Here is a 43,666-nt window from a genome sequence, read left to right on the forward strand (position 1 = left end):
CGGGCTCTCGTGCTGGGCGGGGAGGCGGCGACGGTTGCATCGGGCTCTCGTGCTGGGCGGGGAGGCGGCGACGGTTGCATCGGGCTCTCGTGCTGGGCGGGGAGGCGGCGACGGTTGCATCGGCCTCTCGTGCTGGGCGGGGAGGCGGCGACGGTTGCATCGGCCTCTCGTGCTGGGCGGGGAGGCGGCGATGGCTGCATCGGCCTCTCGCGCTGGGCGGGGAGGCGGCGACGGTTGCATCGGCCTCTCGTGCCGGGCGGGGAGGCGGCCACGGCCTCATCGGCCTCTCGTGCTGGGCGGGGAGGCGGCGACGGCCCGCGCGGCCCCTATCATCGGCGGACATGCGGGACGCGAACGGCCGGGACGCCCGGCTTGCCCTGGACCTCGCCCTCACCGTCCGGCACGACGGTCACGGCGGGGTCGCCGACGATCTCACCGAGCCCGCCGGTCTCGCCGCCTGGATGCGCGCCCACGCCGACGACCTGCCCGACGCCGCCGCAGGGCCGGCGGACGAGGACACCCTCGCCGCGGTCCTGCGCCTGCGGGCGGCCATCCGCGCCCTCTTCGCCCGCGCCGTACGCCCCGGAGAGCCCAGCCCCGCGGACGCCGCCCGGCTGCTGCCCGTGCCCGAGGCCCTGCGGAGGCTGAACGAGGCGGCCGCCCGGCGCCCCACCGTGCCCGTACTGGAATGGGCCGACGGCGGCGCACCGGTCCTGCACCGGCGGGCCGCGGCCGGCGGCGACGACCTGGTGGCCACGCTCGCGCAGGCCGCGATCGGCTTCCTCGCCAGCCCCGACCGGGAGCGGCTGCGGGCCTGCCACGCACCCCGCTGTGTGCGCTACTTCCTCAAGGAGCACCCACGGCAGGAGTGGTGCAAGCCGTCCTGCGGCAACCGGGCCCGCGTGGCCCGCCACCACGAGCGGCACCGGCGGCCCGCGTAGCCCGGGCGGGCGCCGCCCGGCGGACCGTTCGCGAGTGCGGCCACGTACCATGGCGGCATGTCGTTCCTCCGCCGCCGCAGTGCCACCCCCGCCGGCCCCGACTTCGACGTGCTGGCCATGGATCCGGGCGACTGGCCCGGCAATCTGGGCGCCGGGCTGCTGCCCGCCCCCGACGGCAGCTGCCAGGGTGTCTTCCTGCGCTACGACCTCTTCGGCGGCCGCGGACCCGCCATGATCATCGGCAATCTGCCCGAGGGGTCCCCGGCCCGCGACGTCGCCGAGGGCGAGGTGCCCTTCGAGGTCGCCCAGCTGCTGCTGGCGCTGGAGAACGACGAGGAAGTGACCGTCGTCGGTACCGAGGACGTGCCCGTGATGCAGGGCGACAACCTGCTGATCGTGCGGCGCGTCAAGCTGTCGGAGGACCGGATCTCCTGCGTGCAGTTCGACCGCAGCGACAATGTGCTGGTGACCATCGCCGCCTGGGACCGGCCCATCACCGACGACCTGTACGCGCTGCTCAAGCCCCTGCCCGCGGAGCTTTTCCAGCAGGGCTGAGCGTGACGTCGGCCGCCCGGACGAAAGCGATCCGGTGGCCGAACTGGATCTGGTAGTAGCGGTCCTTGCCGGTGATCACCCGGTGCGACTCCGGGTCGAAGGTGACCGCGTAGTAGTACTCGCCGCGCATCTCGCCCCCGACCACGTACTTCTGCCCCTTGGGCAGGGTGTACGGCAGCGGGGAGACCGCCTGGGCGGGCACGCCCTCCGGGTAGGCGGAGGCCTCCGGGTAGGCGCGGCCGTACACCGGCACCGAGTCCAGGCCCTTGCGCGGGGTCACGGTCCGGCCGGTCGAGGGCACCGCCGTGGGCTGCTTCTCCGGGTTGCGGAACCAGGCCTTCTGGCCCAGGTACCAGATGGCGGTCCAGTCGCCCCAGCGGTCCGCCACCGCGAACTGCTGGCCGGTGGAGACCCGTGACGACAGGTCGTTCACCCCGGTCGTCGGAGCCGAGCCCAGACCGATGTCCCTGATCAGCGGGGACTTCTCGTCGTGGTCGGAGTACAGCCGCACCGCGCTGGACCCGTGCGCCGGGCACGGCTCGCCCGAGCGCTCACAGCCGGTGAACACCGGCTGGTGCTTCGCGTAGTCCGGGCGGATCGTCACCACGGGCGCGTTCTTCCCGCCGGTGGCCTTCAGCGGTTCGCCCAGCAGCTCGAAGTAGTGCCGCCAGTCCCAGTACGGGCCGGGGTCGGTGTGCATGCCGCGCACGGCCGAGGTGGTCGGACCGGGCACCGTGTCGTGGCCGAGGATGTGATGCCGGTCCAGCGGGATGTCGTACTTCTCGGCCAGGTACTTCACCAGACGGGCCGACGACCGGTACATCGCCTCGGTGTACCAGGCATCCGGCTTCGTCAGGAAGCCCTCGTGCTCCAGGCCGATCGAGCCGGCGTTGACGTACCAGTTCCCGGCGTGCCAGGCCACGTCCTTCGCCTTGACGTGCTGGGCGACATGACCGTCGGTGGAGCGCAGACTGTAGTTCCAGGACACATAGGTGGGGTCCTGGATCATGTCGAGGACGCCTTCCCAGGCGCCCTCGGTGTCGTGCACCACGATGTACCGGATGCGCTGCGAGGCTGGGCGGTTCGCCAGGTCGTGGTTGCCGTAGTCGCCGTCGCCGAACTCCTCGTAGGGCGCCGGGATCCACTCGCAGGAGATCGTCGCCGGGCACTCCGTACCGGCGGAGGAGGCGGTCCGCAGTCCGGCCCGCCGCACCACCGACCGGTCCGGCACCACATCCGGCCGGGCGGCCAGGGCGACCCGCTGACCGGAGTCCGTGGTGCGCCGCTCGCCCGCGCGGATCACCGCGAAGACATCGTTGGCGTACGCCGTCGCCGTCGCGGTGTCGTCCGCGCCGGAGAAGCGGGCCACCGCCCCGTACCAGTCGGCCGGGTCGCCGCTCGCCGGCGCGCCCAGCTCCCGCTGGGCCTTCGCCAGCAGCGCCGCGCCGCCCGCCACATTGGCGGCGGGGTCCTCGCGCAGCCGTTCGGGGCTCAGCCCGGTGAGCCGGGCGGCCTCGAGCAGGGTGTTCAGACGGGGCGGAGGCGTGCCCGCGCGGAAGGTGAGGTCCTTGGGCAGCAGCGCGGGCCGGGCGTCGTCGCCCCGCGGGTCCTCCGTGCCCCCGCCGTGGTGGCCGGCCGTGGCGAGCGCGGTGCGGGCGTCCGTGAGGTGCATCGGGCCGTACCCGCCGGTCACGCTCGGCGCACCGCCGTGACTGTCCCAGCGGGACTGCAGATAGGACACCCCGAGCAGCACGCTCTGCGGCACCCTGTACTCCGCGGACGCCTCGGCGAACGCCTGTTGCAGCCGGGCGGTGGCGGGCGGGGCCTCGGACGACGGGGCGGCGCCGAGCAGCGGCAGCGTCAGCGCCGTGGCGGCCAGGGCACCGGCGGCCCCCCGGGCGCGTCGCCGCCCGGCGGGCCGGACGGACTCGATGGGGGATCCTCGCAAAGCAGCCTCCTGGGACGAACGGGCGGGATGGGCCGTACGGGGCCGAGCGGTGCGTCAGTGGTACCGCCGGTCCGACGATCCGTCAATCATGCCCAGGAGAGGAAGAATTCCCTTGTCAATCGAGGTGTGCGGGAGTTTCGTGGCGGCGGCGCCGGGGCCTGCGGCGCATCACAGGAGTACACCAATGGCCCTTGCGCGAGGGCTGCTCCCGGCATACGTGATCCGCGGTGCGCCCTCGTCGGGCGCACCGCGGATCCTCGTCCCCGTCAGCGAGTGCCGACCGCCGCACGCACGGCCCGGCGGGCCAGCTGGCAGTCGTCGTGCAGCCGCCGCAGCAGCAGCCGCTGCTCCTCGCCGGACGGTGCGGCACCCGGCTGGGCCGAACCCGGTGCCGCCGGGGCCGTGTCGTGCATCGAACGCTGCACGGCCGTCTCATAGGTGCGGATCTCGCGGGTCAGCACCAGCATCAGATTCACCAGGAAGGCGTCCCGCGAGGCCGGGCCCGCCGACTGCGCGATCTGGCTGATCTGCCGCCGCGCCACCGGCGCGTCCCCGAGCACCGACCACAGCGTTGCCAGGTCGTAGCCGGGCAGGTACCAGCCCGCGTGCTCCCAGTCCACCAGCACTGGACCAGCCGGTGACATCAGGATGTTGGAGAGCAGGGCGTCCCCGTGGCAGAACTGGCCCATGCCCTGCCGCCCCGCGGCGAGCGCGATACCGTGCAGCAGCTTCTGCAGATCACCCATGTCCCGGTCGGTGAGCAGCCCCAGCTCGTGGTAGCGGGCGATGCGGGCCGCGTAGTCCAGCGGGGCGTTGAACGTCCCCGCCGCCGGCCGCCAGGAGTTCAGCCGGCAGATCGCTCCGAGTGCCGCCCTGATGTCCGCCCGCGGCGGCGCCTCCATGGGGTGCCGCTGAAGTGCCGCCACCCGGCCGGGCATCCGCTCGATCACCAGCGTGCAGTTGTCCGGGTCCGCCGCGATCAGCCGGGGCGCCCGCACGGGCGGGCGGTGCCGGACGAACGAGCGGTATGCCGCTATCTCGTGGCGGATCCGCTCGGACCAGGCGGGGGAGTGGTCCAGTAAGCACTTGGCGACCGCCGTGCTGCGGCCCGTGGTGCCGACCAGCAGCACCGACCGTCCGCTGCGGCGCAGCACCTGCACCGGGGAGAACTCCGGGCAGATCCGGTGCACCGAGGCGATCGCCGTGCGCAACTGGGCGCCCTGCGGGCCGGACAGGTCGAGTCTGCCGCTGACCGGCTGGGTGCCGGGCCCCGGAGCGCGCCGTACCCGTCCCGCGCCGAGCACGGGAGCCGCCGGCCGTGCCGGGGCGAGATAGGGGCCGCTGTCCGACGGACGCGAACGCAGCGGCCGGGGCGGGGCGGACACGGAGGACGATGCTGCGTACATGGGCGAGACAGATCCCTTCGTGTGCCTGCGACGTCAGTGCCCCACCCGGCCCGGGCCCTCCAGGCGCACCCTGGGGGAATGCACCGGCCGTACCGGAAAGGGCGGCCGGGTCGTGGTGGCGCACTCCTACTCGACACCCGATGTCCCCTGGCACACCATCTGGCGCGCCCTGGCGAACCGTGGCGAATAGTCGCCCGGCAACTCTCACCGGGCTACTGTCAACTCAGCCGAGAACCTGGGGGCTTACGTGAGCGGACAACCCAACACCCGGCTCGCGGACCTGTTCGGCCTGGCCGGCTGGTCCAAGGGCGAACTCGCGAGGCTGGTCAACAAGCAGGCGGCGGCCATGGGCCACCCCCAGCTGGCGACCGACACCTCCCGGGTGCGGCGGTGGATCGACATGGGAGAGATCCCGCGCGATCCCGTACCGCGGGTGCTGGCGGCTCTGTTCACCGAGCGTCTCGGCCGTGTCGTGACCATCGAGGACCTCGGTCTGGTCCGGCGCGGGCGTGCAGGGAAACGGCAGAGCGGCCAGAGCACGGAACATCCCGACTCCCTCCCGTGGGCGCCCGAGCGGACCGCCGCGGTCCTCACCGAATTCACGGGAATGGACCTCATGCTCAACCGACGCGGCTTGGTGGGCGCGGGCGCCGCGCTCGCCGCAGGATCCGCACTCAGCAGCGCCATGCACGACTGGCTGCACACCGATCCGGCCCTGACCGCCGACGCTCCCCGCCTCAGCAATCCCCTGCACGCCGACCCCGCTGGGTTCGACCGCTACGAGGCCGCCCCCATCGGGTCGCAGGAGATCGAGGAACTGGAGCGCTCCGTGGAGGTGTTCCGCGCCTGGGACGCCGCCCGGGGCGGCGGTCTCCAGCGCAAGGCGGTGGTCGGCCAGCTCAACGAGGTGGGCGGCATGCTCGCCTACCGTCACCCACCCCACCTCCAGCGGCGCCTGTGGGGCGTCGCCGCCAATCTCGCCGTCCTCGCCGGCTGGATGTCGCACGACGTCGGCCTGGAGCCCACGGCCCAGAAGTACTTCGTCATCGCCGCGCACGCCGCGCGGGAGGGCGGCGACCGGCCGCGCGCCGGTGAGGCCCTGTCCCGGGCGGCCCGTCAGATGGTGCACCTCGGCCGGCCCGACGACGCGCTGGACCTGATGAAGCTCGCCCAGTCCGGGTCGGGCCAGGAACTGCTGCCGCGCACCAAGGCGATGTTCCACACCATCGAGGCCTGGGCGCAGGCGTCCATGGGCAAGGGCCAGGCGATGCGCCGCACCCTGGGCCGGGCCGAGGACCTGTTCGTCTCCGACAAGGGCGATGTGCCGCCGCCGAGCTGGATGCAGCTGTTCAACGAGGCGGACCTGTACGGCATGCAGGCCCTGGCCTACCGCACACTGGCGGAGTTCGAGCCGGGAGCGGCCGCCCACGCCCAGCACTACGCGGACAAGGCGCTGGCGCTGCGGGTGGAGGCCCAGCAGCGGTCGAAGATCTTCGACTTCCTGTCCATGGCCTCCGCCTGCTTCATCGCCGACGACCCGGAACAGGCCGACAGCTTCGCCCGGCTGGCCCTGGTGTCCATGGGGCAGAACTCCTCCCACCGCACCTGGGACCGGCTGCGCCAGATGTACCGGCTCACCGCACAGTTCGCCGACTACCCGAGGATCCAGGAGCTGCGCGAGGAGATCGAGCTGGCGCTGCCGAAGCCGAAGGGGAGGGGCGGCAAGACCGCACCGGCGTGACGGAGTCGGCGCCGGTGCCGGATGCCGGCGACCAGGATTCCGCCGCCAGAGGTCATCTGTGCTGAACGCCCGCGCCTGCCGCGCCGTCGGTGATCCGCGCTAGTCGGTCACCCGTGCCACGAGCACGCAGGCGTCGTCCTCGCGGTGCTGCTCGCCGAACTCCCGGACCATCGCCCGGACGCAGTCCTGTGCGGTGGTGGCCCCGGTGACCTGTGGCGTCATAGTGGCGAGCCACCGGTGTGCGGCCGCCTCTCCCGCGTACCCCGGCACCAGGCCGTCGGTGTGCAGGAGCAGCAGGTCGCCGGGCTCGAGGGTCTCCTCGGCCTGCCCGTACACCGCGCCGGAGGCGGCACCGAGCAGCATGCCCTCCGGTGCGTCCAGCACCCGTCCCGTTCCGCCGCGGAACAGCAGCGGGGCGAGCCGGCCGGCCCGCGCCCACACCAGGGAGCGGGTGCCAGGCCGGTAGCGCAGGCAGAGGGCGCTGCCCAGGGCGGGCTGCACGGTGGCGTCCAGCAGCCCGTTGAGGCAGGTCAGCAGCGGGCCCGGAGCGGTGCCGGCCATCGCCATGCCGCGCACCGCGCCGAGCAGCATCGCCCGGGCGGAGGCCACGGCGACGCCCTGCCCGGTCAGCCCGCCGACGCTCAGCAGTGTCGTTCCGTCGTCCACGTCGAGTGCGTCGTACCAGTCTCCGCCTATCCGGGGGCCGGTGGACGAGGGCAGATGCAGGGCGGCGATGTCGAGCCGCGGCCGGCCGGCGTGGGGCTGCGCGGTGCGCGGGCCGGTGTGCGGGAGCCGCAGGGTGCCGTGCCGTGCCGGGAGCACGGCCTCCTGCAGCTCGACCGCGAGCCGGTGCTCGGTCTGCTCGGCCTTCTGCCACTGGTGGTGCAGCGAGTCACGGGTCTCGCTGACCGCCCTGCGGCAGCGGCGCAGTTCGCTGACGTCGCGCAGGACCGCCCACATCGAGGCGGTGCTGCCGTCGGCGCCGAGCACCGGTTCGCCCATCATGTGCAGGGTGCGCACCCCGCCGTCCGGGAGTACGACACGGAACTCGCCGTCGATGGGACGGCCGTCGACGAGGCAGCCGGTGACCATGGCCGTCAGCTTCGGCCGGTCCTCGTCGAGCACCAGCGAGGGCAGCTCGTCGAGGGTGAGCGGGGGAGCGGCGGGGTCGCGGCCCAGCACGCCGTACAGCTCGGGCGACCAGCTGGCCTCGTCGGTGAGCAGATTCCACTCCGCGCTGCCGACCCGGCTGACCAGGGAGCCCTGCCGGGGGACGGGAGGCGCGGGCGAGGACGGCCCGGACGCGTGCCGCGGGGCCTCCCGCAGCTGGGCCAAGTGCTCGTCGAGGTCATTGAGCTGATGCAGCGCCAGGTCGTACAGCGCCCGCTGGAAGCGTTCCCGCGGGTCGGCGGCGTCGGCCGGGGTGCCGCGGCGCACCGCGTCCACGTCGCCCTTGAGCCGCCGGGTCTGGGAGATGAGTGCGTCGACCGAGCCGCGCCCTGGCGGCTGGGCGGCTGAGCGGTCCGCGGAGAGGTGGGACGGCATGACGCACTCCGATGCGGGTCGGAACGGCCTTCGAGACGGAGGGGCTGTTACGACTGTTGCACAGCCCGCCACGGCTCGTAAGGGATTCGGCAACACACGATAGGGCGGTGCCGAGGGCATATGCCACCGTCTTCGCGGAGTTACTCCGGGGTATGCGCGACAGGCCGGCCCGTCGCGTCAACTTCGATGATACGCAAGTGACTTGACGGGCCGATGGGTCGCCTGCGGTATACCGGCCAGGCGTTCGGGGGGCGGGCGCCCGTTCGTCCGGAATCCGGGTGTGACGGGGCGTCAGGACCCCGGTGCCTGCTCAGTACCGCAGCACCGCCGCCATTCCCTGCGCGTCCTCGAGCGTGCCGTCCGGGACGAAGCGGACCTCGGCACCGGTCTCCAGGCACTGCTCCACGATCTCGTCGACGATGTCGTGGCGCACGTCCAGATCACCGTTCGCCGCGATCACCAGATGCTCCCCGGTGTCGCGCACGCTCACCTGGTAGTTCTCCTCGACGGCCAGCAGCCGCACCCGGCCATCCCGGGCGCTCTGCCACAGCTCGTCCACCCCGGCCGCGTACTCCTTGCGCCCACGGGCGGCCTCGAGCTCCTTGAGCACCTGCTCCGTGCTCTGCCGGGCCTCCTCCTCCAGCACCGGGCGGATCGCCTGCCACACCGCCTCGTGGGGGCCGTGGGCCAGCCCGCCGTGCTGGACGTGCACGGCGTCCTTGGTGACCGTGCCGATCTCGCTGAGCGCGGACAGGGCGGCCGGCTCGCCGGTGACGTACAGCCGCCGCGGGTCGCGGCGCAGCACGGCCTCCATCGCGGCGTCGGCCTCCTTCAGGAAGCGCCGGGTGCTCTCGTCCCGGAACGCGCTCGGCTGGTCGCCGATCCGCTCCTCCCGCTCGGGGTCGAAGTTCTCCGGGGGACGGGTCATCGGGAAGCCGCCCCTGCGCTCCTCGACGACCCGGTCCACGCCGCCGCTCCACAGGGTGACCCGGTCGGCGGAGACGGACAGCACCCAGAACGGCCGCTGCGCGGCAAGGGCGGAGACCAGGTTGCGCGTGAGGAAGGTGTCCGAGAGCACCACCCGCTCGGGCACGGGGCGCCTCAGCGTCCACACCTGGTGCTCTCCGGGGGCGGCGAAGATGGCCAGGCCGTCCTCGCAGTGCGTCAGATCCACCTCGGTCAGGGCCCGGTCCAGCTCTTTGGAGACCTCGATGCGCCGGTCCCGGGTGACCGCGGGATCGGCCTCCAGCCGCCGCTTGGCCTCGGCCACCACATTACGCAGCCGGACGGCGTCCTCGGCGCTGAGCGGATCGCGCCGGTTCGTCGGCGTCAGCACGGAGACCGCAGGGTAGGGCCGCGGGCGGCGCAGTTCGGCAAGGGTCGCGGGGCTCAGATCGTGCTCCATGACAGCACCATAGAGCCGATTCCGCCGTGGGGCATTCGGGGCAATCCGGCAGACCGTGGATCCTCGGCCAGGAGCCCGGCGGCCGGCGGCGGCGCTACTCGCGCTCGTTCTCCTCCGTGCCGCAGGAGCTGCCGTCGCTGGGCAGGGAGCCGTAGAGGAGGAAGTCGTCGATCTTGCGGTGGACGCACTTGGAGGAGCCGTAGCCGGTGTGCCCCTCGCTCCGGTTGTCGAGCACCACCGCGGAGGAGCCGAGCCGCTTCGCCGTCTGCACCGTCCACTCGTACGGCGTCGCCGGGTCGCCCCGGGTGCCGACCAGCAGCATCTTCGGGGCGTCCAGGTCCTTGACCCGCTCGCGGATGTAGTCGGTCCCCTTGGGACGGCCGTGGCACAGCAGCACCTGGGCCAGCCGGTAGCGCCCGAAGACCGGAGAGGCCTCCTCGTAGGCCTCCCGCAGCCGGGCGAAGTCACGGGTCACCCGGGCGGCGGGCGGACGGTCCGGGTCGTCCGCGCAGTTCACCGCCATCAGCGCCGCCGGCAGGTTGTCCAGCGGGATCTCCTCCTCGTCGGTCAGCGGGGTGTGTCCCCGTACCGGCACCGGGACCGGCAGCGTGACCCCGCCCGTCGCGAAGGCCTCCACGCCGCGCGTGTCCCCGTCCTCCATCAGCTGGGCGAGCGCCCGTTGCAGCAGCGGCCACAGCTCCCTGCTGTACAGCCCCTGCCCCATGGCGCCGGCCAGGTCCTGGCCGGTGAACTCGAACCCGAAGTCCGTGGGCACCGGGTCCTCGTCGAGCGAGCGGACCAGCTCCACCACCTGGCTGCGGGCGAGCCGGGAGTCCTGCCCGAACGGGCAGGCGATGTCCTCGGTGCACCAGGTCAGGAAGCTCTCCAGCGCCTTCTGCTGGCCCTTGGCGCCGGCCAGGCCCTGCTCGGTCAGCGGCTCGGTCAGGGTGTCCACCCCGTCCAGCGCCATGCGGCCCACCCTGTCGGGGAACCGGGCCGCGTACACCGCGCCCAGCCGGGTGCCGTAGGAGAAGCCCAGGTAGTTGAGCTTGTCGTCGCCGAGCACCTCACGCATCAGGTCGAGATCACGGGCGACGTCCACGGTGCCCATGTGCCGCAGCACCGGTCCCGAGCGCTCGGTGCACTCGGCGGCCACCTCGCGCAACTGCCGCAGCATGCCCGCCGGATCGGACACGTCCTCGCCGTCCGTGACCTCAAGGGCCTGGCTGGTGGCCTCCTCGCCGCAGCTGACCGGTGCGGAGCGGCCGACGCCGCGGGGGTCGAAGGACACCACGTCGTACTCGTCGGTCAGGCCCAGGAACTCCTTGCCGCCGTGGGCGAGTCCCAGCACCCCGGAGCCGCCCGGGCCGCCGAAGTTCAGCACCACCGATCCCCTCGGGTCGCCGGTGCCCCGGTAGCGGGCGAGGGCCAGATCGAGGGTGCCCCGGTCCGGATCGGAGTAGTCGAGCGGCACGGTGATCTTGCCGCACTGCAGGTCCTCGGGCATGTCCGTGCCCTCGCACGCCGACCACTTGATCTTCTGGTCGGTGAAGCGGCTGAGGTCCGGCTCCTCGGCCGCGCCGGCGGCCGGCAGGCCCGCGCCCAGCAGGGCCAGCGTCGCCGCCGCGGCGACGGCGCAGCGCCGGAGAGAGGGTCGCACGGACAGCTTGGCCAGCATCGATGCCTCCACGGGCGCCGCCCGCAGCGGACCGGGAGCCGGCGCCCTGGCCCACGATAGGCGGGCTCACCCGGCCTCGCCTGTCGGCCGGACGGGCTCACCCCGTACCCCCCGTTCGGCGGGTGGGCGGCCGGCGTGAGTTCGACGGCTTTGCCGGAGTTTCGACCGCGGGGACGCCCGTTGGAGTGAACGGGGAGTGACTTACGGATAAGCCATAACTCGGATGGTGGGCCCGCGTTGCACCCGGTGCGGGCGAGTGCTCGCGACCATGTCTGGAAGGCAGGACACCTATGAGACGGGTTACCCGTAACGGTGTGATCGCCGTCGCGGCCGCGTCGGGCGCGATGGGCCTGGCCGTGCCGGCGTACGCCGATGCCGGGGCCGACGGAGCCGCGGCCGGCTCACCCGGAGTGCTCTCCGGAAACACCGTGCAGCTGCCGGTGCACGTCCCGGTCAACGTGTGCGGCAACACGGTGAACGTGGTGGGACTCCTCAACCCCGCCGCGGGCAACGCCTGCGTCAACGAGGACGGAAACGGCAAGTCCGGCGCAGGGTCCTCCGGCGGCGCCTCCGCCGAGAGCACCACGCAGAACTCCCCGGGCGTGGCCTCCGGCAACGGCGTGCAGCTGCCCGTCCATCTGCCGGTCAACGTCAGCGGGAACAGCGTGAACGTGGCCGGAGCGGGCAACGCCGCCGAGGGCAACGAGTCCGTCAACACCTCTGGCGAGAAGCCCGAGCGGCCGGCCGAGCAGGAGCCCGAGCGCTCCGTCCCGCCCCGCAGCGAGCCCGCGCCCGCCCCCGAGCCGGCGCAGCGGTCCACCGGCGCCCTCGCCGAGACCGGCGCGGACCACACCCTTCCGGTCGCCGCCACCGGTGCCGCGCTGTTCCTCGGCGGCGTCGCCCTGCACCGCCGCTTCCGCCCGCGGCGGGACGCCTGAGCGAAGGGCCGTGCCGCGCCTCGAGCCGGCCGGGCGTTCCACGCCGGCCGGCTCGGCGGGCACGCCGGGCTCAGCCCGCCGCGCGATGGAACCGGCGGTGCAGCTCCCGGACACTGTCCGTCAGCTCGGGGACCGGGCCCTCCACCGTGACGCCGGGTGCGACCTCCTGCACCGGCAGGGGCCGCACCGGCGGCGCCGGTACGCCCACCTCGGCGAGCCAGCCGGTCAGCTGTGCGGAGGAGGCCGCGTACACGATCCGTCCGAGCCCGGCCCAGGCGTGCGCCGCCGCGCACATCGGGCAGTGCTCACCGGAGGTGTACACCGTGGCGGCGGCCCGCTCCCCGGGCGTCAGATGCTCCGCGGCCCAGCGTGCCAGGGCGAACTCGGGATGCCGGGTACGGTCCCCGGAGGCCACCCGGTTGCGGTCCTCGGCGAGCACGCCGCCGTCCCCGCCCACGAGCACCGAACCGAACGGCTCGTCCCCGGCGTCGAGAGCCTCGGCCGCCAGTTCCACACAGCGGCGCAGATGCGCCAGCTCGGCATCCTTCACGACCATGGACGGCCTCCCGTGACGACGATGTGATCGGAATCTTCAGCCACCTTAGGCACCCCCGTGGAGGGGCGTCCGCCTCCATTGCGTTGCCCCGGCGGCCTCCCGGTGCTGGAGTGAGCCGCATGGATCCGGGTCCGGGCGCACACCGTCACGCGAACGGGTCCGGGGCGCACCCCGCGTGGGGTGCGCCCCGGACCCGTCGTGATGCCCGTGCGCGAAGCCGCTGCCGTGCTCGTCAGCGGCGGGCCTTCGCCCGGTCCAGCGCGATCACGCCGACCGCGGCGAGGCCGATCTGGATGAGCCATTCGACCCAGTCGACGCCCTTGGTGTCGGCCACGCCCAGGGCCGCCGCGATCGCCGAACCGATCAGTGCGGCCACGATGCCGACGAGGATCGTCCACAGAATCCCGATGCGCTGACGCCCCGGAACCACCAGACGGCCCAGGACGCCGATGACAATGCCGATGACGATGGCACTGATGATGCCGTCGATCTCCATATCGCCCCTCTTCTGCCTGACCCCCGCTGTAGAGCGTCTGCCCCCGGAGGCCGGGGACACGCACCCCGCCGCCGTACGGCGCGACGGGCGTGCGCCGGACGCGCGAACGCCGGTCCGCGGCGGGCGCGGACCGGCGTTCGGCTCCCTTCACGTATGGAGGAATCGGAGGAAGCGGCCGTGGGTCACGACCGGGTCGTGGCCCTGGCCGCCGTGGCGACACACATCAGCCCCAGCACCAGAGTCAGGGCGCCCACGACGATGTTGTTCCAGATGACTCCGGCGTCCGGGCTCTCGCCGACGATCCAGGGCGAGATGATCATCCACACGCCGAGGGCGCACATGGCTCCGCTCAGGCCGTACATGCGCGCGGGGGCCGCGGTGAATCCGAGGCCGAGGAGGCCGATCGCGATACCCACGATCAGGTTGTGGGTCACGAGCGCCGGCTGGCTCGCCGTGTAGTGCACGATCCACGGGGACACCGCACAGTACAGACCGAGCAGGAATACGGGTCCGTCGACGAGGACCACATCACGTCCGCCGAGCATGCGCTCGAAGCGGGCCCGCATCTCCGATGCATCGGGGTGGGTCGTGATGTCGCCACTGGGGTGCGAGACGTTGGCCATGTTCGTCTCCTTCGAGTAGCAGACCTGACCGCACTGATGCGGTATGCGGTAAGTGCCGCTTACGTATATTTTGCGCTTATCTCGTCTTTATGTGTAGAGGTCAGCGGGGTGTGACCCGGACGCGACATGTCCGGGTGGTCCGGGGGCGGACGGACTGTGGGCGAGGTGAGCACTCGCAGGCCCACAGGAGGTGTCCGCCCCCATGACCACGACATCGGGAGTGAAGGTGCTGGAGCGGTTCCCCGCGGGTTCGCCGCGCGGATCGTGGCCGGCCGAGGAGTACGCGGCCCGGTGCCGTGCGCAGGGCGAGCCGGCGACGGTGGTCATGGATCTGGAGTCGGACGCGTTCCTTGTCGTGGTGCCCGCCGAGGGGGGCTGAGCCTTCACCGGAATCGGTTGATCAAGGCTCAGGGCGGCGGCGCCCGACGCCGGCGGAAGCGGACCGGCGGAAGCGGACTGCGGAATCTATTGGTCTAAACCCTTGACTGGTACAGACCAAAGCGGTTGAGTGTGCCCGACACCCCCCACCACGGCCGCCCCCACGCCGTGACCGGCTCCCCGGTGCACGCGGTCGAGGGTCGCCCCTTGCTGCCCTGAGCGCGGGAGCGGCCGTGTCCCGCTAAGGAGTTGATCCCTTGTCGAGACGCCGCTTCGCCGCCGTGACCGCCGCACTCGTCCTGGCCGGTACCGCACCCGTCCTGCTCCCCGCCGCCCCCGCCGCGGCCGCCTCCTGCTCCAGCTACCCGAACTGGCAGGCCGGGAAGTGGTACAACGCCGGTGACATCGTCCGCTACACGGACGGCAGGGCCTACATGGCCGAGCACGGCAACCCGGGCTACGACCCGACCATCAGCACCTGGTACTGGGAGCCCTACGCCTGTGACAACGGGCCCGGAACTCCCGTCGGGTCCTTCGTGGTGACAGAGTCCCAGTTCAACCAGATGTTCCCGAACCGGAACCCCTTCTACACCTACAGCGGGCTCACCGCCGCCCTCAGCGCCTACCCCGGCTTCGCCGACACCGGCAGCGACACGGTGAAGAAGCAGGAGGCCGCCGCCTTCCTCGCCAACGTCAGCCACGAGACCGGCGGTCTGGTGCACGTGGTGGAGCAGAACACCGCCAACTACCCGCACTACTGCGACTGGAGCCGCCCCTACGGCTGCCCGGCCGGACAGGCCGCCTACTACGGGCGCGGGCCGATCCAGCTGAGCTGGAACTTCAACTACAAGGCGGCGGGCGACGCGCTCGGCATCGACCTGCTCAACAACCCCTGGCTGGTGCAGAACGACGCGGCCGTCGCCTGGAAGACGGCCCTGTGGTACTGGAACACCCAGACCGGCCCGGGCAGCATGACCCCGCACGCCGCCATGGTCAACCAGGCCGGCTTCGGCCAGACCATCCGCAGCATCAACGGCTCCCTGGAGTGCGACGGCAAGAACCCGGCCCAGGTGCAGAGCCGGGTCAGCACCTACCAGCGGTTCACGCAGATCCTCGGGGTCTCGCCCGGCGGCAACCTGTACTGCTGACGAACCGCTGACGCCGCACCGCAGGGCGTGGTGTCATGCACCTGACCACTTGGGGTGGGCTCTCGTGCGGCCACCCCTCGGACGAAGGGGAACACCACATGCGCACCCGCCACGCCCTGCTCGCCACCGCCGTCACGACCGCCGCGCTCGCCGCGGCGGTCGTGACCCCCGGGCCCGCCGCCGGCGCCGCGCCGGTCCCGCCGCCCGGCACGTACTACGTCCAGAGCACCGTCACCGGATTCAACGCGGCCGACCGCTCCGGAGCCGTCGAGCAGCACCGTCCGCGCGGCAACGAGGACCGCCAGCAGTGGAACCTGCGCGCCAACGGGGGCACTTACCTGCTGGAGAACGCCGACAGCCCCGGCAGCTGCCTCGGCCGCGCCGGCGACCAGGCCCGCACCGTCGGCTGCGGCAGCCAGGACGCGCCCTGGCAGATCGCTCCGGCCGACGACGACCGCTTCACCCTGACCGTGCCCGGCACCGACCGCCGCCTCGCCCTGAGCCCCAAGCCGGCCGGCGGCACCCACCCCGCGCAACTCGTCGTCGGGGGCGGCGCGGACGACCTCGCCTCCTGGTACCTCACCCCGGTCGACCCGGTCACCGGCCCCATGCCGCCCCCCGACCGCCGCACCCTCGACCAGGTCACCTTCCTCACCGCCCACAACGCCTACGCCAACGGCGTCGACGGCGGCTTCGCCCCGCCCTTCGCCGACCTCTTCCCCAATCAGAAGCGCGGCATCGAACGCCAGCTCGCCGACGGCGTACGGGGGTTCATGCTGGACATCCACCAGACCCCGGACGGCGCCATCCTCTGCCACAACAGCTGTTCCCTGGTCCGCAGACCCGTCGCCCTCTGGGTCGACCTGCAGCGGATGGTCGACTTCCTCAAGGCCCACCCCGACCAGTTCGTCACCGTGTTCCTGGAGGACTACGTCGAACCCGCGGTCCTGCGCGCCGAACTCGCCCGCGTCAACGGCCTGTCGGACGTCCTCTACCGGCCCGACCGCACCGGCGTGCGCGAACACGGCTGGCCGACCCTGGCGGAACTCACCGCCGCGGGACACCGGCTGCTGATCTTCACCGACCACAGCCGCGCCGCCGACGAGGCCGCCGGCCTCACCCGGGACAGCTTCGGCGTGATGTACCAGCGGGAGTGGACGGTCGAGAACTACTGGTCCATGGGCCCGGGCGTCGGCACCTCCGACTGGTCCTGCTACAGCCGCTGGTACGACGCAGGCACCACCATCCCGCTGACCCGCACCGAGCCCGGCTTCCGCCCGCTGTTCGTGATGAACCACTTCCGCGACGTCCCGATGACCGCCACGGCGACCACGGACAACTCCAAACTCACCGACCGCGCCCGCCGCTTCTGCCAGCCGGCGGCCCGCAAGAAGCCCAACTACCTCGCCGTCGACCACTACGACCTCGGCGACCCCGCCTCTGCGGTGGCCACCCTGAACACCTACACGTACCCGGCGGTCACCGGCTAGATCCGAAAGACAGGCCCTGGCAGGGCTCTTGGGCTCCCGCCGGTCACCGGCCCGGAAGGCGAGCGCGCTGAAGAACCTCGGTTTCCGGGTCACCCTCAACACCGACAACCGGCTCGTCTCCGGCACCACCATGACCCGCGAGATGGCGCTGCTGGTCGAGGAGGCGGGCTGGACGGCGGAGGACCTGCGGACCGTCACCGTCAACGCGCTGAAGAGCGCGTTCCTGCCGTTCGACGAGCGCAACGCGCTGATCCGGGACGTGGTGCTGCCCGGTTACGCCGACGCGCTCTGAAGCAGCCCGCGGACATAGGCGGCCTGTCCGGCGTGCTGCAGATCGTCGGACAGGACGCTGACCAGCCGCACGCCCAGGGTGACCGGCGGGTCCCAGCGCTCGTCGACGATCCGCTCCAGGTCCTTGGCGGCCAGTGAGCGCAGCGCGCCGAGCGTCTGCTCGTGCACCGCGTCGTAGTAGCCGGTCAGCAGGTCACCGGAGTCGACCCGCACCTGGGCGACCTGCTCGGGGCTGTGGCCGAACCCGGTGTCGCGGCGCCGCAGGCCGAGCCCGAAGCGCTTCTCCCAGCCGTCGGCGAGCCACACCTGCTCCAGGCCGAAGGCGTCGGCGATGTGGTCGTCCTGGATGCGGGTGAGATGCCAGACGAGCCAGGCGATCGAGTTGGCCCCGGGGCCGGGCCGGGCGTGCAGCTCGTCCGGGCCGAGGCCCTCGACGACGGCGTGGACCTCTTCCCGGATGCGGCCGTAGCCGTCGATGAGGATGTCCTTGGCATGCATGCATCCACCCTGGCGCATCCGGGCGTCCTACGCCCCTTCTTGCTCCAGGAGGGTCATCAGGGCGCGGGCCGCCGGGCTGATGGCCTGCGGGGCGGGCAGCAGGGCGACGGTCTCGTACACCGCCTCGCCGGTGTCCTTCAGCGGCAGCGCGGTGAGCGTCTCGCGCTTGTACCGGAAGTGCCGCGGCACCACGGCGATGCCCAGGTTCTCGTCCACCAGGTCCAGCAGGCTGTGCACGTCGTTCAGCTCCAGCGCCACCGTGCGCCGCACGCCCGCCGCGGCGAACGCCGCGTCGGTGGACCGGCGCGGGCCCCAGTCCGGGTGGAAGTCGACGAACACCTCCCCGCCCAGATCGGCCGGCGTCACGGGCGCCCCGGCCCGCGCCAGCCGGTGCTCCGGATGGCACAGCACCGTCATCGGCTCCGCCGTCAGCGACACCGGCCGCAGCTGATCGGAGTCCGTCTCGGTGCGGTAGGCGAACGCCAGGTCCAGGCGCCCGGCCGCGACCTCCTCCGCCAGCGCGCCCGACCCCCACTGCCGCAGCCGGATCTCCACGTCCGGGTGCCGGCGCCGGAACGCCGCCAGCAGCCGGGCCACATCCACCCCGGCGATGCACTGCTCGGTGCCGATCGACAGCGTGCCGCGCAGCACGCCCTGCACCGCCGCGACCGCCTCGTGCGCGGCACGCACCCCCGCCAGGATCCGCTCCGCCTCGGTCAGCAGCGCCCGCCCGGCCTCGGTGAGCGTCACCCGGCGGGTGGTGCGCACGAACAGCGGCGTGCCCAGCTCCCGCTCCAGCGCGCGGATCGAGGCGGACAGGCCCGACTGGGACACCATCAGCCGCTCCGCCGCCCGGGTGAAGTGCTGGTCCTCGGCGACGGCCACGAAGTGCTGGAGATGACGCAGTTCCATGATTGAGAAGCCTAGCCGCTGAATCTCATCGGATTCTTCTGTTGGACCGCTGCCCGCAGGTCACGCGAGAGTGGAGGCGACGGATCACCCTCGCGTCGAGACCCCTCAAGGAGTCGCGTTGTACACCCCGCATCCCGGCCGTTACGCGGACATGCCCTACCGGCGCACCGGACGCAGCGGCCTGAAGCTCCCCGCGCTCTCGCTCGGCCTGTGGCACAACTTCGGTCCCGACCGCCCCGCCGAGACCCAGCGCGCCATCCTGCGCCGCGCCTTCGACCTCGGCGTCACCCACTTCGACCTGGCCAACAACTACGGCCCGCCGCCCGGCGCCGCCGAGCTGGCCCTCGGCGAGGCCCTGCGGACCGACTTCGCCCCGTACCGCGACGAGCTGGTCATCTCCACCAAGGCGGGCTATCTGATGTGGCCGGGGCCCTACGGCGAGTGGGGCTCGCGCAAGTACCTGCTGTCCTCGCTGGACCAGAGCCTGAAGCGGATGGGCCTGGACTACGTCGACATCTTCTACTCGCACCGCTTCGACCCCGACACGCCGCTCGAGGAGACCATGGGCGCGCTGCACACGGCGGTCCAGCAGGGCAAGGCCCTCTACGTCGGCGTCTCCAACTACTCGGCCGAGCAGACCCGCGAGGCGGCCCGCATCCTGGCCGACCTGGGCACCCCGCTGCTGATCCACCAGCCGCGCTACTCGATGCTCGACCGCCGCCCCGAGGACGAGGGCCTGCTCGACGTCCTCGACGAACTCCAGGTAGGCTCCATCGCCTACTCCCCGCTGGAGCAGGGCCTGCTCACCGCCCGCTACCTCGACGGGATCCCCGAGGACTCCCGCGCGGCGAGCGACAGCCCCTTCCTGAACACCGACGCCCTCACCGAGGACCTGGTCGCCCGGCTGCGCACCCTGAACGAGATCGCCGCATCCCGCGGCCAGAGCCTCGCGCAGATGGCGCTGGCCTGGGTGCTGCGCGGCGGCCGCGTCACCTCCGCCCTGGTCGGCGCGAGCAGCCCGCGGCAACTGGAGGACAGCGTCGCCGCCACCCGCCGGCTCGACTTCGACACGGAGGAGCTGGCCCGCATCGACGCCGCCGTCAAGCAGTAGCGGCACCTGCCTGCTCCGGGTGCCGGAGGCCTCCCCTGCACCCGGAGCGGGGGCGCGGAAAACCGGCCGACGAGCGTCGTGCATATGCCAGGGAGACTGGCCGGAAACGCGTGGTGACAGTGCTTCAGCCGTGAACATACTCGGGGTGCGGGACCGTTTCTGCGGGGGAGGCCACGTGCACGACGAGTTCCTGTGCCATGTCACGGCGTACGGCGTCTGCGACGGCCGGCGCATCGGCGTACCGCTCGGCACCTACCGTGCGCCCACCCTCGTGCTGGCCCTGTGGTGGCTGCGGGACCGCGCCTGCTGGATCGCCGAGCGCCTCGACCCGCGGCCGGAGGCCGAGCACCTACCCCCGGGTGCGCTCGTCCCCGTCCCGGACGACGTGCCCGACGTCCCCGCCGTACTGCGCACCTGGTGCGCCGACCCGGCCCGGCAGGAAGAGGCCGCCGAGGCGCTGGCCGCCGGACGGCTGGTGCGCATCGCCACCGGCGACGACACCACCGAGTACGAACTCCTCGCCGAGTCCGTGGACGCCCTGCGCATGCAGCGCGCCGCCCCCGTCCTGGGCGTCCCCGTCGCCTGAGCGCGCTGCCCCCGTCCCGGGCGGCCCCGTCGCCCGAGCGCCCCCGCACCGGGCCCACCGCGCCAGGCACCTGCACGGACCAATCGGTAGAATTCAGGACATGGCGGAGCGGCCCAGCGCGCCGGAGCTCGTCCTGGAGACCGAGTCGGGCTCCACCCTGATCAGCCCGGTCCGTGAATACCACGTCGGACGCGACCCGTTGAGCGACATCGTCATCGACGACGCCCGGGTGTCCTGGCACCATGCCGTGCTGCGCGCCACCGACGGTCACTGGACGCTGGAGGACACCCACAGCACCAACGGCACCTACGCCGACGGCAGTCGGGTCCACACCCGCGACGTCGGCCCCGGCACCGTCATCCGCTTCGGCCACGCCACCGAAGGACCCCGCGTCCTCCTCACCGCCCCCGCACGCAACCGGCCCTCGGCGGTCGCCCACCCCGCCCTCACCCACACCTTCCGGCAGCCGACCTCCGTACGCCCGCTGCCCACCCGCACCGTCCGCATCGGCCGCGCCCCCGACAACGACCTCGTCGTCGACGACCTGATCGTCTCCCGGTACCACGCCGAGCTGCACGTCCACGCCGACGGCGGCTACGAGATCGTCGACCTCGGCGGCCACAACGGCACTTACCTCAACGGCGTGCCCGTCCAGCGCGCCGAGGTCGCCCAGGGCGACATCGTCGGCGTCGGCCACTCCGACTTCTGCCTGATCGGCGACGAACTCCAGCAGTACGTCGACACCGGCGAGGTCTCCCTCGACGTCCAGGACCTCACCGTCACCGTCGACCGGGGCCGCAAGACCCTCCTCGACCACGTCTCCTTCCCGGTCGGCGAGAAATGCCTGCTGGCCGTCGTCGGCCCGAGCGGCGCCGGCAAGTCCACCCTGATGAACGCGCTCACCGGACAGCGTCCCGCCGACGAGGGCACCGTCCTCTACGACGGCCGCGACCTCTACCACGACTACGCCGAGCTGCGGCAGCGCATCGGGCTCGTCCCGCAGGACGACATCCTGCACACCCAGCTGCGCGTGCACGCCGCCCTGTCCTACGCCGCCGAACTGCGCTTCCCGCAGGACACCGCCCGGACCGAACGCCGCGCCCGGGTGGACGAGGTGATCCGCGAACTCGGACTCGAGGAACGCACCCGCCAGCACGTCCACAGCCTCTCCGGCGGCCAGCGCAAACGGGTCAGCGTGGCGCTGGAGCTGCTGACCAAACCGTCCCTGCTCTTCCTCGACGAGCCGACCTCCGGCCTCGACCCCGGCATGGACCGCTCGGTGATGCAGATGCTGCGCGGCCTCGCCGACGACGGCCGCACCGTCATCGTCGTCACCCACAGCGTGCTCAGCCTGGACGTCTGCGACCGGCTCCTCGTCCTCGCCCCCGGCGGCAAGGTCGCCTACTACGGCCCGCCCGAGGAGGCCCTGCCCTTCTTCGGCTTCGACCACTGGCCGGCCGCCTTCGACGCGTTCGAGCACGACCAGGACCGCGACTGGGCGGGCGAGTACCGGCAGTCCCCCTACTACCGGCGCTACGTCGCCCAGGGACCCGCGCAGCCGCAGCGCCCCCGCGAGGAACCGGTCCCCGTCGTGCCGCCCGTGCCGCCGCCCAAGCCGCGCCGCTGGGGCGCCCAGCTGAGCACACTGGTCCGCCGCTACACCGCGGCCCTCGCCGCGGACCGCACCTTCCTCGTCATCATGATCGCGCTGCCGTTCGTGATGGGTGCCATGGCACGGGCGCTGGCCGGCTCGGAGCTGACCCGCAAGTCCGCCATGAACGCGCTGCTGATCCTGTGCGTCGGCGCGGTCCTCACCGGTTCCGCCAACGCGGTGCGCGAACTGGTCAAGGAACGGGTGATCTACCAGCGTGAGCGGGCCGTGGGCCTGTCCAGATCGGCGTATCTGATGTCCAAGGTGGTCGTGCTCGGCACGGTCACCGCGCTCCAGGCGGACGTGCTCACCCTGGTCGCGCTGTCCGGCGTCGACCTGCACGCACCGCGCGGCGACGGCGTGGTGATGCCGCCCCTTGTCGAGATCACCGTCGCGGTGGCGCTGCTCGCCTTCGCCGCGATGATGCTCGGGCTGCTGGTCTCCGCCGCGGTGCCCAAGGAGGAGGTGACGATGCCGCTGCTGGTGCTGCTCGCCATCGTCCAGGTCGTCTTCTGCGGCGCCCTGCTGTCGCTCGCCGACGTGCTGGTCCTGGAGCAGGCCGCCTGGCTGGTGCCCGCCCGCTGGGGCTTCGCCGCGATGGCCGGCACCATCGACCTGTCCGCGCTCTCACCGGGCGAGCTCAGCAGCGATCCGCTCTTCTCCCACGAGGCGGGCGCATGGCTGCGCTCCGTCGGCATGCTGCTCGTCCTGTCGCTGGTCTTCGGACTCCTGGTCTCCCGGCTGCTGCGGCGCCAGGAGCCCGTGGTGATGCGGAAGTAGCGCCCGCGATGACCGGCCCCGGCTTCCGCCCCACGCACGTCGTCCCCACCGGCGGACTCCCCACCTGGGAGAGCCCCGACCCGGGCCGCCCCAGCGTGCCGCTCGACCCGCTGCTGCCGGTGCAGCTGCTGCAGCGGCAGGGCGACTGGGGCCATGTGCTGTGCTCCAACGGCTGGTCCGCCTGGGTCGACGCCCGCCGCCTGCTCGCCGTGCCCCAGGACCCGCCCGCCGCCGACCCGCCGATGGCCCGCACCGCCGACCCCCGGCCGCTGCTGCTGCGCGCCGAGGAGACCCTGGCCCGCTACCGGGCCGCCGTCACCGACCTGGCCGACGGCACCCTCGACGGCGAGACCTTCGGCGCCCGCACCCGCGGGCTGCGCATCGGCCTCGTCGTCGACGGCGACTCCCTGTGGCTCTACGACTCCGACCACGGGCGCTGGGTCTACACGGACGGCACCGCCCTCCACACCCACGCGGTCGACACGGCGCCGGGCGCCGGGACCCCCTCGCCCGCACATCCGCCCACTCAGGTGGTCCCGGAGGGGCAGGCTCCTGCGGAGCCGAAAGGGGTGGTGCCGGAGGAGCCGGCGAAGGGTGCGGGGGAGGGGCCCGCTCAGATGGTGGGGGAGGAGCCGACCGAGGTGGCGGGCGGGGAGCCCGGTCGGCCGGTGGCGGCGAAGCCCACCGAGGTGGTGCCGGAGGAGCCGGAACGGGCTGCGCCCGATGAGCCCACCCGAGTCGTGCCCCCGGAGGGCACCCGGCGTGGCGGGTCGGAGGGTGACGGGACATGACTGGGGACACCAGCCTGTTCGCGGGGCGGCCGGCCGATCTGACGGGGCGCCGTATCGCCGGATACCGCATCGAACGCGAGATCGGCCGCGGCGGCATGGCCGTCGTCTACCGCGCCCACGACCTCCGTCTGGACCGCACCGTCGCGCTGAAGCTGCTCGCCCCGGACCTGGCCCGCAACGACACCTTCCGCCGCCGCTTCACCCATGAGTCCCGTACCGCGGCGGCCATCGACCACCCGCACATCGTGCCCGTCTTCGAGGCCGGTGAGACCGAGGGCGTCCTCTACATCGCCATGCGCTACGTCGACGGCAGCGACCTGCGCCGCCTGCTGGACCGCGAGGGACCGCTGCCGGTCGCCACCGCGGTACGCATCGCCGCCCAGGTGGCCTCCGCGCTCGACGCCGCCCATGAGCACGCCCTGGTGCACCGGGACGTGAAACCGGGCAACATCCTGGTCGCCCACGGCACCGACACCGACCACCCCGAGCACGTGTATCTCACCGACTTCGGGCTGACCAAGAAGTCGCTGTCCCTGACCGGCTTCACCACGGTGGGCCAGTTCGTCGGCACCCTGGACTACGTCGCCCCCGAGCAGATCTCCGGCCGCCCGGTCGACGCGCGCTGCGACGTCTACGGCCTCGCCTGCGTCGTGTACGAGACCCTCACCGGGCACCCGCCGTTCCTCCGCGAGGACGACATGGCCCTGCTGTGGGCCCACCAGTACGACCCTCCGCCGCCGGTGACCGAGGCCCGCCCCGGCCTGCCCCCCGAGGCCGACGACGTATTCACCACGGCCTTGGCCAAGAGCCCTGAGGACCGTTACGCCTCTTGCCGGGACTTTGTCGTGGCGCTGCGCGACGCCGCCGCGGAGAGCGCGGGCGGCCCGGGCGGTGCCGTCCCGCAGCCGTCCGGGGGCCCGGCCGCACCGGGGGCCGGCCGTCGGCCGAAGCCGCCCCCGGACTGGGCGCGCCCGGCCTTCGGGCCGCAGGCCCGGTAGTCCGGACGGGTCACCCGGCGCCGGCGGACGCGGCCACGTGCTGCTTCTCGCGCCGCCGTTGCAGCAGCAGCGCCAGGAGCGCGCCCAGGAATCCGGTGACCAGCCCCCACAGCAGCGCGAGCCCCAGCGCACCCCACACCTGCGGATCGAGCAGCACCTGACCGGCCAGTCCCTCGCCCAGATCGCCGATGCCGAGCACGGACAGGCCGAGCCGGGCGGAGACGCGGCCCACCAGGCAGATCATCAGCACCGTCAGCGCCAGCGCCACCGCCAGGTGCACGGCGTGCTGCCAGACCCGGATCCGCGGCGGCGCCACGGCCGCCATCACGAACGCCACGGTCAGCAGCAGCACGCCGGTGACGACCGGAAGCCACCACACCCGGCCGTCGTGCTCGGCGAGCGTGCCCAGGTTGAGCGTGGAGATGTCGGGGGTGCGCAGCACCTCGTCGAGCAGCTTGGGCATGGGCAGCCCGAAGGGCCCGTTCACCCTGCCGTTCCAGGTGGCGCCGAGCCCGATCGTCAGGGCGAGCCAGACGACATTGGGCAGACCGAGCAGGATCACCGCGAACGTCTCGGACGGATGGTCCCGGGTGGCGGCCACCACCAGCGCGATCACCAGGCCGATGACCACGAAGGCGAGCAGCAGCTGCACCATCGCGTGCGCGGCGGGACGCACCGTCGTGTGGAAGCGCAGCAGCCGGCCCGGCAGCGGGGCGCCGCGCGCCACCATCAGGGCCAGCAGCAGTACGCCCGCCAGCCAGACCAGGCCCACCAGCACGGTCAGCGGCACGTTCGCGGCGAAGCCGATCTCCGGGTGGATGCCCAGCAGGTCCCCGAGGTCGCTCAGTGCTCCCTCGCCGAGGGAGATCTCGAAGGTGTGGCGGGCGGTGCAGGCCAGTGCGAGCAGGGCGATCAGCCACAGCGCCAGGAAGCGTGCCGTCCAGCCCGCCAGCTCGGGGGCGCCCGTCACCGCACGGTGCCGCAGCGGCCGCAGGAACCCCCAGCCGATCACCAGCGCGCCGGTGAGGGTCACGGACAGCGGCATGACCGTCAGGCCGCCCTCGGCACCGGCCAGCGAGCCCGCGTCTCCGGACAGTTCCACCGTGCCGCCGACCGCGGTGACCACGGTCGCCGCGACCACCCTGGGGAACGACCCGTCCGGGAGATCCACGGCCCCGGCCGCCCACAAGCCCAGCGTGGCCACCACGACCATGGCGATCAGCCCGCCGAGCACCGTGGCCAGGGCCTGGAGCCAGCCGTGGCGGGCGACCGCCCGGTCGGGGAGGGTGGTGCGTGCAGTCACGCTGTCACGCTAAGCAGGGCCCGCGCACGGCGCTTGCCGGGAGGTCCGTCCGCGTCGGCTTGCGGGCGGTGCACCCCACGCACACACAATGAACGCGTAACGGAAGAAAAGGGATGAATCAGATGAATATGACCGCAACCGTCCCTGCGTGACTGCCCGGGGATGACCCGTGCGGGAAGAAGGGCTCGTGAGTGTCGAACCGCCGGACTCCGGCCGACCCACCGGACCCCCCTCCGGACCCCTGCCGGGCCGCTCCGAACCACCGTCGTCCGATCCTCCCTCCCAGCCGCCACCGTCCGGCCCCTCGTCCCAGCAGCCTTCGTCCGGACCGCCCTCCGAGCCGCCCTCGTCCGGGCCGCCCTCCCAGCCGCCCGGCGCGGGCGGTGGCGACGGGAGCGCTGCCGGCGGGGGCGGCGAGGGGCCGCGGGAGCCGGGCCGCCGCCCGTGGTGGAAGTCGGTGGCCGGGATCTCGGTGGTCGCCGTGGCCGTGGTGGCGGCCGTGATCCTCGCCGTGGTGCTCGGCCGCTCCGACGGCGGCACGGAGGCCGGCGGCGGAGGCGGCGGCGAGGTCTTCCTGCAGGCCGCCGATTCACCGGGCCGTGATCCGTTCACCGAGTCGACGGCCGAGGACAGCGCCCCCCCGACCGCCACCCCGTCCGCACCCACCGCCTCGGCCACACCCGGCGGGGTGCGCGTCGTGGAGGGCGGACGCCCCGGCCTGTACGGCGGCACCCGCAACAATGCCGCCTGCGACGTCGAACAGCAGATCAAGTACCTCCAGGACGTCCCGGCCAAGAACGAGGCGTTCGCCTCCGTGCTCGACCTCGAGCCCTCCCGCGTCCCCGACCACCTGCGCTCGCTCACCCCGCTGCAGCTGCGCATGGACACCCGCGTCACCAACCACGGCTACCGCGACGGCGCCGCCATCCCCTACCAGGCCGTCCTCCAGGCGGGCACCGCGGTGCTGGTCGACGACCGCGGGGTGCCGCGGGTCCGCTGCGCCTGCGGCAACCCGCTGACCGAACCCGTCGAGCAGTCCGACCCCCGCTACACCGGCGACCGCTGGCCCGGCTACGACCCGGCCAAGGTCGTCGTGGTCGAACCGGCGCCCGAACCGGTCGAGAAGTTCGTCGTCTACGACCCGGAGAAGGACAGCTGGTTCGAGCGGGAGCGCGGTGACAAGGGCAAGGCGGACAAGCCGACCCGTCCGCCGGGCAAGCCGAGCCCCTCGGACGGCACCGGCACACCCTCCACCGAGGGCACCGGCGAGGAGTCCGGATGCCCGCCCGGTGAGCAGTGCCCGTCCGGCTCACCCTCGCCGTCCGCCCCGGACTCCGAGCCCGGCACCGGTGAGTCCCCGACCGACGAGGCGCCGTCCGAGGAGGTGCCGACCGAAGAAGGAGGCGAGGACGGCGACTCGTCCGCCCCCGGCTCCTCGCAACCGCCCCCGCAGGGGTCCGACACCGCGCCCGAGCCCGGCACCGACGAGGCCCCGCCGCCGTCGTCCTGACGCCCCGGGCGTCCAGGGAACATCGTCCGGCGCCGGTGCGTACCGTGACGCCGGTCCCGCAGCGGCGACCGCGCGGCCCACTCTCGGCGAAGGAGACCAGGAGTCGCTCGCCCCGCCGACCGCCGCCTCCGCGAGGTCCGGCCCCAGTCGTCGGGCGCAGCACTTCGCCAAGTCCGCCAGTTCCGCGACCTGTTGGCTGCGCTCGCCGCAGACAATTCAGCGGACGTCCGCTCGAAGACGCCGGCGCTGCTCAGATCCGGTCGGCGCGGGCGGCGCGGACCACCAGGGCGTATTCGCCGAGGCCCAGCATCCGGTCGGCGCGCAGTTCGGCCAGGGAGGTGCGGATCGTCTCGATGCGGCCGGTGACCGGGTCGAGGGCCGCGTCCAGCACGGTGCCGCGTTCCTCGCCGGTCTCGGTGAGCACCCGGCAGCCGAGCAGATCGCGCTGCCGTGTCCCTCGTTCCGTCTCGCCGGTGCCGGCCTCCTCGCCCGTGTCCGTGCGGACCACTACCCGGTCCTCCGTCACGGCGATCACGTCGCGCCAGGGCGTCACCGTCTCCCCGCGCAAAGCCCGCCGGATCAGCGCGTCACGGTCGCGCACCATCACCGCGTCGCGGCCCAGGCAGTACACCGCCGGCCAGGGCAGGTCCTGGGGCAGCTGGCCCGACCAGAGGGCCCGGCCGGTGAGCGTGAAGCCGGCGATCCGCTCGGCGGCCGGATCGAAGACGGCGTCCTTGACGTGAGCGACGGCATCACCGCCCAGCGTCACCACGGGCAGGGTCGCAAGACACCGCACCGACATCAGTTCGTCCACGATTGTCCGGGTTCCCTGCTGTGCTGTGGCCAACACAGACCGGGGGGACTGCCTTGGACGAGTCGGGGTACGAGCACAGGTGCAGAGCGTCCGGCCGGCTCCCAGAGAGAAACGCATGACCTACCACCTGGACGGTGCAGTGATTCCGACTGGTTTCGACGTGCCCGTGGAACCGCTTCGGCGGGCGGCACACTTCACCGGCGAGCCGGGCTGCATCGCCCAGGCGCGGGAGTTCGCCGCGCAGTTCCTCGATCAGCTCAGGAACGAGTGGTGTGCCACCGTCGACGAGCGGGTCACCGGCGCCGTACTGCTCGTGGTGAGCGAGCTCGTCACCAACGCCGACCGGCACAGCGAGGGCCCGTACATCCTGGAGCTGGAGGGCACCGACGCCTCGCTCACGGTGTCCGTCTACGACAGCTGCGCCACGCCGCCCAGCGTCTTCCCGCGCGACCCCGAGCGCATCGGCCGGCACGGGCTGGAGATCGTGCAGGCGCTGGCCCGGAACGTCTGTGTGGAGCTGGTGCCCGTCGGCAAGTGCGTGCGCGCGGTTCTCGACTTCGACGCGTGACCGACCACGCCTGACACGCCTGACACGCCTGACACGCCTGACACGCCTGACCCCGGCCCGGGCGGCTTCCCGGCCGGGACGGGTGAGCGCCGGGTGCCCTCCCCGCGCGGTGAGGGCACCCGGACGGCCGTGCGGCTCCGCGTCGCTCAGGCGCAGCCCAGCTCGCCCAGCATCCCCTGGCGCAGCCGCGTGATGATCCGCTTGATCAGGCGGGACACATGCATCTGGGAGCAGCCGAGGCGCTCGCCGATCTCCGCCTGGGTGGCCTCCTCCACGAACCGCATGTGGATGATCTGCCGGTCGCGCTCGCTGAGTTCCGCCATCAGCGGCGCCAGCGCGTGGAAGTCCTCGACGAGCCGCAGCCCCTCCTCCTCCACGCCGATGAAGTCGGCGAGGACCGCCTCACCGTTCTCCGGACCGTCACCGGTGAGGGCGGCGTCCAGGGAGGAGGAGTTGTAGCCGTTCGCGGCGATCTGGCCCTCGACGACCTGCTGCTCGGTGATGTTCATCAGCGTGGCGAGCTCGGCGGCCGTCGGCTCACGGTCCAGCCGGCTGGCCAGCTCCTCGCGGGCCTTGGCCAGTTCCACCCGCAGCTCCTGCAGCCGCCGCGGCACATGCACGGCCCAGGTGGTGTCACGGAAGAACCGCTTGATCTCGCCCACGATGTAGGGCAGCGCGAAGGAGGTGAACTCGACCTCGCGCGACAGCTCGAACCGGTCGATGGCCTTGATCAGGCCGATCATGCCGGTCTGGACGATGTCCTCCATGTCGTCGCCGCGGCCGCGGAACCGTCCGGCCGCGAACCGCACCAGCGACATGTTCATCTCGATCAGCGTGTTCCGCGCGTACTGGTACTCGTGCGTCCCCTCCTCCAGCTCCGTCAGGCGACGGAAGAACTGGCGGGACAGCTCCCTGGCGTCGCGCGGAGCGACGCTGCGCGGGTCCGCGACCCCGGGAAGACCTCCGTCACCCGTAGCGGCCTCGGTGCTCTGATCGACCTGCGCCTGCGCCCGGATCACGGCGGTCTCCATTTCCTCTCCCCACGAAAGTCACGGCCAACATGTGTGCCTGGACCTGCGAGACCCCGGGTACCCCCGGCCTTCCGATGCATGCCGTCCGTTTTCGTAGGGCACAGCGTAGGGCCGTCCGTGCGACCCGGCATCTCGGGCGGGGCCGCGGGTGGTGGCCGCCCGGAGACCGGCGCTTCACTCAGGGCGGAATGCCTTCCGTCGGCGGCCGGGATTCCTACGCTGAGAGGGTGACCGATCGAGCGCCCGACCACGCCCACGTCATCCCGTTGCGCCCCCGGACCACGCGCCGGGACCGCCCGCCCCGCGAGCAGCCGGGGCCGCCCCGCACCGCGACCGCGCCCCCACGCCCCTTCTCCGCCCCGGCTGCCACACCGCCCGGCCCTGCCCCCGCCCCCGCTCCCAAGGAGCCGCTGTGGCGGGACCTGGTGGGTGAGGTGCTGCGCCGGGAGCGGCAGGAGCAGGAGCGGACGCTGAAGGACGTCGCCGACGCCGCCCGGATCTCCATGCCGTACCTGTCGGAGGTGGAGCGGGGCCGCAAGGAGGCTTCCTCGGAGGTCCTCGCGGCTGCCGCCCAGGCCCTCGGTCTGAGCCTGGGCGACCTGCTGGCGCGGGCCCAGGGCGAGCTGGTCCGCATCACCTCCCGCCGGACAGCCCGCGACCGTGCGGTGCCGCGGTCCCCGCACGACGGGCTGTGCCTGGCCGCCTGAGACGGGTGCGGGCGCCGGGCGGCCCGTACCACGTTGATCCGCCCGGCGCCTCACACCATCCGGCGTCTCACACCATGACGAGGCGCCGGCTCAGCACCTCGTCGGCCAGGCCGTAGGACACGGCCTCCTGCGCGGTGAACACCTTGTCGCGGTCCATGTCCGCCCGCAGCGTCTCCACGTCGTGGCGGGTGTGCCGGGACAGCACCTCCTCCACCTGCGAGCGGATCCGGACCATCTCCTTGGCCTGCAGCGACAGGTCCGAGGCGGTGCCGCGCGCCCCGGCTCCACTGTCGGCCGCGGACGGCGCCCACCGGCCGTTTCTCTGCCCCCGGCAGATTCGCCACGGGCAGAGCGTCTCCGGGTTCGGACGACAACCGCCGGTGGCCGATGAGTTCCGGGCCGCCGGGCGGTCGGTACAGGTGAACCGCGCCGACCGGCGCCGCACCCCAGGAGGAACCATGACCACCAAGGGCTTCACCACCTGTCTCTGGTTCGACGGCCAGGCCGAGGAGGCCGCGAACTTCTACGTCTCCGTCTTCAAGGACTCCAGCCTCGGCGACACCTTGCGCTACACCGAGGCGGGCCCCGGCCCCGCGGGCAGTGTCCTGACCGTGGAGTTCGTGCTCAACGGGCAGAAGTTCATCGCCCTGAACGGCGGGCCCGAGTTCAAGTTCAGCGAGGCGATCTCCTTCCAGATCGACTGCGAGAACCAGGCCGAGGTCGACTACTACTGGGACAAGCTTGTCGAGGGCGGCGGCGAGCACGGGCCGTGCGGATGGCTCAAGGACCGCTTCGGAGTCTCCTGGCAGGTCAACCCGGTCCGGCTGACCCAGATGCTCAAGGACCCCGACCAGTCCAAGGCCGACCGCGCGATGAAGGCCATGCTGCAGATGCACAAGCTGGACATCCCCGAGCTGGAGAAGGCGTACGCGGGCGGGTGACCGCCACGCGGCGCAGGCGAGGAAGGCCGGCCGGTCACGCCCGTCGCGCCCGTCAGCCCCGCCTGTCCTGACCGATCACCCGGGTGATCTCCCCGGTGATGCGCACGATGCCGGGGGAGCGGACCGGGCACGGCCGCGGGGTCGACGTGGTCGGGGCCAGACAGAAGTGGAGGTGGTCGTCGTCGCGGTGCAGGGCCGTGCGGCCGCGGCCGGGCTGGGTGCAGTCGCCCGCACGGGAGCGTTCCGCGGCCGTGCACGGCAGGTGCTGCGTCCAGGAGTAGCGGGCACCCGGCGCGCTCACCGTGCGGCCCGCGTCCGCCACCAGGTCGCCCGAGGCCGCCGCCCGCCGCTCGTACAGGGCGTTCACCCGGCGCACCCGGTCCGGTGTCATCGGGTCGGGGCCCTGCAGCACCCACACGATCCGGGGGCCCTCGCCCCCTCCCGCCGCGCGGATCTGCTCGGTGAGCCGGCGCGCGTCCGCCGCGTACCGTGCGAAGTACCGCTTCGGTTCCGCGGCGTGGGTGATGCCGTCCATGCACCAGGTGTAGCCCCAGGCGTTGCCCCAGAACTGCAGGACCACATGGTCCGGCCGCAGCCTGCGCACCAGGGCGGCGGCCTTGTCCCGGGCGGGGACCAGCGACCGCTTGCCGGTGCCCTCCAGGTAGTCGCACAGCGTGGTGCCCGAGTACGGGGCGCTCGTGTACTCGGCGCGCAGCTCCCGCCGCAGCTCGGCGCCCAGCACCTGCTGGCTCTCCATCGCCAGTGAGTCCCCCAGGTACAGCACCACGGGCGGCCGGCTCGCCGGCGGTGCCGTGCCGGGCGTCGCGGCGGGGCGCCGGTGCGTGGTGGAGGACGGTGCCCGCGGTTCCGCGGAGGGCGGCGCGGCCTCGGGGCCGGACGACGGGTCGGTGCACCCGGCGAGCAACGCGGCGGCCAGCAGCACGAACACGACCCACACCCTGCGCATACAGAGACCCCCGCCCCGGGCCGGTCACGACGGCTCCCCAGGCAAGCACAGCCGCGACCAGTGCGGTAGACGGCGTTCAGGACGGCTCTTTCACAAGCGCCCCGCGGTCACCGGCGGCTCGGCGCGCGAGGCGCTCCGCGGGTGACTAGCGTGAGAAACCGGAGAGATCCCCACAGACATCCCCCATATCGACATCCCCCATAGACATCCCCCATAGGGAAGGTCGGGACCATGGCCGAGTCACCTGAGGGTGCCCCTTGCTGGGCCGACGCGATGTTCACCGACGTCGAGGGAGCCAAGCGGTTCTACGGCGACGTCCTCGGCTGGACCTTCGGCGAGTCGTCGTCGGAGTACGGCAACTACACCCTGGCCTACGCGAACGGCAAGGCGGCCGCCGCGGTGGTCCCGCCCATGCCGGGGCAGGCGGGCAAGTCGCAGTGGTGCCTTTACCTGGCCTCGCCGGACGCGGCCGGCACCGCGCAGAAGATCCGCGACAACGGCGGCGAGATCCTGATGGAGCCGATGCAGGTCGCCGACTTCGGCTGGATGTGCCTGGCCCGCGACCCGGGCGGTTCGGTGTTCGGCGTCTGGCAGGCCGGCAGCCACGAGGGCTTCGAGACGGAGATGGGGAAGCCGGGCGCGTTCGCCTGGGCGGAGGTCTTCACCCGCGAGCCCGCCAAGTCCGACGCGTTCTTCCCGGCCGTCTTCGGCTACACCAGCCGCCAGATGCAGGACGAGTCGATGGACTTCCGGGTGTACTACCTCGGTGAGCGGCCCGCGCTGGGCCGGATGGAGATGGGGGACGACTTCCCGCCCGAGGTGCCGCCCTACATCAACGTCTACTACGGCGTCGCCGACTGCGACGAGGCCGTGTCGAAGGCCACCGGGCTCGGCGGCGTGCTGCAGTTCGGCCCGATGGACACGCCGTTCGGCCGCTTCGCCGCGCTGACCGACCCGCAGGGCGCCGCCTTCTCGGTCATCGACACCACGAAGACCGAGGGCGAGATGCCCCCGATGACCGAGGTGTGAGCGGCGCGGAGGGGGCCGGTCACCGGTTCGCCGGGGCCGGCGCGGGCTCATGGGCTCCGCCGGGAGCCCTCCCCGGGTCATGGCATGATCGGGGGATGCGTGAACGTGTTGTGGCCGCCTGCGACGGAGCCTCGAAGGGCAACCCCGGACCCGCCGGCTGGGCGTGGGTGATCGCCGACTCCTCCGAGACCCCGGTCCGCTGGCAGGCGGGGGCGCTGGGGAAGGCCACCAACAACGTCGCCGAGCTCACCGCTCTCGAGCGGCTGCTCGCGGCGACCGATCCGGACGTGCCGCTCGAGGTCCGCATGGACTCGCAGTACGCCATGAAGGCCGTCACCACCTGGCTGCCCGGCTGGAAGCGCAACTGCTGGAAGACGGCGGCCGGCAAGCCGGTCGCCAACCAGGAGCTGGTGGTCCGCATCGACGAGCTGCTGCAGGGCCGCGCCGTCGAGTTCCGCTACGTGCCCGCCCACCAGGTCGACGGCGACCGGCTCAACGACTTCGCCGACCGCGCCGCCAGCCAGGCCGCGAGCGAGCAGCGCGACGCCGGGAGCGAGCTGGGCTCGCCCGAGCCGCCGCCCGCCCCCGACACCCCGCCGGGCCGCGGCGGCAGCCGCAAGAACGGCACCGCGGCCCGGACGTCCCGGTCCCGCTCCGGATCCTCCTCACGCACCATCAAGGCGAAGTTCCCCGGCCGCTGCCTGTGCGGCCGCTCCTACGCCGCCGGGGAGCCGATCGCCAGGAACGACCGCGGCTGGGGCCACCCGGAGTGCCGGACCGCCGAGAGCGCCTGACACCAAGACCGCGGCGGGCGCCGCGCGTTCAGGCGCCCGGCCGCTGCGCTTGAGCTCGAGCAGCGCGGCGACGAACCGGCGCTTCTCCTCGGCGGTCAGCAGGGCCTGGTTCTTGCGGACGGTCATGTGCGGGTGGCTCCCGGAGTACGTGCGAGTGCGTGCTGGTGCTGCGTGCGGTGCGGTGCGGTTCAGCCAGCTGCGGGGAAGGGCAGCAGCGCTGCGCCCTGCAGTTGTGTTCTTCCGTGCCGGGCGTCCGACGCGAATGCGCGAACCGGGGCGCGGTCGGCGTCCGGCGGGACGCGTCGGCCGGTCACCCGCCGCGACCGGCGTCCGGCCGGGACCGGTGACAGACTGACGGCCATGGAAGAGCGCACATTCCACAGGTCCGGCCAGCACGCCTCCGTCATCGGTCTGGGCACCTGGCAGCTCGGCGCGGACTGGGGCGACGTCGACGACAAGCAGGCCCACGCCGTCCTGGAGGCCGCCGCCGAGTCCGGCGTCACCTTCTTCGACACCGCCGACGTCTACGGCGACGGGCGCAGCGAGCAGACCATCGCCTCGTTCCTCGGCGGACGCCCCGATCTGCACGTGCTGGTCGCCACCAAGATGGGCCGGCGCGTCGAGCAGATCCCCGAGAACTACGTCCTGTCCAACTTCCGCGCATGGAACGACCGGTCACGCCGCTACCTCGGCGCCGACCGGATCGACCTGGTGCAGCTGCACTGCCCGCCGACGCCCGTCTACTCCCGCGACGAGGTCTTCGACGCCCTCGACACCCTGGTGGCCGAGGAGCGTATCGCCGCCTACGGAGTCAGCGTGGAGACCTGCGCCGAGGCGCTCGCGGCGATCGCCCGCCCGAACGTGGCCAGTGTGCAGATCATCCTCAACCCGTTCCGCATGAAGCCGCTGCGCGAGGTGCTGCCCGCCGCCCGCGAGGCCGGGGTCGGCATCATCGCCCGCGTGCCGCTGGCCTCCGGACTGCTCTCCGGCAAGTACACCAAGGACACCGTCTTCCCGGAGAACGACCACCGCACGTTCAACCGGCACGGCGAGGCCTTCGACCAGGGCGAGACAGGGGCGGGACTGCGAGGACGTGGTCACCCAGCTCGCCGCCGCGTCCCGGGCCCTGGACAAGGCCGGTTTCGCGATCATCGCCACCGGCCTGCAGCACTGCCTGACCGACGCGGACCTGGCCGCCTCCGGCGACCGGGAGCAGATGCGCACCCGGCTGGAGAAGCTCTTCCTGTCCCTGGCCTGAGCCGCGGCGCCACGCCGGCCGCCGGCGCCGCTCAGGTCGTGCGTCCGGCGCATCGTCGGACTCTCAGGCTCCCCGGGCTCCTCGGGCTCCCCGAGCTTCTCAGGCGAGGGCGTCGGTCATGACGGCCGCCACCGCCAGCACCACGGCGAAGGCCCGCTGCAGCAGCGTCCCGGTGATCCGTGCGGCGAGGCGCTTGCCGTCCCAGGCAACTTGCGTGCAGGTGGAGTTGGGAGGCGCGCATCAGTCCGTGCTGCCGGGGGAGTTTGTTGCGCTGGGCTTGCTAGCCGGGGCGGCTGAGGGTGAGCCCTGCCTCGCTGGCGGCGTCGAAGCGGTCGTCGACGGCGACCACGTCACGGCCGGCGGCGTCCAGCAGCGAGGCGGCGATCGCCGCGCGCATCCCGGTGGCGCAGTGCACCCACACCGTCCCGTCCGGCACATCGCCGAGGCGTCCGTGCAGCTCGTGGACGGGGATGTGGACGGAGCCGTCGATGCCGCCGTCCCGGCGCTCCGAGCGCCGGCGCACGTCCAGCACGACGAAATCGTCGCCGCGCCGACGGGCGGCGGCGAGCTCGGCGAAGCGGGCGCGGCGGAAGGAGGCGAGCCGTTCGCCGTCCCGGATCCAGCCGGCCGGATCGCCGGTCGCGGCGGCCGCCGGGCGGTCGATGCCCACCCGTGCCAGCTCCCGCTGCGCGGCGCCGATCTGCTCCGGAGTCTCCCCGAGGAGGGAGACGGGCCTGCCCCAGGGGATCAGCCAGGCCAGGTAGGTGGCGAGCCTGCTCTCGCCCTCGAAGTTGAACGACCCGGCCACATGCCCCTCGGCGAATGCGGTGCGGCTGCGCAGGTCCACCACCCACTCGCCGGCGGCCAGCCGGGCGGCGAGCTCCGCGGCGTCCGCCCGCCTCGGCGGGGTGAGGTCGACCGGCGCGGGGCCCTCGGCGTTGACCGGACCCATGTGCGCGTAGTAGGCGGGCACGTCGTCCAGCCCGGCGAGCATCCGGGCGACGAAGGTGTCGACGTCCAGGCTCAGCGCGTCGTTGGTCGAGCGTTCCTTGCCGATCGTCGTCGCGTCCCCCTCGGCCTGGGTGGAGGAGCAGAAGCTGCCGAACCCGTGGGTGGGCAGCACCTGCACCTCGTCGTCCAGCTCGTCGGCCAGCCGGTGGGCGGAGGCGTGCTGGGCGCGGGCCAGCCGCTCCGTCAGCCGGGGCTCGACCAGATCGGGGCGGCCCACGGCACCGACGAGCAGGGAGCCGCCGGTGAACGCCGCCACGTCGCGCCCGTCCTCGACGAGGGCGTAGGAGGTGTGGTGCGGGGTGTGCCCGGGGGTGGCGATCGCGCGCAGCCGAAGGCTCGCGTCGACCGTCACGGTGTCGCCGTCGGCGACGGGGGTGCGGTCGAACGACACCTGCGCCCCGGCCGGCACCAGGTAGCGGGCGCCGGTGACGCGGGCCAGCTCCAGGCCGCCGCTGACGTAGTCGTTGTGCACATGGGTCTCGGCCACGAAGGCGATGCGCACCCCGTGGCGGGCCGCCGCGCCGATGACCCGGTCGATGTCCCGCGGCGGGTCGATCACCACCGCGGCACCGGGGCCGCCGGCCAGGTAGCTGCGGTTGCCCAGGCCATCGAACTCCAGGGTGCCGACGAAGAACACGGCTCCCGACTCCTCTCGTTGTACCCCGGGGGTATCTGGCTCCCACCCTGGCAGCTGTACCCAGGGGGGTGTCACTCGGCGGTCAGTGCGGCACGTCCCGCCTCCAGGCGGGCGACCGGGACGCGGAAGGGGGAGCAGGAGACGTAGTCGAGGCCGGCGGCGTGGAAGAAGTGCACCGAATCCGGGTCCCCGCCGTGCTCGCCGCACACCCCGAGCTGCAGACCGGGCCGGGCGGCGCGGCCCTCGGCGACCGCGATCTGCACCAGGCGACCCACGCCCTGACGGTCGATCGTCTCGAACGGGGACACCGAGAAGACGCCCTTGTCGAGATAGGCGGAGAAGAAGGCCGCCTCGACGTCGTCGCGGGAGAAACCCCACGTGGTCTGGGTCAGATCGTTGGTGCCGAAGGAGAAGAACTCCGCCTCCTCGGCGATGAGTCCGGCGGTGAGCGCGGCCCTCGGCAGCTCGATCATCGTGCCGACCGGACAGTCGAGCGGCATCCCGGACTCCGCGGAGACGCCGGCCAGCACACGGTCGACCTCCTCGCGCACCAGGCGCAGCTCCTCGACGGTGTCGACCAGCGGCACCATGATCTCGGCCCGCGGGTCCCCGCCCGCGCGCCTGCGCTCCACCACGGCCTCGGCGATCGCCCGTACCTGCATGCCGACCAGTCCCGGGGTCACCAGGCCGAGGCGCACCCCGCGCAGACCCAGCATCGGGTTCTCCTCGTGCATCCGGTTGACGGCCTCGAGCAGCTGCGCGTCGTGCTCGCTGGGCGGGATGCCGCGTGCCTCGTCGGCGGCGAGGCGCACGGCCAGTTCGGTGCGGTCGGGAAGGAACTCGTGCAGCGGCGGGTCCAGCAGGCGGATGGTGACGGGCAGGCCGTCCATCGCCTCCAGGATCCCGGTGAAGTCCTGCCGCTGCAGCGGCAGCAGCGCCCCGAGCGCACGGTCCCGCTCCTCGTCGGTGCGGGCCAGGATCATCGCCTCGACCAGCCGCCTCCGCTCACCGAGGAACATGTGCTCGGTGCGGCACAGACCGATGCCCTCCGCCCCGTAGCGGCGGGCGCGGGCCGCGTCCTCCGGGGTGTCGGCGTTCGCCCTGACCCCCAGCCGGCGCACCTCGTCGGCGTGCTCCATGGCCCGTGCCACGGCGTCGACCAGCGCGTCCGCCCGCTCACCGGTCTCGAAGTACCGCGCCACGGCCGAGTCGACCAGTGGCACCTCGCCCAGGTACACGGCACCCGCGGAGCCGTCCACGGAGATCACCGTGCCCTCCTCCACGGTGGTGCCGCCGGCGGTGAAGCACCGGCGCTGCGGATCGACGGTGATCTCCTCGGCGCCGCACACGCACACCGTGCCCATGCCGCGGGCGACCACGGCCGCGTGACTGGTCTTGCCGCCGCGGCTGGTGAGCACCGCCCGGGCCGCGACCATGCCGGGCAGGTCGTCCGGGGTGGTCTCCTTCCGGACCAGGACGACCTTCTCCCCGGCGGCGGCCCGCCGGACCGCCTCGGCGGAGTCGAACACCGCCGCGCCGACGGCGGCCCCGGGGGAGGCCGGGATGCCGTGTGCCAGCGGGTCACCGGCGGAGGAGGCGTCGAACCGGGGGAACATCAGCCGGGCCAGCTGGTCGCCGCGGACCCGGGTCAGCGCCTCGTCGGCGGTGACGAGCCCCTCGTCGGCCACCGCGGCGGAGATGGTGAAGGCGGCCTCCGCGGTGCGCTTGCCCACCCGGGTCTGCAGCATCCACAGCCGGCCGCGTTCGATGGTGAACTCGATGTCGCACAGGTCGCGGTAGTGCGCCTCCAACGCCGCCATGTGACCGCGCAGTTGCTCGTACGCCTCGGGGGCGATCCGGGCGAGCTCGTCCAGCGGCACGGTGTTGCGGATGCCCGCGACGACGTCCTCGCCCTGCGCGTTGGCCAGGTAGTCGCCGTACACGCCGGGCCGACCGGTGGCCGGGTCGCGGGTGAAGGCGACGCCGCTGCCGGAGTCGGGGCCCAGGTTTCCGAAGACCATGGTCTGCACGGTGACGGCCGTGCCGAGGTCGTCCGGGATGTGCTCGCGCTTGCGGTACAGCCGCGCCCGTTCGCCGTTCCACGACTCGAAGACGGCGAGCACCGCCCGGTGCAGCTGCTCGGCCGGGGACTGCGGGAAGGCCTCGCCGGTCTCCCGGAGGATCAGCTCCTTGTACGTCTCCACCAGGCCGGCCAGATCGACCGCGCCCAGCCCCAGGTCGTCCTCGGCACCCACGTCCTGCTTGAGGCCCTCCATGGCCCTGTCGAACAGGGCGCCGTCGACCCCCATCACCGTGGAGCCGAACATCTGGACCAGCCGGCGGTAGGAGTCCCAGGCGAACCGCTCGTCACCGGCGGACTTCGCCAGGCCCAGCACCGAGTCGTCGTTGAGACCGATGTCGAGGATCGTCTCCATCATGCCGGGCATGGAATGCCGCGCACCCGAGCGCACCGACACCAGCAGCGGATCGTCGGGCTGCCCCAGCCTCCGCCCCGCGGCCCGCTCCAGCGCGGTCAGATGCTCCTGGATCGCGCCCGCCAGTCCGTCCGGCTCGCTGCCGGTGGCGAGGTAGGCGCGGCAGGCCTCGGTGCTGACGATGAAACCGGGCGGTACGGGCAGCCCCAGCCGGGCCATCTCGCACAGATTGGCGCCCTTGCCGCCCAGCAGGTCGGCCTGGTCCCGGCCGCCCTCACTGAACGCGTACGCATAGCGGACCATGGCGGTCCTCCTTCTCACGACCGGTCATGACGTCCTCCGCGGTTCCGTCCCGGTCTGCGGTTCCTCGCCGCCCTGGTCGAGGCGGAAGGGCGGGTACTCGTCGGTGAGCAGCGCCGCGTAGGCGGCCACCCGCAGCACCCAGCGGTTCAGGCCGAGCAGCAGGTCGAACAGACCCCGCGGGTAGAGCCCGGTGAAGGCCAGGGCGATACCGGCGAACAGGGTGAGCAGCCCGATGAGGCCGCCGTTGAACCAGGCCATGCGGGCTCCGCCGAGGAAGAAGCCCAGGACCAGGTAGTGCGGCAGGACCAGCAGCCACCACTTCACCAGCACGAGGCCGCGCGAGAGGTGCCCGGGATACTCCAGGTCCCAGTGGGCCGGGTAGTCGGGGACGTCGGCGAGGGTGAACGGCGGGTAGCGGTCGGTGCCCAGCGTGCCGTAGGCGTAGTACGCCACACGCCAGTTCCAGCGCAGTACACCGGTGGTGAAGTCGAACAGGGGCCGCGGGTAGCGGCCGGTGAACAGGATCGCGAAGAAGGCCACCACGCTCACCACCACGACCGCCACCCACAGGAACAGCAGCACGATGTGGTGGGGGAGGGCGAGCAGCCATTTGACCAGCCACAGCCAGCGCGACAGCGGCTCGTCGAGCCGGGCGGTCAGCCGGGCCGGATACACCTTCGGGCCCGCCGGACCGGCCGGCGGGGAGGTGACGTGTGTGCTCATGGTGACCGGTCCCTTCGGAAGCCGGCGACGATCACGAGCGGCCGTGCGTGGTCGTCCTTCTCGTCGTTGTTCTCCTCGTTCCAGCATCCGTGAAAGCAGCGGAGCGCGCAGGGGCTGACCGGGGCACCGCCGGGACCACCGGCACCGTGGCGGCACCCGGCCGCCAGGCCGTCAGCGTGAGAGCCGCGCCCTCCCCGCGCGCCCCTTCGCCGGTGAGCCGGGCTTCGACGTCCACGACGCCCTCCACGCCACGCACCAGCCGTACGGCGAGCGGGATGGGCGAGGTGTCGCGGACATGGCCCTCGAGGGTGACGACTCCCTCGTCGACGCTCACGTGGATGCCGTGGCTCGGGGCCGGGAAGAGGTAGGACACCACCGTGCGGCGGACCTCGTCCGACGGTGTGCGGGGTACCAGGCACCGCGGTGCTCCTCGGGCCTCGCCGGGGGCGGGTTCGTGCCGTGCGTCCGGCCGGGGCGTGACCTGGGGCGCGGAGCCCGCCTGAGGTCCTCGGCCGTACACCTCCACGATCGCCCCGAACCGGCGCGGTGCAACCCGGGCCCCGCCCTCGTCCGCGAGCCCGTCCAGGTGTCGCGACCCGACCCGTGCGGTGCGACGGTGTTGAGAGGGGCCACAACGCGGTGTTCACCGGGGCCGGAAGGGCGGTGGCCGGTGCAGGAAGGCGGTGGTGACCATGGTGCTCCCGCTGGTCGTGGGCGTCGACGGATCGGACTCCAGCCTGGAGGCCGTGGACTGGGGCGTGGACGAGGCCACACGCCTCGGGCTGCCCCTGCGGCTCGTGCACGCCTCCTTGTGGGAGCGCTACGAGGGCCGGACTCCGTCCTTCGGCACCGACCGCCCCGCTGAAGAGGTCATGGCCGAGCACATCGTGGCGTCCGGCGCCGAGCGCGCCCGCTCGCGCAACCCGGAGCTGGAGGTGTCCACCGAGGTCGTGCCCGAGGACGCGGTGTCCGCGCTGCTGCGCACGGCTCAGGACGCCTTCGCTGTGGTCGCGGGCTCACGCGGACGCGGTGGCATCGCGGGGATGCTGCTGGGCTCGGTGAGCCTCACCGTCGCCGCCCGCGCCGTGTGCCCGGTGATCGTGGTGCGCGGCGAGGAGCGGAACCGGCAGGGCGTGTCCGGCGGTGTCGTGGTCGGTGTCGGCGATCCCGGGCAGAGCTCGGCCGCCGTGCGGTTCGCCTTCCGCGAGGCGGAGGCGCGCGACTGCGTCCTGCACGCCGTACGGGCCTGGCTCCGCCCCGCCCACGAGCACTTCGACCACCTGCTGACCGCGGACGACGCCGCGGACGTGAACGAGGAACACGCCTCGGCGCTGCTCGCCGACGCGCTGCAGGACCCCGGCCGCGACCACCCGAAGGTGGACGTGCGCCCCCGGGCGGTGGAAGGGGTTCCCCACAAGGTCCTGCAGGACGCCTCCTCGGAGGCCGATCTGCTGGTCGTGGGCGCGCGGCGGCGGCACGGCCCGGTGGGCGGCCTGCAGTTCGGGCAGGTGGCCCACGCCCTGCTGCATCACGCCGCGTGCCCGGTGGCCGTCGTCCCCGAACAGGTGTGACCCGGCGGAGAGCCGCCGGCGGCGCTCAGGGCTCGAGGCGCAGCTGCCACTCGCGTTCCTGGTCCCCGGAGGCCGCGCCCGCGTCGCGCGTGGTGAACGCGCCGGCCAGGGTGTCACGGGCCCGGCGCACCGCGAGCGGGGTGCCCTGCACCGTGACGCTCACCGGGGCCGACAGCCGGCCGGCCTCGCCGCGCCCGCCCCCGGCGTCGCCCTCCGAGGCGAACGTCGCCATGTGGACCGTCGCCCGGTCGTCGGAGGCCGGGGCGTCCGGCGCCCCGAAGGCGCGCTGGAGGGCCCGGACGACCGCGCGGGCGTCGTGCGCTCCGCCGCCGTCGATCGTCACGGTGAGCTGAGTGTCGGTCATGAACTCCATGCCCTTCGAAAGTCGGTGCCGTCGCGCAGGCGTGTAACCGGACCGGTCCCCGGCAAACCGTTCCGGCCAGCCGGGCTTCGCCCGGGAGGACCGCCGCGGACGGGGCAGGAGCGGGAAGGAAGAGGCACACTGGGCGCACACCGGGAGGCACCGTGTCGGGCACATCGGACGCAGAGGACGGCCGGGTCAGGCGCAGAGGGCGCAACGAGACCGAGGAGGAGCGGGCGGACCGGATGTGGGTCGAGCTGATCCAGGAGGTCCGCGTCGCCCAGATGGGTGTGCAGATCCTGTTCGGCTTCCTGCTGACGGTCGTCTTCACCTCGAAGTACGACGACCTGTCCGGCACCGACCAGACGATCTACCTCGTCACGGTCGTGCTGGGCGCCTGCGCCACCGGTGTGCTCATCGGCCCCGTCTCGCTGCACCGGCTGGTCTCCGGACGGCGGATCAAACCGCAGGCGGTGACGTGGGCGGCCCGGATGACGCTGCTCGGGCTGGTGCTGCTGCTGGCCACGACCTGCGCCTCGCTGCTGCTGATCCTGCGGGTGGCGACGGGCGACGGCTACGTGCCCTACCTGGTCGCCGGGGTGGTCTTCTGGTACCTGCTGTGGTGGTTCGGGCTGCCCATGTGGGTCCGGTACCGCTACACCACACGCTGAGACCCGGCGACCATCCGAACCGGTCGTCAGCTGCCGGCCAGGATGTCGGCGAGGAAGTCGTCCACCCGCACCTTCTCGGACCCCGGCGCGACCATCCGGTGGGTCTCGGTGAGGAACTCCCCGACGGCCTCGGCCCACACGAACACCACCGCGTGGTGCCGGCTCCCGTCGGCGTGCGCCTCGCCGAAGAACTCCATCCGCAGCTCCCGTGCCGCGCCCCGCTCCTCGGGCCGCAGCCGCACGTCACCGCAGCCGACCGGGCGCCTCAGCCCCTCCAGCAGCATCTCGCGGTCGAGCCGCCACCGGGCCAGGACCCGGCCGTCATGGCTGAAGACGACGGTGACGGCGAACGGGTCGTCGGGGGTGTAGCTCAGATGGGCGAGCACGGGAAAGCGGTCCGTGACGCCCGCCCGGACCTCCACCACCAGGGTCTTGTGCAGGTACGAGTTCACGACCACAGCCTTTCGCCAGAATCAGGTGCAGGGCCCTCTAGGGTCCGTCTTCAAAGATCGCTAGATGGTGGATCATGGTGGTGTGGTACGTCGTCATGAACTCACCGACCAAGA

The 43,666-nt window shown here is 72.9% G+C and carries 41 protein-coding genes and 4 pseudogenes; 22 read left to right on the forward strand and 23 right to left on the reverse strand.

The window, feature by feature from the left end; all coding sequences use genetic code 11:
- The first annotated feature begins 341 nt into the window (after positions 1-341).
- On the forward strand, positions 342-941 hold the full coding sequence (locus ABD198_RS12105) for a CGNR zinc finger domain-containing protein (protein WP_344000232.1): 600 nt from the start codon (positions 342-344) through the stop codon (positions 939-941).
- Between the two features lie 57 nt (positions 942-998).
- A complete protein-coding gene (locus tag ABD198_RS12110; protein WP_344000234.1) occupies positions 999-1,496 on the forward strand; it encodes a hypothetical protein in 498 nt (165 codons plus the stop codon).
- Here ABD198_RS12110 and ABD198_RS12115 read toward each other — a convergent pair.
- Positions 1,459-3,444 (reverse strand): N-acetylmuramoyl-L-alanine amidase, encoded by a 1,986-nt coding sequence (locus ABD198_RS12115; RefSeq protein WP_425580460.1) that lies wholly within the window; start codon positions 3,442-3,444, stop codon positions 1,459-1,461. The two genes, ABD198_RS12110 and ABD198_RS12115, sit on opposite strands and share 38 nt — an antisense overlap.
- 266 nt (positions 3,445-3,710) lie before the next feature.
- The gene (locus ABD198_RS12120; RefSeq protein ID WP_344000236.1) at positions 3,711-4,850 is read right to left on the reverse strand and encodes an aminoglycoside phosphotransferase family protein; all 1,140 of its coding nucleotides are present in this window, start codon (positions 4,848-4,850) and stop codon (positions 3,711-3,713) included.
- A gap of 247 nt (positions 4,851-5,097) precedes the next feature.
- Here ABD198_RS12120 and ABD198_RS12125 point away from each other — a divergent pair, with 247 nt between their 5' ends.
- Positions 5,098-6,591, forward strand: coding sequence for a DNA-binding protein NsdB (locus ABD198_RS12125; protein WP_344000238.1), 1,494 nt, complete (start codon positions 5,098-5,100; stop codon positions 6,589-6,591).
- A gap of 99 nt (positions 6,592-6,690) precedes the next feature.
- Here the strand turns inward: ABD198_RS12125 and ABD198_RS12130 are convergent, their stop codons facing one another.
- The 3 genes from ABD198_RS12130 to ABD198_RS12140 all read right to left on the reverse strand — a co-directional run bounded on the left by ABD198_RS12130 (position 6,691) and on the right by ABD198_RS12140 (position 11,219).
- Positions 6,691-8,136 carry a PP2C family protein-serine/threonine phosphatase gene (locus tag ABD198_RS12130; RefSeq protein ID WP_344000240.1) on the reverse strand — a complete coding sequence of 482 codons (1,446 nt, stop codon included), beginning with the start codon at positions 8,134-8,136 and terminating at the stop codon, positions 6,691-6,693.
- 310 nt (positions 8,137-8,446) lie between these two features.
- Positions 8,447-9,541, reverse strand: coding sequence for a baeRF3 domain-containing protein (locus ABD198_RS12135; protein ID WP_344000242.1), 1,095 nt, complete (start codon positions 9,539-9,541; stop codon positions 8,447-8,449).
- 94 nt (positions 9,542-9,635) lie between these two features.
- On the reverse strand, positions 9,636-11,219 hold the full coding sequence (locus tag ABD198_RS12140; protein ID WP_344000244.1) for an alpha/beta hydrolase: 1,584 nt from the start codon (positions 11,217-11,219) through the stop codon (positions 9,636-9,638).
- Positions 11,220-11,509: 290 nt separating this feature from the next.
- Between ABD198_RS12140 and ABD198_RS12145 the strand changes: the two genes are divergently transcribed.
- Positions 11,510-12,157, forward strand: coding sequence for a chaplin family protein (locus ABD198_RS12145; RefSeq protein WP_344000247.1), 648 nt, complete (start codon positions 11,510-11,512; stop codon positions 12,155-12,157).
- Between the two features lie 70 nt (positions 12,158-12,227).
- Here ABD198_RS12145 and ABD198_RS12150 read toward each other — a convergent pair whose 3' ends face one another.
- The 3 genes from ABD198_RS12150 to ABD198_RS12160 all read right to left on the reverse strand — a co-directional run bounded on the left by ABD198_RS12150 (position 12,228) and on the right by ABD198_RS12160 (position 13,832).
- Positions 12,228-12,713, reverse strand: coding sequence for a nucleoside deaminase (locus tag ABD198_RS12150; RefSeq protein WP_344000249.1), 486 nt, complete (start codon positions 12,711-12,713; stop codon positions 12,228-12,230).
- A gap of 232 nt (positions 12,714-12,945) precedes the next feature.
- Complete coding sequence (locus ABD198_RS12155; RefSeq protein WP_344000251.1) at positions 12,946-13,209, reverse strand: GlsB/YeaQ/YmgE family stress response membrane protein; 264 nt, start codon at positions 13,207-13,209, stop codon at positions 12,946-12,948.
- 182 nt (positions 13,210-13,391) lie between these two features.
- Positions 13,392-13,832 carry an SPW repeat protein gene (locus ABD198_RS12160; protein WP_344000253.1) on the reverse strand — a complete coding sequence of 147 codons (441 nt, stop codon included), beginning with the start codon at positions 13,830-13,832 and terminating at the stop codon, positions 13,392-13,394.
- 202 nt (positions 13,833-14,034) lie between these two features.
- On the opposite strand from ABD198_RS12160, the gene ABD198_RS12165 reads away from it, so the two are divergent.
- The 4 genes and pseudogenes from ABD198_RS12165 to ABD198_RS12180 form a co-directional block, all read left to right on the forward strand.
- Entirely contained in the window at positions 14,035-14,211 is a 177-nt protein-coding gene (locus ABD198_RS12165; protein WP_344000255.1) for a hypothetical protein, read from the forward strand.
- A 256-nt stretch (positions 14,212-14,467) separates the two neighbouring features.
- Complete coding sequence (locus ABD198_RS12170; protein WP_344000256.1) at positions 14,468-15,358, forward strand: glycoside hydrolase family 19 protein; 891 nt, start codon at positions 14,468-14,470, stop codon at positions 15,356-15,358.
- Positions 15,359-15,456: 98 nt separating this feature from the next.
- Complete coding sequence (locus tag ABD198_RS12175) at positions 15,457-16,848, forward strand: phosphoinositide-specific phospholipase C-related protein (protein ID WP_344000258.1); 1,392 nt, start codon at positions 15,457-15,459, stop codon at positions 16,846-16,848.
- Positions 16,849-16,909: 61 nt separating this feature from the next.
- Positions 16,910-17,140 (forward strand): annotated as a pseudogene (locus ABD198_RS12180) (adenosine deaminase); the annotation flags it as partial.
- On the opposite strand, the gene ABD198_RS12185 reads toward ABD198_RS12180, so the two are convergent.
- Positions 17,122-17,637 (reverse strand): mycothiol transferase, encoded by a 516-nt coding sequence (locus tag ABD198_RS12185; protein ID WP_344000260.1) that lies wholly within the window; start codon positions 17,635-17,637, stop codon positions 17,122-17,124. The pseudogene ABD198_RS12180 and the gene ABD198_RS12185 sit on opposite strands and share 19 nt — an antisense overlap.
- A gap of 27 nt (positions 17,638-17,664) precedes the next feature.
- Positions 17,665-18,549 carry a LysR family transcriptional regulator gene (locus ABD198_RS12190; protein WP_344000262.1) on the reverse strand — a complete coding sequence of 295 codons (885 nt, stop codon included), beginning with the start codon at positions 18,547-18,549 and terminating at the stop codon, positions 17,665-17,667.
- 118 nt (positions 18,550-18,667) lie between these two features.
- On the opposite strand from ABD198_RS12190, the gene mgrA reads away from it, so the two are divergent.
- The 5 genes from mgrA to ABD198_RS12215 all read left to right on the forward strand — a co-directional run bounded on the left by mgrA (position 18,668) and on the right by ABD198_RS12215 (position 24,466).
- Positions 18,668-19,660 carry an L-glyceraldehyde 3-phosphate reductase gene (mgrA, locus tag ABD198_RS12195; protein WP_344000264.1) on the forward strand — a complete coding sequence of 331 codons (993 nt, stop codon included), beginning with the start codon at positions 18,668-18,670 and terminating at the stop codon, positions 19,658-19,660.
- Positions 19,661-19,835: 175 nt separating this feature from the next.
- Positions 19,836-20,246, forward strand: coding sequence for a hypothetical protein (locus tag ABD198_RS12200; protein WP_344000266.1), 411 nt, complete (start codon positions 19,836-19,838; stop codon positions 20,244-20,246).
- A gap of 100 nt (positions 20,247-20,346) precedes the next feature.
- Complete coding sequence (locus ABD198_RS12205) at positions 20,347-22,677, forward strand: FHA domain-containing protein (RefSeq protein WP_344000268.1); 2,331 nt, start codon at positions 20,347-20,349, stop codon at positions 22,675-22,677.
- An 8-nt stretch (positions 22,678-22,685) separates the two neighbouring features.
- Entirely contained in the window at positions 22,686-23,468 is a 783-nt protein-coding gene (locus ABD198_RS12210; protein WP_344000270.1) for a hypothetical protein, read from the forward strand.
- Complete coding sequence (locus ABD198_RS12215) at positions 23,465-24,466, forward strand: serine/threonine-protein kinase (RefSeq protein WP_344000272.1); 1,002 nt, start codon at positions 23,465-23,467, stop codon at positions 24,464-24,466. Before ABD198_RS12210 ends, ABD198_RS12215 begins: the two co-directional genes overlap by 4 nt.
- A gap of 10 nt (positions 24,467-24,476) precedes the next feature.
- Here ABD198_RS12215 and ABD198_RS12220 read toward each other — a convergent pair whose 3' ends face one another.
- Positions 24,477-25,769, reverse strand: a complete 1,293-nt coding sequence (locus ABD198_RS12220) for a streptophobe family protein (protein WP_344000273.1) — start codon at positions 25,767-25,769, stop codon at positions 24,477-24,479.
- A gap of 187 nt (positions 25,770-25,956) precedes the next feature.
- Between ABD198_RS12220 and ABD198_RS12225 the strand changes: the two genes are divergently transcribed.
- Complete coding sequence (locus tag ABD198_RS12225) at positions 25,957-27,279, forward strand: DUF6777 domain-containing protein (protein WP_344000275.1); 1,323 nt, start codon at positions 25,957-25,959, stop codon at positions 27,277-27,279.
- 250 nt (positions 27,280-27,529) lie between these two features.
- Here ABD198_RS12225 and ABD198_RS12230 read toward each other — a convergent pair whose 3' ends face one another.
- Complete coding sequence (locus ABD198_RS12230; protein ID WP_344000277.1) at positions 27,530-28,093, reverse strand: PRC-barrel domain-containing protein; 564 nt, start codon at positions 28,091-28,093, stop codon at positions 27,530-27,532.
- A 115-nt stretch (positions 28,094-28,208) separates the two neighbouring features.
- Between ABD198_RS12230 and ABD198_RS12235 the strand changes: the two genes are divergently transcribed.
- Positions 28,209-28,661: an ATP-binding protein gene (locus tag ABD198_RS12235; RefSeq protein ID WP_344000279.1), complete on the forward strand. Its 453-nt coding sequence runs from the start codon at positions 28,209-28,211 to the stop codon at positions 28,659-28,661.
- A 146-nt stretch (positions 28,662-28,807) separates the two neighbouring features.
- On the opposite strand, the gene ABD198_RS12240 is transcribed toward ABD198_RS12235, so the two are convergent.
- Positions 28,808-29,692 carry an RNA polymerase sigma factor SigF gene (locus ABD198_RS12240; protein WP_344000281.1) on the reverse strand — a complete coding sequence of 295 codons (885 nt, stop codon included), beginning with the start codon at positions 29,690-29,692 and terminating at the stop codon, positions 28,808-28,810.
- Between the two features lie 227 nt (positions 29,693-29,919).
- Here ABD198_RS12240 and ABD198_RS12245 point away from each other — a divergent pair, with 227 nt between their 5' ends.
- Entirely contained in the window at positions 29,920-30,399 is a 480-nt protein-coding gene (locus ABD198_RS12245) for a helix-turn-helix domain-containing protein (protein ID WP_344000283.1), read from the forward strand.
- Positions 30,400-30,466: 67 nt separating this feature from the next.
- Here ABD198_RS12245 and ABD198_RS12250 read toward each other — a convergent pair.
- Positions 30,467-30,679: pseudogene (locus ABD198_RS12250) on the reverse strand (ClpP family protease); the annotation flags it as partial.
- A 178-nt stretch (positions 30,680-30,857) separates the two neighbouring features.
- Between ABD198_RS12250 and ABD198_RS12255 the strand changes: the two are divergent.
- On the forward strand, positions 30,858-31,340 hold the full coding sequence (locus ABD198_RS12255) for a VOC family protein (RefSeq protein WP_344000285.1): 483 nt from the start codon (positions 30,858-30,860) through the stop codon (positions 31,338-31,340).
- Between the two features lie 52 nt (positions 31,341-31,392).
- Here ABD198_RS12255 and ABD198_RS12260 read toward each other — a convergent pair whose 3' ends face one another.
- Positions 31,393-32,307 (reverse strand): SGNH/GDSL hydrolase family protein, encoded by a 915-nt coding sequence (locus tag ABD198_RS12260; RefSeq protein ID WP_344000287.1) that lies wholly within the window; start codon positions 32,305-32,307, stop codon positions 31,393-31,395.
- A gap of 231 nt (positions 32,308-32,538) precedes the next feature.
- On the opposite strand from ABD198_RS12260, the gene ABD198_RS12265 reads away from it, so the two are divergent.
- A complete protein-coding gene (locus ABD198_RS12265) occupies positions 32,539-33,336 on the forward strand; it encodes a VOC family protein (protein WP_344000289.1) in 798 nt (265 codons plus the stop codon).
- 95 nt (positions 33,337-33,431) lie between these two features.
- Complete coding sequence (locus tag ABD198_RS12270) at positions 33,432-34,130, forward strand: ribonuclease H family protein (RefSeq protein ID WP_344000291.1); 699 nt, start codon at positions 33,432-33,434, stop codon at positions 34,128-34,130.
- Between the two features lie 36 nt (positions 34,131-34,166).
- On the opposite strand, the pseudogene ABD198_RS12275 reads toward ABD198_RS12270, so the two are convergent.
- A pseudogene (locus ABD198_RS12275) lies at positions 34,167-34,256 on the reverse strand (tyrosinase family protein); the annotation flags it as partial.
- Between the two features lie 234 nt (positions 34,257-34,490).
- Here ABD198_RS12275 and ABD198_RS12280 point away from each other — a divergent pair.
- Positions 34,491-35,510: an aldo/keto reductase gene (locus ABD198_RS12280; RefSeq protein WP_425580462.1), complete on the forward strand. Its 1,020-nt coding sequence runs from the start codon at positions 34,491-34,493 to the stop codon at positions 35,508-35,510.
- Here ABD198_RS12280 and ABD198_RS12290 read toward each other — a convergent pair.
- The 5 genes and pseudogenes from ABD198_RS12290 to ABD198_RS30705 all read right to left on the reverse strand — a co-directional run.
- A pseudogene (locus tag ABD198_RS12290) lies at positions 35,488-35,595 on the reverse strand (sulfite exporter TauE/SafE family protein); the annotation flags it as partial. The gene ABD198_RS12280 and the pseudogene ABD198_RS12290 sit on opposite strands and share 23 nt — an antisense overlap.
- Positions 35,596-35,668: 73 nt before the next feature.
- The gene (locus ABD198_RS12295; RefSeq protein WP_344000293.1) at positions 35,669-37,036 is read right to left on the reverse strand and encodes an MBL fold metallo-hydrolase; all 1,368 of its coding nucleotides are present in this window, start codon (positions 37,034-37,036) and stop codon (positions 35,669-35,671) included.
- A 71-nt stretch (positions 37,037-37,107) separates the two neighbouring features.
- Positions 37,108-39,774 (reverse strand): pyruvate, phosphate dikinase, encoded by a 2,667-nt coding sequence (ppdK, locus tag ABD198_RS12300; protein WP_344000294.1) that lies wholly within the window; start codon positions 39,772-39,774, stop codon positions 37,108-37,110.
- A 24-nt stretch (positions 39,775-39,798) separates the two neighbouring features.
- The gene (locus ABD198_RS12305) at positions 39,799-40,497 is read right to left on the reverse strand and encodes a DUF4389 domain-containing protein (RefSeq protein WP_344000295.1); all 699 of its coding nucleotides are present in this window, start codon (positions 40,495-40,497) and stop codon (positions 39,799-39,801) included.
- 31 nt (positions 40,498-40,528) lie between these two features.
- Positions 40,529-40,873: a BON domain-containing protein gene (locus tag ABD198_RS30705; protein ID WP_425580463.1), complete on the reverse strand. Its 345-nt coding sequence runs from the start codon at positions 40,871-40,873 to the stop codon at positions 40,529-40,531.
- 316 nt (positions 40,874-41,189) lie between these two features.
- Between ABD198_RS30705 and ABD198_RS12315 the strand changes: the two genes are divergently transcribed.
- The gene (locus ABD198_RS12315) at positions 41,190-42,068 is read left to right on the forward strand and encodes a universal stress protein (RefSeq protein WP_344000320.1); all 879 of its coding nucleotides are present in this window, start codon (positions 41,190-41,192) and stop codon (positions 42,066-42,068) included.
- 25 nt (positions 42,069-42,093) lie between these two features.
- Here the strand turns inward: ABD198_RS12315 and ABD198_RS12320 are convergent, their stop codons facing one another.
- Positions 42,094-42,432, reverse strand: coding sequence for a hypothetical protein (locus ABD198_RS12320; protein WP_344000298.1), 339 nt, complete (start codon positions 42,430-42,432; stop codon positions 42,094-42,096).
- 161 nt (positions 42,433-42,593) lie between these two features.
- Between ABD198_RS12320 and ABD198_RS12325 the strand changes: the two genes are divergently transcribed.
- Positions 42,594-43,100 (forward strand): DUF6328 family protein, encoded by a 507-nt coding sequence (locus ABD198_RS12325; protein ID WP_425580464.1) that lies wholly within the window; start codon positions 42,594-42,596, stop codon positions 43,098-43,100.
- Positions 43,101-43,126: 26 nt separating this feature from the next.
- On the opposite strand, the gene ABD198_RS12330 is transcribed toward ABD198_RS12325, so the two are convergent.
- Positions 43,127-43,552 carry an SsgA family sporulation/cell division regulator gene (locus tag ABD198_RS12330; protein WP_344000300.1) on the reverse strand — a complete coding sequence of 142 codons (426 nt, stop codon included), beginning with the start codon at positions 43,550-43,552 and terminating at the stop codon, positions 43,127-43,129.
- Positions 43,553-43,666: the final 114 nt, after the last annotated feature.

Origin of the sequence: Streptomyces thermocarboxydovorans, from assembly GCF_039524635.1 — a bacterium.
GTDB classification, from domain to species: domain Bacteria; phylum Actinomycetota; class Actinomycetes; order Streptomycetales; family Streptomycetaceae; genus Streptomyces; species Streptomyces thermocarboxydovorans.

What these genes read in the sequence shown, in the direction of transcription:
- ABD198_RS12160 (WP_344000253.1), bottom strand. Translation starts at nt 13,832, where the DNA reads ATGGCCAACGTCTCGCACCCCAGTGGCGACATCACGACCCACCCCGAT.
- ABD198_RS12105 (WP_344000232.1), top strand. Translation starts at nt 342, where the DNA reads ATGCGGGACGCGAACGGCCGGGACGCCCGGCTTGCCCTGGACCTCGCC.
- ABD198_RS12165 (WP_344000255.1), top strand. Translation starts at nt 14,035, where the DNA reads ATGACCACGACATCGGGAGTGAAGGTGCTGGAGCGGTTCCCCGCGGGT.
- ABD198_RS12135 (WP_344000242.1), bottom strand. Translation starts at nt 9,541, where the DNA reads ATGGAGCACGATCTGAGCCCCGCGACCCTTGCCGAACTGCGCCGCCCG.
- ABD198_RS12260 (WP_344000287.1), bottom strand. Translation starts at nt 32,307, where the DNA reads ATGCGCAGGGTGTGGGTCGTGTTCGTGCTGCTGGCCGCCGCGTTGCTC.
- ABD198_RS12185 (WP_344000260.1), bottom strand. Translation starts at nt 17,637, where the DNA reads ATGCATGCCAAGGACATCCTCATCGACGGCTACGGCCGCATCCGGGAA.
- ABD198_RS12235 (WP_344000279.1), top strand. Translation starts at nt 28,209, where the DNA reads ATGACCTACCACCTGGACGGTGCAGTGATTCCGACTGGTTTCGACGTG.
- ABD198_RS12270 (WP_344000291.1), top strand. Translation starts at nt 33,432, where the DNA reads ATGCGTGAACGTGTTGTGGCCGCCTGCGACGGAGCCTCGAAGGGCAAC.
- ABD198_RS12155 (WP_344000251.1), bottom strand. Translation starts at nt 13,209, where the DNA reads ATGGAGATCGACGGCATCATCAGTGCCATCGTCATCGGCATTGTCATC.
- ABD198_RS12120 (WP_344000236.1), bottom strand. Translation starts at nt 4,850, where the DNA reads ATGTACGCAGCATCGTCCTCCGTGTCCGCCCCGCCCCGGCCGCTGCGT.
- ABD198_RS12205 (WP_344000268.1), top strand. Translation starts at nt 20,347, where the DNA reads ATGGCGGAGCGGCCCAGCGCGCCGGAGCTCGTCCTGGAGACCGAGTCG.
- ABD198_RS12265 (WP_344000289.1), top strand. Translation starts at nt 32,539, where the DNA reads ATGGCCGAGTCACCTGAGGGTGCCCCTTGCTGGGCCGACGCGATGTTC.
- ABD198_RS12315 (WP_344000320.1), top strand. Translation starts at nt 41,190, where the DNA reads ATGGTGCTCCCGCTGGTCGTGGGCGTCGACGGATCGGACTCCAGCCTG.
- ABD198_RS12320 (WP_344000298.1), bottom strand. Translation starts at nt 42,432, where the DNA reads ATGACCGACACTCAGCTCACCGTGACGATCGACGGCGGCGGAGCGCAC.
- ABD198_RS12280 (WP_425580462.1), top strand. Translation starts at nt 34,491, where the DNA reads ATGGAAGAGCGCACATTCCACAGGTCCGGCCAGCACGCCTCCGTCATC.
- ABD198_RS12305 (WP_344000295.1), bottom strand. Translation starts at nt 40,497, where the DNA reads ATGAGCACACACGTCACCTCCCCGCCGGCCGGTCCGGCGGGCCCGAAG.
- ABD198_RS12190 (WP_344000262.1), bottom strand. Translation starts at nt 18,549, where the DNA reads ATGGAACTGCGTCATCTCCAGCACTTCGTGGCCGTCGCCGAGGACCAG.
- ABD198_RS12145 (WP_344000247.1), top strand. Translation starts at nt 11,510, where the DNA reads ATGAGACGGGTTACCCGTAACGGTGTGATCGCCGTCGCGGCCGCGTCG.
- ABD198_RS12150 (WP_344000249.1), bottom strand. Translation starts at nt 12,713, where the DNA reads ATGGTCGTGAAGGATGCCGAGCTGGCGCATCTGCGCCGCTGTGTGGAA.
- ABD198_RS12215 (WP_344000272.1), top strand. Translation starts at nt 23,465, where the DNA reads ATGACTGGGGACACCAGCCTGTTCGCGGGGCGGCCGGCCGATCTGACG.
- ABD198_RS12210 (WP_344000270.1), top strand. Translation starts at nt 22,686, where the DNA reads ATGACCGGCCCCGGCTTCCGCCCCACGCACGTCGTCCCCACCGGCGGA.
- ABD198_RS12240 (WP_344000281.1), bottom strand. Translation starts at nt 29,692, where the DNA reads ATGGAGACCGCCGTGATCCGGGCGCAGGCGCAGGTCGATCAGAGCACC.
- ABD198_RS12110 (WP_344000234.1), top strand. Translation starts at nt 999, where the DNA reads ATGTCGTTCCTCCGCCGCCGCAGTGCCACCCCCGCCGGCCCCGACTTC.
- ABD198_RS12140 (WP_344000244.1), bottom strand. Translation starts at nt 11,219, where the DNA reads ATGCTGGCCAAGCTGTCCGTGCGACCCTCTCTCCGGCGCTGCGCCGTC.
- ABD198_RS12130 (WP_344000240.1), bottom strand. Translation starts at nt 8,136, where the DNA reads ATGCCGTCCCACCTCTCCGCGGACCGCTCAGCCGCCCAGCCGCCAGGG.
- ABD198_RS12175 (WP_344000258.1), top strand. Translation starts at nt 15,457, where the DNA reads ATGCGCACCCGCCACGCCCTGCTCGCCACCGCCGTCACGACCGCCGCG.
- ppdK (WP_344000294.1), bottom strand. Translation starts at nt 39,774, where the DNA reads ATGGTCCGCTATGCGTACGCGTTCAGTGAGGGCGGCCGGGACCAGGCC.
- ABD198_RS12255 (WP_344000285.1), top strand. Translation starts at nt 30,858, where the DNA reads ATGACCACCAAGGGCTTCACCACCTGTCTCTGGTTCGACGGCCAGGCC.